The sequence below is a fragment of the Arthrobacter ginsengisoli genome (assembly GCF_031456935.1).
Taxonomy (GTDB): domain Bacteria; phylum Actinomycetota; class Actinomycetes; order Actinomycetales; family Micrococcaceae; genus Arthrobacter; species Arthrobacter ginsengisoli.
In genome coordinates this window covers 170,182-221,380 of the sequence record NZ_JAVDVQ010000007.1, presented here as the reverse complement: position 1 = coordinate 221,380, position 51,199 = coordinate 170,182, and the positions used below count along the sequence as shown (strand labels likewise).

General features: G+C 67.7%; 43 protein-coding genes (1 of these 43 cut by a window edge). 14 read left to right on the top strand and 29 right to left on the bottom strand.

The genetic code is table 11. From position 1 onward, the window contains the following. Positions 1-175: 175 nt before the first annotated feature. Both J2X01_RS10850 and J2X01_RS10845 read right to left on the bottom strand, forming a co-directional pair. The gene (locus tag J2X01_RS10850; RefSeq protein ID WP_310056703.1) at positions 176-1,390 is read right to left on the bottom strand and encodes a thiolase family protein; all 1,215 of its coding nucleotides are present in this window, start codon (positions 1,388-1,390) and stop codon (positions 176-178) included. Next, positions 1,383-2,786 (bottom strand): class I adenylate-forming enzyme family protein, encoded by a 1,404-nt coding sequence (locus tag J2X01_RS10845; RefSeq protein WP_310056699.1) that lies wholly within the window; start codon positions 2,784-2,786, stop codon positions 1,383-1,385. Before J2X01_RS10845 ends, J2X01_RS10850 begins: the two co-directional genes overlap by 8 nt. Positions 2,787-2,844: 58 nt before the next feature. On the opposite strand from J2X01_RS10845, the gene ypfJ reads away from it, so the two are divergent. Beyond that, positions 2,845-3,732, top strand: a complete 888-nt coding sequence (ypfJ, locus tag J2X01_RS10840; protein ID WP_310056697.1) for a KPN_02809 family neutral zinc metallopeptidase — start codon at positions 2,845-2,847, stop codon at positions 3,730-3,732. A gap of 130 nt (positions 3,733-3,862) precedes the next feature. On the opposite strand, the gene J2X01_RS10835 is transcribed toward ypfJ, so the two are convergent. The 6 genes from J2X01_RS10835 to J2X01_RS10810 all read right to left on the bottom strand — a co-directional run bounded on the left by J2X01_RS10835 (position 3,863) and on the right by J2X01_RS10810 (position 9,102). Next, positions 3,863-4,195 carry a metal-sulfur cluster assembly factor gene (locus J2X01_RS10835; RefSeq protein WP_091561601.1) on the bottom strand — a complete coding sequence of 111 codons (333 nt, stop codon included), beginning with the start codon at positions 4,193-4,195 and terminating at the stop codon, positions 3,863-3,865. 13 nt (positions 4,196-4,208) lie between these two features. Further along, positions 4,209-5,006: a Fe-S cluster assembly ATPase SufC gene (sufC, locus tag J2X01_RS10830; RefSeq protein WP_310056693.1), complete on the bottom strand. Its 798-nt coding sequence runs from the start codon at positions 5,004-5,006 to the stop codon at positions 4,209-4,211. A gap of 92 nt (positions 5,007-5,098) precedes the next feature. After that, positions 5,099-5,458, bottom strand: coding sequence for a non-heme iron oxygenase ferredoxin subunit (locus J2X01_RS10825; protein ID WP_223917407.1), 360 nt, complete (start codon positions 5,456-5,458; stop codon positions 5,099-5,101). Positions 5,459-5,489: 31 nt separating this feature from the next. Continuing rightward, a complete protein-coding gene (gene sufD / locus J2X01_RS10820; RefSeq protein WP_310056689.1) occupies positions 5,490-6,776 on the bottom strand; it encodes a Fe-S cluster assembly protein SufD in 1,287 nt (428 codons plus the stop codon). Then, positions 6,776-8,239 carry a Fe-S cluster assembly protein SufB gene (gene sufB, locus J2X01_RS10815; protein ID WP_310056687.1) on the bottom strand — a complete coding sequence of 488 codons (1,464 nt, stop codon included), beginning with the start codon at positions 8,237-8,239 and terminating at the stop codon, positions 6,776-6,778. The genes sufD and sufB overlap by 1 nt, the downstream gene beginning before the upstream one ends. Then, positions 8,239-9,102, bottom strand: coding sequence for a helix-turn-helix transcriptional regulator (locus J2X01_RS10810; RefSeq protein WP_374724956.1), 864 nt, complete (start codon positions 9,100-9,102; stop codon positions 8,239-8,241). Before J2X01_RS10810 ends, sufB begins: the two co-directional genes overlap by 1 nt. Before the next feature lie 105 nt (positions 9,103-9,207). On the opposite strand from J2X01_RS10810, the gene J2X01_RS10805 reads away from it, so the two are divergent. The 3 genes from J2X01_RS10805 to J2X01_RS10795 are packed head-to-tail and all read left to right on the top strand — an operon-like array spanning position 9,208 to position 11,934. Beyond that, positions 9,208-10,176 (top strand): ABC transporter ATP-binding protein, encoded by a 969-nt coding sequence (locus J2X01_RS10805; RefSeq protein ID WP_310056682.1) that lies wholly within the window; start codon positions 9,208-9,210, stop codon positions 10,174-10,176. Next, entirely contained in the window at positions 10,173-10,982 is an 810-nt protein-coding gene (locus J2X01_RS10800) for an ABC transporter permease (RefSeq protein ID WP_310056678.1), read from the top strand. The genes J2X01_RS10805 and J2X01_RS10800 overlap by 4 nt, the downstream gene beginning before the upstream one ends. 7 nt (positions 10,983-10,989) lie before the next feature. Beyond that, complete coding sequence (locus J2X01_RS10795; protein WP_310056677.1) at positions 10,990-11,934, top strand: COX15/CtaA family protein; 945 nt, start codon at positions 10,990-10,992, stop codon at positions 11,932-11,934. A gap of 118 nt (positions 11,935-12,052) precedes the next feature. Here the strand turns inward: J2X01_RS10795 and J2X01_RS10790 are convergent, their stop codons facing one another. After that, the gene (locus tag J2X01_RS10790) at positions 12,053-13,015 is read right to left on the bottom strand and encodes a heme o synthase (RefSeq protein WP_310056674.1); all 963 of its coding nucleotides are present in this window, start codon (positions 13,013-13,015) and stop codon (positions 12,053-12,055) included. Between the two features lie 519 nt (positions 13,016-13,534). Between J2X01_RS10790 and tkt the strand changes: the two genes are divergently transcribed. The 6 genes from tkt to pgl all read left to right on the top strand — a co-directional run bounded on the left by tkt (position 13,535) and on the right by pgl (position 21,787). Further along, positions 13,535-15,652, top strand: coding sequence for a transketolase (gene tkt, locus J2X01_RS10785; RefSeq protein ID WP_310056672.1), 2,118 nt, complete (start codon positions 13,535-13,537; stop codon positions 15,650-15,652). Between the two features lie 64 nt (positions 15,653-15,716). Beyond that, complete coding sequence (gene tal / locus J2X01_RS10780; protein WP_310056669.1) at positions 15,717-16,835, top strand: transaldolase; 1,119 nt, start codon at positions 15,717-15,719, stop codon at positions 16,833-16,835. 5 nt (positions 16,836-16,840) lie between these two features. Next, entirely contained in the window at positions 16,841-18,475 is a 1,635-nt protein-coding gene (locus tag J2X01_RS10775) for a phosphoglucose isomerase-related protein (protein WP_310056665.1), read from the top strand. A 15-nt stretch (positions 18,476-18,490) separates the two neighbouring features. Beyond that, entirely contained in the window at positions 18,491-20,053 is a 1,563-nt protein-coding gene (gene zwf / locus J2X01_RS10770; RefSeq protein WP_310056663.1) for a glucose-6-phosphate dehydrogenase, read from the top strand. Next, entirely contained in the window at positions 20,050-20,991 is a 942-nt protein-coding gene (locus J2X01_RS10765; RefSeq protein WP_310056660.1) for a glucose-6-phosphate dehydrogenase assembly protein OpcA, read from the top strand. Before zwf ends, J2X01_RS10765 begins: the two co-directional genes overlap by 4 nt. Then, on the top strand, positions 20,981-21,787 hold the full coding sequence (gene pgl, locus J2X01_RS10760; RefSeq protein ID WP_310056657.1) for a 6-phosphogluconolactonase: 807 nt from the start codon (positions 20,981-20,983) through the stop codon (positions 21,785-21,787). The genes J2X01_RS10765 and pgl overlap by 11 nt, the downstream gene beginning before the upstream one ends. Positions 21,788-21,844: 57 nt before the next feature. Here pgl and J2X01_RS10755 read toward each other — a convergent pair whose 3' ends face one another. The 17 genes from J2X01_RS10755 to J2X01_RS10675 all read right to left on the bottom strand — a co-directional run bounded on the left by J2X01_RS10755 (position 21,845) and on the right by J2X01_RS10675 (position 41,694). Beyond that, positions 21,845-22,225, bottom strand: a complete 381-nt coding sequence (locus tag J2X01_RS10755) for an RNA polymerase-binding protein RbpA (RefSeq protein WP_310056652.1) — start codon at positions 22,223-22,225, stop codon at positions 21,845-21,847. 121 nt (positions 22,226-22,346) lie between these two features. Further along, complete coding sequence (secG, locus tag J2X01_RS10750) at positions 22,347-22,604, bottom strand: preprotein translocase subunit SecG (RefSeq protein WP_310056648.1); 258 nt, start codon at positions 22,602-22,604, stop codon at positions 22,347-22,349. Between the two features lie 49 nt (positions 22,605-22,653). Then, on the bottom strand, positions 22,654-23,469 hold the full coding sequence (tpiA, locus tag J2X01_RS10745) for a triose-phosphate isomerase (protein ID WP_310056645.1): 816 nt from the start codon (positions 23,467-23,469) through the stop codon (positions 22,654-22,656). 82 nt (positions 23,470-23,551) lie between these two features. Beyond that, positions 23,552-24,778, bottom strand: coding sequence for a phosphoglycerate kinase (locus J2X01_RS10740; RefSeq protein ID WP_310056642.1), 1,227 nt, complete (start codon positions 24,776-24,778; stop codon positions 23,552-23,554). A 10-nt stretch (positions 24,779-24,788) separates the two neighbouring features. After that, entirely contained in the window at positions 24,789-25,799 is a 1,011-nt protein-coding gene (gene gap, locus J2X01_RS10735) for a type I glyceraldehyde-3-phosphate dehydrogenase (protein ID WP_310056640.1), read from the bottom strand. Between the two features lie 282 nt (positions 25,800-26,081). Next, positions 26,082-26,705, bottom strand: coding sequence for a superoxide dismutase (locus J2X01_RS10730; protein WP_310056637.1), 624 nt, complete (start codon positions 26,703-26,705; stop codon positions 26,082-26,084). A 172-nt stretch (positions 26,706-26,877) separates the two neighbouring features. Beyond that, positions 26,878-27,858 carry a DNA-binding protein WhiA gene (gene whiA / locus J2X01_RS10725; RefSeq protein WP_310056634.1) on the bottom strand — a complete coding sequence of 327 codons (981 nt, stop codon included), beginning with the start codon at positions 27,856-27,858 and terminating at the stop codon, positions 26,878-26,880. 10 nt (positions 27,859-27,868) lie between these two features. After that, positions 27,869-28,888, bottom strand: coding sequence for a gluconeogenesis factor YvcK family protein (locus tag J2X01_RS10720; RefSeq protein ID WP_310056631.1), 1,020 nt, complete (start codon positions 28,886-28,888; stop codon positions 27,869-27,871). Continuing rightward, positions 28,888-29,811 carry an RNase adapter RapZ gene (gene rapZ, locus J2X01_RS10715; RefSeq protein ID WP_310056627.1) on the bottom strand — a complete coding sequence of 308 codons (924 nt, stop codon included), beginning with the start codon at positions 29,809-29,811 and terminating at the stop codon, positions 28,888-28,890. Before rapZ ends, J2X01_RS10720 begins: the two co-directional genes overlap by 1 nt. A 124-nt stretch (positions 29,812-29,935) precedes the next feature. Next, complete coding sequence (gene uvrC, locus J2X01_RS10710; protein ID WP_310056624.1) at positions 29,936-31,963, bottom strand: excinuclease ABC subunit UvrC; 2,028 nt, start codon at positions 31,961-31,963, stop codon at positions 29,936-29,938. A 90-nt stretch (positions 31,964-32,053) separates the two neighbouring features. Beyond that, positions 32,054-32,722 (bottom strand): lysophospholipid acyltransferase family protein, encoded by a 669-nt coding sequence (locus tag J2X01_RS10705; protein WP_310056622.1) that lies wholly within the window; start codon positions 32,720-32,722, stop codon positions 32,054-32,056. Further along, positions 32,709-33,497, bottom strand: coding sequence for an HAD hydrolase-like protein (locus J2X01_RS10700; protein ID WP_310056621.1), 789 nt, complete (start codon positions 33,495-33,497; stop codon positions 32,709-32,711). The genes J2X01_RS10705 and J2X01_RS10700 overlap by 14 nt, the downstream gene beginning before the upstream one ends. A gap of 122 nt (positions 33,498-33,619) precedes the next feature. Further along, positions 33,620-36,520 (bottom strand): excinuclease ABC subunit UvrA, encoded by a 2,901-nt coding sequence (gene uvrA, locus J2X01_RS10695; protein ID WP_310056723.1) that lies wholly within the window; start codon positions 36,518-36,520, stop codon positions 33,620-33,622. Between the two features lie 158 nt (positions 36,521-36,678). Next, the gene (locus tag J2X01_RS10690) at positions 36,679-37,071 is read right to left on the bottom strand and encodes a GntR family transcriptional regulator (protein ID WP_310056620.1); all 393 of its coding nucleotides are present in this window, start codon (positions 37,069-37,071) and stop codon (positions 36,679-36,681) included. Then, complete coding sequence (locus tag J2X01_RS10685; RefSeq protein WP_310056720.1) at positions 37,068-38,837, bottom strand: ABC transporter ATP-binding protein; 1,770 nt, start codon at positions 38,835-38,837, stop codon at positions 37,068-37,070. The genes J2X01_RS10690 and J2X01_RS10685 overlap by 4 nt, the downstream gene beginning before the upstream one ends. A 200-nt stretch (positions 38,838-39,037) precedes the next feature. Beyond that, entirely contained in the window at positions 39,038-40,750 is a 1,713-nt protein-coding gene (locus J2X01_RS10680) for an ABC transporter ATP-binding protein (RefSeq protein ID WP_310056718.1), read from the bottom strand. A gap of 164 nt (positions 40,751-40,914) precedes the next feature. After that, positions 40,915-41,694: a trans-aconitate 2-methyltransferase gene (locus J2X01_RS10675; protein WP_310056619.1), complete on the bottom strand. Its 780-nt coding sequence runs from the start codon at positions 41,692-41,694 to the stop codon at positions 40,915-40,917. A 126-nt stretch (positions 41,695-41,820) separates the two neighbouring features. On the opposite strand from J2X01_RS10675, the gene J2X01_RS10670 reads away from it, so the two are divergent. The 3 genes from J2X01_RS10670 to J2X01_RS10660 all read left to right on the top strand — a co-directional run bounded on the left by J2X01_RS10670 (position 41,821) and on the right by J2X01_RS10660 (position 46,317). After that, the gene (locus tag J2X01_RS10670; RefSeq protein WP_310056618.1) at positions 41,821-44,367 is read left to right on the top strand and encodes a DEAD/DEAH box helicase; all 2,547 of its coding nucleotides are present in this window, start codon (positions 41,821-41,823) and stop codon (positions 44,365-44,367) included. A gap of 65 nt (positions 44,368-44,432) precedes the next feature. After that, complete coding sequence (locus tag J2X01_RS10665) at positions 44,433-44,933, top strand: GNAT family N-acetyltransferase (protein WP_310056616.1); 501 nt, start codon at positions 44,433-44,435, stop codon at positions 44,931-44,933. A 22-nt stretch (positions 44,934-44,955) separates the two neighbouring features. After that, the gene (locus tag J2X01_RS10660) at positions 44,956-46,317 is read left to right on the top strand and encodes an alpha/beta fold hydrolase (protein ID WP_310056715.1); all 1,362 of its coding nucleotides are present in this window, start codon (positions 44,956-44,958) and stop codon (positions 46,315-46,317) included. A 47-nt stretch (positions 46,318-46,364) separates the two neighbouring features. On the opposite strand, the gene J2X01_RS10655 is transcribed toward J2X01_RS10660, so the two are convergent. The 3 genes from J2X01_RS10655 to coaE all read right to left on the bottom strand — a co-directional run bounded on the left by J2X01_RS10655 (position 46,365) and on the right by coaE (position 50,978). Continuing rightward, positions 46,365-47,393 (bottom strand): TerC family protein, encoded by a 1,029-nt coding sequence (locus J2X01_RS10655; protein WP_310056614.1) that lies wholly within the window; start codon positions 47,391-47,393, stop codon positions 46,365-46,367. A 165-nt stretch (positions 47,394-47,558) separates the two neighbouring features. Continuing rightward, a complete protein-coding gene (uvrB, locus tag J2X01_RS10650; RefSeq protein ID WP_310056613.1) occupies positions 47,559-49,640 on the bottom strand; it encodes an excinuclease ABC subunit UvrB in 2,082 nt (693 codons plus the stop codon). A gap of 42 nt (positions 49,641-49,682) precedes the next feature. After that, a complete protein-coding gene (gene coaE, locus J2X01_RS10645; protein WP_310056612.1) occupies positions 49,683-50,978 on the bottom strand; it encodes a dephospho-CoA kinase in 1,296 nt (431 codons plus the stop codon). A 22-nt stretch (positions 50,979-51,000) separates the two neighbouring features. On the opposite strand from coaE, the gene J2X01_RS10640 reads away from it, so the two are divergent. Further along, positions 51,001-51,199, top strand: partial view of an IMPACT family protein gene (locus J2X01_RS10640; protein ID WP_310056611.1) — the beginning only. 503 nt of this gene lie beyond the right edge of the window; the window shows 199 of its 702 coding nt (coding positions 1-199); it begins with the start codon at positions 51,001-51,003; its stop codon lies off the right edge, out of view.

Below are 51,199 nucleotides of genomic sequence, written 5' to 3'. Positions count from 1 at the left end.
ATGTTCACTGGGTGCGCCCGGGACTGGGCATGTCCCCCGGGTGGCACGGCGCGGGCTTGCGCTTCCTGTCCCAGGGTCACGGGGCATGCCCTCCCCTGGCTGCGGCCACGGGACATAAGTCCACTATGTCCGCTGGGTGTCCCCGGGACTGGGCATGTCCCCCGGGACCAGGCGGCTAGGACAGGCTCCGGTACTCCAGCAGCGCGGCGGTGCCCATGCCCCCGGCGATGCTGATCAGTGCCAGCGCCAGTTGCCCCTCGACCGGGCTGCGGCGGGCCTGCGCCAGCAGGCGGGTGACGAGCACGGCACCGGACGCCCCGTAGGCGTGCCCCAGGGCGAGGGCGCCGCCGTCGAGGTTGGCGCGATCCGCCGGGATCCCGAGCCGGTCCAGGCACGCGAGGGTCTGCGACGCGAACGCCTCGTTGAACTCGACCAGCCCGAGCGCGGCGGCGGTGATGCCACACCGCTCCAGCAGCCGTTCTGCCGACACCGCCGCCCCGATGCCCAGCAGCTGCGGGTCCACTCCGGCGGTGTCCGTGCCCCGCACCAGAAGGCCATCGCGGGCGCCGAGTTCGCGGGCGCGTTGAACCGAGGTGATCACGACGGCGGCGGCCGCGTCCGCGTCGAAACAGGAATTCCCCGCGGTGACGGTGCCGCCCGCGGCAAACGCCGGCGGGAAGCGTGCGAGCACGGCCCCCGTGAGGCCCCGGCGTGGCCCGTCGTCGGCACTGACCGTGCGGGCACCGCCCGGCCCCGAGACTCCGGAAACACCGGCAAGCGGAACGATCTCGCCGTCGAAGACCCCCGCGGCGGCAGACGCCAGCGCGCGCCGGTGGCTGCGCAGGGCCAGTTCGTCCTGCCGCTCCCGGCTGATCCCGAAGCGGGCGGCCACATTTTCAGCGGCGGACCCCATGTCCGGATCCCCCAGGCCCTGGGGCGCGAACTGCGCCCGGGAGAAGAACTCCGGAGCACCGTCGCTGTTCCGGCGGGCGCGCAGCGGCGCTGTGCTGATGCTCTCCACCCCGCCGGCCAGGTACAGGCCGCTGCCGCCGGCTGCCACGAGGCTGGACGCCAGCACAATCGCGTCCAGACCGGAGCCACACTGGCGGTCCACGGTGAGGCCGGGGACGCTGACAGGCAGCCCGGCTTCGAGGGCGGCGAGCCGGGCCACGTTCCCGCCGCCGCCGACGGCGTTGCCGATCACCACATCAGCCACCGACGCCGGGGCCACGCCGGTGCCGCCGAGCAGGGCGCGGAGCACGGGGGACAGCAGTTCATGGGCGTGCAGGGATTTCAGCGCCCCGTGCGCGCGGCAGATCGGGGTCCGGCGGGCGGCGATGATGACCGGCTGCCGGTCCTCGGGCAGGGTCCGCGGCTGCGGCTCAGCCAAGGCGCCGGATCCGGGGGTCGTTGCGGGTGATCCAGTCGAGCAGCAGTTCCCGGCTGAGCTTGCCGCGGTCCGTCAGTGGAAGCCCGGCCAGCGCGAAGTACTCCAGCGGACGTTTGTTGCGGGCCAGCACGTCCTCGACGCCGGCCTTCAGCTGGGTGGCCGTCACCCCGCCGTGGGAGGGGACGATCCCCGCCACGACTTTCTGCCCGCGGAGATCGTCCGCGAGTCCGGCGGCCACAGCCGCGGCCACACCGGGCACGGAGGCCAGTGCCAGCTCGACCTCATGCGGGTAGACGTTGGTGCCCGCGGTGATGATCATGTCCGAGCGGCGGCCGAGCATGTGCAGGGTCCCGCCGTCGAGGTAGCCCTGGTCCCCCACCGTGTGCCAGCCGTCGAAGCTTTGCAGGGCGTGGCCGTCGTCGCCCCAGAGGTAGCCGTCGCTGACCATGCCGCTGCGGACGCAGATGTTGCCGTCCGAGCCGTCCGGCAGCTGGACCCCGGCGTCGTCGAGGATGCGGATCTCGACGCCGGGAAACGGGCCGCCGATCCCGGTACCGCGCTGTTCCTGCGGCCGGCCAGGCGGAAGTCCGGCGCCTGAGACGAAGCTGAGCTCCGAGGCGCCGTAGTACTCGAAGATGGTCGCGTTGGGTGCCCAGCGGCGGGCGGCTTCCAGGGTCCGGGCGTCCAGTTTGGAGCCGGCGCAGATGATGCTCCGGATGCCCGAGGCGTCGACGCCGCCGCTCAGTCCCCGTTCGCTGAGGAGCCGGAGTGTCGTGGGGACCAGGACCAGCCGGGTGATTCCGTCATGGCTGACCGCGGAATGGGCGTCGCCGACGTCGAACCGGGCGAGGGTATGGAACTCCGAACCGGCGTACAGGCATTCGGCCAGTGCGTAGAGGTTCAGGCTGGCCGCGAGGGGTCCCGGCGCCAGGGTCCTGTCCTCCGCGGTAAGGCCAAAGAACGCGACCGAGGCATCGAAGGAAGACTGCCAGGACCGGCGCGAGCGGGTGAAGGCCTTGGGGACAGCGGTAGTGCCGGAGGTAAGGCCGATCAGGAACGGAGAACCGGGCGGCCCGTCGACCAGTTCCACGGACCCGTCGCCGGCCGCGGCGGGCACGGTGTCCCGGATCCGGCCCCTGATCCCGTCCAGCAACTCCGGCGGCCACGTCGGATCCAGCACCGCACACTGCCGCTCCCCTGCGACGGCGGCCGCGAACGCGACGGCGAAGTGCAGCGAGTTCGGCTCAGCCAGCATGGTCACGGCGGGTGAGCCGGACACCAGTCCGGCGGCCGCGCCGCGCAGTTCCTCCCAGCTCAGGCGTTGCCCGGCCACGACGACGGCGGTCCCGTCGGGTCGGTCATCGGCCCAGCGCTGGAGTCTGTCGAGAAAAGGCATCAGATCAACTTTACCGGCCGGCAGCCGCGCCGAAGGCGGTAAGCGATATTGTGACAGCATGAGTTTCAACGACAACGTCCAGCTGGACCCTTCCCAAGTTCAGGACCGGCGCGGCATGGGCCGCGGCGTGAAAGTCGGGGGCGGGATCGGCGGCGGCATTATCCTGCTGATCGCGGCCCTGCTCGGCATCAATCCGAGCCTGCTGGAAGGCCTGGGCGGCACCTCCCAGGACCCCGGCGCGCAAAGCCAGGGCACCGCCCCGGCCTGCGCCAGCGGCGCCGACGCGGACGCCCGGCTGGACTGCCGGATCGTCGGCACGGTGAACAGCCTCAACGCTTTCTGGCCGGCCTACCTCGCCCAGTACAACAGGCAATACCCGCAGCCGGAAACGGTGATCTTCACGGGCGGCACCAACACCGGCTGCGGCGCCGCGACGTCTGAAGTCGGGCCCTTCTACTGCCCCGCCGACACCACGGCGTACTTCGACCCGGGGTTCTTCCAGGAACTCGTGGACCGCTTCGGCTCCTCCGGCGGACCGCTGGCACAGGAGTACGTGGTGGCCCACGAGTTCGGCCACCACATCCAGAACGTGCTCGGAAACCTCGACCAGGCCCAGCAGGATCCGCAGGGACCGGAATCCGGGGCCGTCCGGGTGGAACTCCAGGCCGACTGCTACGCGGGACTCTGGGTCCGCTACGCCACGACCCAGGAGGATCCCAAGACCGGCCTGCCGTTCCTGGAGCCGCTCAAGGAACAGGACCTGCGCGATGCCCTCTCCGCCGCCTCGGCCGTCGGCGACGACCGCATCCAGAAGGCAGCGACCGGCCGGGTCTCGCCCGAGTCCTGGACCCACGGTTCCAGCGAGCAGCGGCAGAAGTGGTTCTACCAGGGCTATGCGACCGGAGACATCAACCAGTGCGACACCTTCGGCGTCGCCACCCCCTAGCCCCATCCGCTGCTCCCTAACGGCCGTTATGGGCCGGCTAAAGGGCGGTTGCGGAGCAGTCGATGAACGACGACGGCGGCCGGCCACCTTCCGTAAAAGGTGACCGGCCGCCGTCGTCGTAACGGTGGGGCTAGATGTTGAAGCCCAGGGCGCGCATCTGGTCGCGGCCGTCCTCGGTGATCCGCTCCGGACCCCACGGCGGCATCCACACCCAGTTCAGGCGCCATTCGTCGACGATCCCGTCGAGGGCCTTGCCGACCTGCTCCTCGATCACATCGGTGAGCGGGCAGGCGGCCGTGGTCAGCGTCATGTCGATCAGCAGGGCGCCGTCGTCGTCGGAGTATTTCAGCCCGTACAGCAGGCCCAAATCAACGATGTTCACGCCCAGTTCCGGGTCGATCACATCCTTGAGTGCCTCTTCGACATCCTCGAGGCCCGTACGGGCCACATTGAGTTCGGTCATGGAGACGTCCTAACTAGGCCTGGGCAGCGGCGGACGCTGCCGCGATGGTGGCTGCCCCGGCGCCGGTGGCGTAGCGGTCGTAGCCTTCTTCTTCGAGGCGGTCGGCGAGCTCCGGGCCGCCCTCTTCGACAACCTGGCCATCAACGAACACGTGCACGAATTCCGGCTTGATGTAGCGCAGGATCCGGGTGTAGTGCGTGATGAGCAGGGTGCCCATGTTGCCCTCGGCGTGGGCACGGTTGACGCCCTCGGAGACGACCTTGAGGGCGTCGACGTCCAGGCCCGAATCGGTCTCGTCCAGGATGGCGAACTTCGGCTTGAAGAGCTCCAGCTGGAGGATCTCGACGCGCTTCTTCTCGCCGCCGGAGAAGCCCTCGTTGACGTTGCGCTGGGTGAAGTCGGCGTCGATGCGCAGCTGGGCCATGGCAGCCTTGACGTCCTTGGTCCAGGTCCGCAGCTTGGGTGCCTCGCCGTCGATGGCCGTCTTGGCGGTCCGCAGGAAGTTCGTCATGCTGACGCCGGGAACCTCCACCGGGTACTGCATGGCGAGGAACAGGCCGGCGCGGGCGCGCTCGTCGACGGTCATCGCGAGGACGTTCTCGCCGTCCAGGGTGATGGTGCCGGCGGTGACGTTGTAGCGGGGGTGCCCGGCGATCGTGGACGCCAGCGTGGACTTGCCGGAACCGTTCGGCCCCATGATGGCGTGCGTCTCGCCGGTCTTGATGGTCAGGCTGACGCCCTTCAGGATTTCCTTGGTGCCCTGCTCGGTGTCAATGCTGACGTGCAGGTCCTTGATCTCAAGAGTAGACATGTGTCTTGTTCTCCTCTGCACCGTGCCCTCCGGCACTGTGCTGTTTCTGGTCGATAAGTTTTCTGGGACTGGCTGCCGCGGTGCCGGGGCAGTCAGCTGAAGTTCGGAGCCTCGGCGCCGTTCAGGACATTGGTGAAGTCCACATAGACTTCGTCATCCAGGACGGTCACCGCAAAGACGGGAACAGGATCATAGGCCGGCAGCTGCAGCGGTTCGCCGCTGCGCAGGTCGAACTGGGAACCGTGCCCCCAGCACTCGATCTTGCAGCCTTCGACCTCCCCTTCGGAGAGGGAGATGTCCGCGTGGGAGCAGGTGTCGCCGATGGCGTGGATTTCGCCCATCGAGTCCTTCACGATCGCTACCGGGTAGTCGTCGATCAGGATCCGCAGCGCCTGCTTGAGTTGGATCTCGCTGGCGTTGCAGACCAGCTCGCCTTTTGGCTGTTCAGTCATTGATGGTTTCCGTGTTCTTTAGTGCTGCGCACTAGTGGTTCGTTGCCGCGAGTTCGCGTTCGACGGCGGCTGTGAGGCGCTCCTCGATGGCCGGAACCTTGATCTGCTGGATGATCTCGTTCAGGAATCCGCGGACCACCAGACGGCGGGCCACCTCTTCCGGAATGCCGCGGGCCATCAGGTAGAACAGGTGCTGGTCGTCGAAGCGGCCGGTGGCGCTGGCATGGCCGGCGCCGGCGATCAGGCCGGTTTCGATTTCCAGGTTCGGGACGGAGTCCGCGCGGGCACCGTCGGTGAGGACCAGGTTGCGGTTGGCCTCGTAGGTGTCGGTGCCTTCTGCTTCCTTGCGGATCAGGACGTCACCCACCCAGACGGTGTGCGCGTTGCGGCCCTGCAGGGCGCCCTTGTACAGGACGTTGGACTTGCAGTTGGCGACGGCGTGGTCCACGAACAGGCGCTGCTCGAGGTGCTGGCCGGCGTCGGCGAAGTACAGGCCGAACAGTTCCACTTCGGCGCCCGGGGCGGTGAAGCGTGCCGACGGGGTGACACGCACCAGGTCGCCGCCGAGGCTGACGACGATGTGCTTGAACTTGGCGTCGCGGCCGAGTTTGACCTGCTGAGAGGAGGCGTGCACGGCGTCGTCGTTCCATTCCTGGAGCGAGATGACGGTCAGCTGCGCGCCGTCCTCAACGAGGATTTCAACGTTTTCCGAGACGACGGCGCTGCCCTGGTGGTCCAGGACGACGACGGATTTGGAGAACTTCTCCGCGACGATCACGACGTGCTGGGCGGAGGCCACGGTGCCCTGGCCGGTCAGCAGGACGCTGACCTCGCCGTCGACCTGGACCTCGGCCGGGACGGTGATGACGGTGGCCTCGGTGAAGTTCTCCCAGGCGTTTGCGGAGACGCGGTCCTCGGGGATCGCGGCCGTTCCGATCCGGCGGTCGTCACGGCCGACGGTCTCCACGGTGACGCTGTCCGGTGCGGTGACGCTGACGGACGGTGCGGTCCCGTTGAGGACGTCGGTGTGCAGGCCGCGGAGGCGCTTGAGCGGGGTGAAACGCCAGTCCTCCTCCATGCCGGTCAGCGGCTTGAAGTCCGCCAGTTTGTAGGAGGTCAGGCGTCCGGCGCGGGAGCTGTCCGGAATGCCGACGCCGCCGCCGTGCGAGTGCCGCTTGACGGCTTCGCCGGCCAGCGGGGACTTGGACTCCGCGGCGTTCAGCGGTGAGAGGCTTTCGCCTTCCTCGGTGAAGCCGTTGATGAACGGCTGGGCTGAGGGCGCGCCGATGCGGGCCTTTTCAGTAGTGATGTCAGTCATTAACCGACCGATCCTTCCATCTGCAGTTCAATCAGTCGGTTCAGCTCGAGGGCGTATTCCATCGGCAGCTCACGGGCAATGGGCTCGATGAAGCCGCGGACGATCATCGCCATGGCCTCGTCTTCGCGCATGCCGCGGGACATCAGGTAGAACAGCTGTTCTTCGCTGACCCGCGAGACCGTGGCCTCGTGACCCATCGTGACGTCGTCCTCGCGGATGTCGATGTACGGGTACGTGTCCGAACGGCTGATGGTGTCAACCAGCAGGGCGTCACAGCGGACCGTGTTGGCGGAGTGCTTGGCGCCTTCGCGGACCTGGACCAGGCCGCGGTAGGCGGCCCGGCCGCCGCCGCGGGCGACGGACTTGGACACGATCGAGCTTTTGGTGTTCGGCGCGATGTGGACCATCTTGGAGCCGGTGTCCTGGTGCTGGCCTTCGCCCGCGAAAGCGATGGAAAGGGTCTCGCCCTTGGCGCCCTCGCCCACGAGGTAAACGGCCGGGTACTTCATGGTGACCTTGGAGCCGATGTTGCCATCGATCCACTCCATCGTGGCGCCCTCCTCGCAGATGGCGCGCTTGGTGACCAGGTTGTACACGTTCGTGGACCAGTTCTGGATGGTGGTGTAGCGGACGCGGGCGCCCTTCTTCACGATGATTTCCACGACGGCGGAGTGCAGCGAGTCCGAAGTATAGATCGGCGCGGTGCAGCCTTCGATGTAGTGGACGTAGGAGTCCTCGTCCGCGATGATCAGCGTGCGCTCGAACTGGCCCATGTTTTCCGTGTTGATGCGGAAGTAGGCCTGCAGCGGGATGTCGACGTGGACGCCCTTGGGCACGTACACGAAGGACCCGCCGGACCAGACAGCCGTGTTCAGCGACGCGAACTTGTTGTCGCCCACCGGGATGATGGTGCCGAAATACTCCTGGAAGATCTCCGGGTGCTCACGCAGCGCGGTGTCCGTGTCCAGGAAGATGACGCCCTGCTGTTCCAGGTCCTCGCGGATCTGGTGGTAGACGACCTCGGACTCGTACTGGGCGGCGACGCCGGAGACGAGGCGGCTGCGCTCGGCCTCCGGGATGCCCAGTTTCTCGTAGGTGTTCCGGATGTCCTCGGGGAGGTCCTCCCACGTGTTGGCCTGCTTCTCCGTAGACCGCACGAAGTACTTGATGTTGTCGAAGTCAATGCCGGAGAGGTCTGCACCCCAGGTCGGCATGGGCTTGCGGTCGAAGTACTTCAGGCCCTTCAGGCGCAGGTCCAGCATCCACTCCGGCTCACTCTTCTTGGCCGAAATGTCACGGACGACGTCCTCGTTGATGCCGCGGCGGGCGTTGGCCCCGACGTCGTTCTTGTCGGACCAGCCGTACTCATAGGTTCCGATTCCGTGGAGCTCGGGATTCTTTTCCAGAATCTCCGAAATCACAGTGGATTCAGCAACCTTCTTCTCTGATAGTTGGTCCGTCATCACGGCCTTTCTTGCAGATGGTTGGATACTTCGTCCAGGCTGCCCGGGCTGGTTGCAGGGCTGTGAGGCCCCCTGGCCGCCGGACGGCCTGTAGGTATGTGGGTGGTGCAGACGTGCCCGCCGCGTGCCAGCGTGGAGAGCCGGCGGACGTCGACGCCGACGAGCCGGGAGAACACGTCCGTCTCGACGTCGCAGAACACCGGGAACTGCGCGGCCAGTTGCTGGATGGGGCAGTGCCCCTGGCACAGCTGGACGCTGGAGAGCGCCGCCGGCAGCGGCGCCTTGGCTTCGATCGAGGTCGTGGAGGCCACGAACCCGTCGCGGCTCAGCGCCTCGGACAGCGCCTGCGCCCGGGCGGTGATGTCCGGGCCGGCCGCCTCGATCTCGGGCGCGTACCGTCGTTCCATCTCGCCGAAGCGTTCGACGGCGAACTGCCGGACGGCGTCGGGCCCGGCCAGTTCGCCGAGGCGCTGCAGTGCCAGCGTGGCAATGTCGAGATAGTCGTTGCCCAGCGTCGACTGGCCCTGGGAGCTGAGGACATAACGGCGGGCGGGACGCCCGGCCCCGGCGCCGGCGCGGGCGGCCCGCTTGACCTCAATCACGCCGTCGCGGGAGAGGTGGTCCAGATGCCGCCGGACAGCGGCGGGTGTGAACCCGAGCAGGTCGCCGAGTTCGGCGGCGCTGATGGGGCCGTGTTCCAGGACTGCGTTCAGCACGCGGTCCCGGGTGCGCTCCTCGGCGTCGGCCGCCGGGAAAGCGGTGGCCGCCTGGGCTGCCACGGCTCCCGACGCAGCCGGTGACGCCGCACGCGGGCGGCCGGGACCCGGGGGCGCGACAGAAGTCAGGGGGCTCATGGAATACACAACACAATCATGTCCTAATTTAGTCCCCCGTTCCAGTAAGGCATGGCTATCCTCGGGCAGCCGGCGGGCCGGAACGGGACGTACTACATCCCGTAGAATGCTGTGGTGCGATCCACCGAATCCCCCGTCCTGTCCATCAGCGGGCTAGTAAAGGATGTTGGTCCACTGCCCACCCTCGACGGCAAGATGCTGCGGGTGGTCAGCGGGCTTTCCCTCGTCGCCGCACCCGGGCAGGTCACGGCCCTGCTGGGAGCCAACGGCGCGGGCAAGACCACCACCATCGAATGCGCCCAGGGGCTGCAGAAACGCACCCACGGCAACATCAGCCTCCTGGGCGAGGACCCGGACAACGCAGGGGCCGCCCTGCGTGCCCGCGTCGGGGTGATGCTGCAGGACGGCGGACTGCCGCCGTCGGCCCGTCCCATCCCCCTGCTCAAGCATATCGCCGGCATGTACGGGGACCCGTGGCCGGTCGGCGAACTCATCGAGCGCCTCGGTATCGACAGCTTCAGCCGGACCTCCGTGCGCCGGCTCTCCGGCGGGCAGAAGCAGCGGCTCGCACTCGCGGCCGCGCTGGTGGGCAACCCCGAGGTGCTCTTCCTGGACGAACCCAGCGCCGGCCTGGACCCGCAGTCGCGCCAGCTCGTATTCGAGCTCATCTCCGAACTCCGGAACCGCGGAATGGGGATCATCCTGACCACGCACCTGATGGATGACGCCCAGCGCCTCGCCGATTACGTCTACATCATCGACGCCGGCCGCAATGTCGCCGAGGGGACGGTCGCGCAGCTCCTGCAGCACCCCCTGCCGCCCGACGCCGGTGCGCAGCACATCCGCACCCTGCTGTTCGAAACCGACCCCGGACTGGATTTCACCGGCGTGCTCCCCGACGGCGTCAGCGTCACCGAGGCACGCGCCGGCAGTTACGCCGCCACCGGCGCGCTGACGGCTGCGGACCTGGCGGCGATCACGGCCTGGTGGGCCGTCCGGGGCATCATGCCCCGCTCGCTGAGCCTTAAGGCCCGCAGCCTGGAGGACGTCTTCCTCGACATCTCCGGAAGGGAGATCCGATGACCCGCGACAGTGCCGCACTGGGCAGCGCCCGGCCCGGCAGCGCCCCGCCGCCGCGCCCCCTCGGCAGCGCGCCGGCCCCGCTGCTGCGGCGCATTGTGCTGCAGGGCAAGTACGAGACCATCACCATGCTCCGGAACGGCGAACAGCTGATCCTGGCGGTCGTGCTGCCACTGCTGGCCATGGTGGGCCTGACGGTCCTGCCCCTGCTGGACGGGTTCGGTGCGAGCCGGATCAATGTTGCCGTGCCGGGCATCCTGGCGCTGTGTGCCATGTCCACCGCGTTTACCGGGCAGGGCATCTCCACCGGGTTTGACCGCCGCTACGGCGTCCTGCGCTTCCTCTCGACCACCCCCCTGGGCCGCACCGGGCTGATTGCCGGGAAAGTCCTGGCGGTCCTCGCGGTGCTGGCCCTGCAGGTGCTGGTGGTTACGGCCGTGGCCCTGTTGCTGGGCTGGCAGCCGGATCCGCTGGGCTGGGCGCCCGGGCTGGCGCTGCTGGTGCTCGGCGCCGCGTCCTTCACCGCGCTGGGCCTGCTCGTCGCCGGAACTGTCCGGCCGGAGGCGACCCTCGCCATCACCAACCTGCTGTGGATCCTGCTGGGTGCCCTCGGCGGGATCGTGATCCCGGCCGAACGGCTGCCCGCCCTGCTGCAGACGATCGTGCACTTCCTCCCCTCCGGCGCCCTGGGACAGGGGATGCGGGAAGCATTCCTGTCCGGCGGCGTCAGCCCTGTCCCTGTCCTTGTCCTGCTGTTCTGGACGGCGATCGCCGGCGGCGCAGCAACCCGTTGGTTCAAATGGAATTGAGAATACTGTGAGCACGGTCTCCCGCCCTCCCCGGACCGCTTCCCGGAACATCCCCTGGCTGCCCGTCACCGTCAACAAAACGGTGCAGCGGCTGGCGGTGCTGTCCCTGATCGGCCAGACCCTCCTGATTGTGACCGGCGGGGCTGTCCGCCTCACCGCCTCGGGCCTGGGTTGTCCGACCTGGCCGCGCTGCACGGACGCCTCGCTCGTGAACACCCCGGAAATGGGGATCCACGGCATCATTGAATTCGGCAACCGCCTGCTGACCTTCGCCCTGGCCGCCGTCGCCGTCGCGATGCTGGTGTACCTGTGGAATCTCCGCAAGGAACGCCGCGACCTCTTCCTGCTCGCGCTCGGCCTGCTCGCGAGCATCCCGGCGCAGGCGGTGATCGGCGGCATCACGGTGCTGACCCAGCTGAACCCCTGGGTGGTTGGCCTGCACTTCCTGGTCTCGATGGCCCTCGTGGTCCTGGCCACCCTGCTGGTCAACCGCGCCTACGGTCGGACGGGGCACTTCCGGGTCGTTGACCTGGCCGCCCTGCCGGGAGTCGCGCGCCCGCTGATGGCCGCCGTCGCGCTGTTTTCCGCCGTCGCCGTATGCCTGGGCGTTGTGGTCACCGGAGCCGGCCCGCACGCCGGCGACGCCGATGCCCCGCGCAACAACCTGGACTGGGACCTGTTCTCGCATATTCACGCCGTGCCGGCCTACCTGGTGACCGCCGGGACGCTGTTTGCGCTGTACCTCGTCATCCGCGGCCGGATTTCCGGGCCGTTCCGCACCGCCGTGTATCTGCTCCTGGGCGTCACGGTACTGCAGGCCGCCATCGGGTTCACGCAGTACTACAACGGCATCCCGGCGCTCCTGGTTGCCGCGCACATGCTCGGATCAGCCCTGCTAATGAGCGCGGCCACCAACGCCGCTGACCTGGCCCGCAGCAGCCCGGTCCAGTAAGCCCGGTCAAGCCGCCGCACACAAAACAACGCGGGGTCACTCTCGGCCCATCCGGGCGTCCGGATGGGCCGAGAGTGACCCCGCGTTGTGGTTTGCGGAGGTGCCTGCGGGAAAGTGGCTAGCCGCCGATGATGGCCGAACCGATGAACGGGTCGACGGCCAGGGCGATGAAGAGCAGGGTCAGGTAGCTGATCGAGCCGTGGAAGACCTTCATGGCGCCCTTGTTGGACACGTCGCCGGCCTGCGCGCGGTTGAACAGTGCGTGCGATTCGTAGAGGAACCACGCACCGGCAATCACGGCGGTGGCGGTGTACACCCAGCCGGCACCGCCGGCCGGAACCAGCAGCAGCGAGCAGGCCACCATGGCCCAGGCGTACAGGACCACCTGGACCGAGACAACCTTGGCCCCGGCGATCGCGCCGAGCATGGGCACGTTGGCGTTGCGGTAATCCTCGCCGTACCGCATGGACAGCGGCCAGTAGTGCGGCGGGGTCCACAGGAAGATGACCATAAAGAGCACGATGGCGGGCCATTCCACCGTGTTGGTAACGGCCGCCCAGGCGATCAGCACCGGGAAGCAACCGGCCGCGCCGCCCCAGACGATGTTCTGCGCCGTGCGCCGCTTGAGGATCAGGGTGTAGATGACCACGTAGAAGACGATGGCACCGACGCCCAGCCAGGCCGCCAGCGGGTTGGCCCCGAACCAGAGAATCACGATCGCCGCCGCGCCGAGGAGCCAGGAGAAGACGAGCGCCTCGCGCGGTGTCACCTCGCCCGTGACGAGGGGCCGGTTCTCGGTGCGGTGCATCAGCTTGTCGATGTCGCGGTCAAAGTAGCAGTTGAAGGCACCCGCGCTGCCGGCGGCAAAGGCGCCGCCGACCAGGGTGGCCACAATCAGGCCGATCGACGGGAATCCGCGTTCCGCGAAAATCATGGTCGGCAGCGTGCTGACCAGCAGGAGTTCAATGACGCGGGGTTTCGTGAGCGCCAGATAGGCCTTGGCTTTGCGGGTGAAGCCGACGCTTCCGGCGACGGGGGAAGCGTTCAGCGGCGTTTCTGTTGTGGTCACGGTGGCAGTCACTCTGTTCTGTCTGGCTGTTCAGTCCGGCTGGTTCCGCAACGCGGGTTGCATATCGGAGGGGTCCGCGCGCGGCGCAGAGGCGCGTCCCGCTCCGTGGGTAGCCACGAACCATCATACCGTGCAGGCACCGCCGGACCGGTCCGGCGGATGCCGCCGAAGGGTACGCATGGTTCGAGCAGGTTAACGCGGGCTCACGGCCGCCGCGGGCGCCGGTGATTCATATAAGCGACCAATCCCGTCCATTTTGTGAGATGTACAGCACCCGGCAGCTGGAATGGGGCTAAGCTGTCTGCAGATCAGCGCGTGCGGGCGGTGGCCGAAACGGCTGCCAGATTGCCTGGGGTTCACTGCCTGCAGCAACGGCAGGCGTGCCTTCGCACACGCGACTGAATGTTAGATCAAACGTTTCGATGGTGAACGGCTGGTACATAACGCAGCGGGCACCGAACTGTGCCCCGGTCGGGATTGATCCTTCCACCCGCCGTCAGCACAGAGAGGGGCCCGGTTTTCGTGCCACATTTGGAAGAGCAAGAACTGTCATGGAGCAGCTTGGACCAGCGCGCCGTGGACACCGTCCGTGTCCTGGCCGCCGACGCCGTCGAGAAGGTCGGTAACGGCCACCCGGGTACCGCGATGAGCCTGGCTCCCGCCGCCTACCTTCTCTTCCAGAAGCTGATGCGGCACGACCCGAAGAACCCCGACTGGCTGGGACGGGACCGCTTCGTCCTCTCCCCCGGGCACACCTCCCTGACGCTGTACATCCAGCTCTTCCTCTCCGGCTACGGCCTGGAACTGAAGGATCTGGAAGCGCTGCGCACCTGGGGTTCACTGACCCCGGGGCACCCGGAATACAAGCACACCGCCGGCGTCGAGATCACCACCGGTCCGCTGGGCCAGGGTCTGGCCTCCGCGGTCGGCTTCGCGTACTCTCAGCGCCGCATGCGCGGACTGTTCGACGCCGACGCCGCGGCCGGCACCTCACCGTTTGATCACACCATCTGGGTCATTGCCTCCGACGGCGACCTCCAGGAGGGCGTCACCTCCGAGGCGTCCTCGCTCGCCGGGCACCAGGAGCTCGGGAACCTTGTGGTGATCTACGACGAGAACCACATCTCGATCGAGGACGACACCGACGTCGCCTTCACCGAGGATGTGCTGAAGCGCTACGAGGCCTACGGCTGGCACACCCAGCGCGTGGACTGGACCCGGACCGGCGAGTACAAGGAGGACGTGCAGGAACTGCACGCCGCCCTGCTGGCAGCCAAGGCCGAGACGGACAAGCCCTCCATCATCTCGCTGCGCACCATCATCGGCTACCCGGCCCCCAAGAAGCAGAACACCGGCAAGATCCACGGCTCCGCACTCGGCGCCGAGGAAGTCGCGGCGCTGAAAAAGGTCCTCGGGTTCGACCCGGAGCGTTCCTTCCAGGTCGAGGACGACGTCCTGGCCCACGCCCGGGCAGCCGTGGACCGCGGCGCCGCCGCCCGTGCCGCATGGCAGCAGGACTTCGAGGCCTGGCAGTCCGGCAACCCCGAGGGCGCAGCCCTGCTGGAGCGCGTCGAAGCCCGGAAGCTTCCGGCCGAACTCGACGCTGCCCTTCCGGTCTTCGAAGCCGGCAAGGACGTCTCCACCCGCGCCGCCTCCGGCAAGGTCCTGAACGCCATCGGTCCGGTTATGCCGGAGCTGTGGGGCGGTTCGGCCGACCTTGCCGAGTCCAACAACACCACGATCGAGGGCGCTCCGTCGTTCATTCCGGCGTCCCGGTCCACGGGCGCCTGGAAGGGCAACCCCTACGGTCGGGTGCTGCACTTCGGCATCCGCGAACACGCCGCCGCGTCGATCGTCAACGGCATCAGCCTGCACGGCCGCACCCGCGCCTTCTCCGGCACCTTCCTGATCTTCAGCGACTACCAGCGCCCGGCGATCCGGCTCGGCGCCCTGATGGGCGTCCCGTCGCTGTACGTCTGGACGCACGACTCGATCGGTCTCGGCGAAGACGGCCCCACGCACCAGCCGGTGGAGCAGCTCGCCTCACTCCGCGCCATCCCGGGCCTGGACGTGGTCCGCCCGGGCGACGCGAACGAGGTTGCGGCCGCCTGGAAGGTCATGCTCGAAAACCACGCGAACCCGGCCGGCATTGTCCTGACCCGCCAGAACATTCCCACCTACGCCCGCGGAACGTCCGACGCCGACGCCGACACTTTCGGTTCCACCGCCGGCGTCGCCAAGGGCGGCTACGTCCTGGCCGAAGCCTCCGCCAACGGCCGGACCGCCGAAGCCCGGGTGATCCTGATCGGCACCGGCTCGGAGGTCCAGCTGGCCGTGAACGCCCGTGCGGCGCTCCAGGCCGAGGGCATCCCCACCCGCGTCGTGTCCATGCCGTGCGTGGAATGGTTCAACAAGCAGGACGCCGCCTACCGCGAAGCGGTGCTCCCGGCCGCTGTCAAGGCACGGGTATCCGTCGAAGCCGGGCTTGCCCTGGGCTGGAAGGAATTCGTCGGCGACGCCGGCCGTTCCGTCAGCCTCGAGCACTTCGGCGCCTCCGCGGACTACAAGCGCCTGTTCCAGGAATTCGGCATCACCGCGGAGGCCGTTGCCGCCGCGGCCAAGGAATCCCTCGCCGGTCTCCCGGCCTGACCCCCAACTTCACGTTTTACGGGCCGCCCAGACAGGCGGCGGCCCCAGACTTCAGGAGCTACCCATGACCACCACCCCCACGCAGCTGCTCTCCGACGCCGGCGTCTCGATCTGGCTCGATGACCTCTCCCGCGGCCGCCTCGCCACCGGCACCCTGCGCAAGCTGATCGAAGAGAAGAACGTCGTCGGTGTCACCACCAACCCGTCGATCTTCCACGCGGCCATCACCACCGGCCACGACTACGACAACATCATCGCCGCGAAGGCCGCCGCCGGCGCCAGCGTCGAGGAGACCGTCTTCGCGATTACCACGACCGACGTCGCCGATGCCTGCGACCTCTTCGCACCGGTCGCCGCGGCCACGAAGGGCGTCGACGGCCGCGTCTCGATCGAGGTCGACCCCCGCCTCGCCTGGGACACCGCCGGCACCATCACCGAGGCCAAGGAGCTCCACGCGCAGGTCAACAAGGAAAACGTCCTGATCAAGATCCCGGCGACCCTCGAGGGCCTGGAAGCCATCACGGCCACGCTCGGCGCCGGCATCAGCGTCAACGTCACGCTGATCTTCTCGCTGGAGCGCTACCGCGCCGTCATCAACGCGTTCCAGTCCGGCCTGGAGCAGGCCAAGGACAACGGCCACGACCTCTCCAAAATCCATTCGGTCGCGTCCTTCTTCGTCTCCCGCGTCGACGCCGAAATCGACAAGCGCCTCGACGCCATCGGCACCGACGAGGCCCGCGCACTCAAGGGCAAGGCCGGCCTGGCCAACGCCCGCCTGGCCTACCAGGTCTACGAGGAACTCTTCTCCACCGAACGCTGGGCCCTCCTGGCCGACGCCGGCGCCCTCCCCCAGCGTCCGCTGTGGGCCTCCACCGGCGTCAAGGACCCGGCGTACCCGGACACCCTCTACGTCACCGAACTCGTCGCCCCCGGCGTCGTGAACACCATGCCGGAAAAGACCCTCGACGCCACCTACGATCACGGCACCGTCACGGGCAACACGGTCAGCCGCGGCTATGACGACGCCAACGCCACCCTGAACGCCCTCGATGCCCTCGGCATCTCCTACAACGAGGTCGTCGCCGTGCTTGAGTCTGAAGGCCTCGACAAGTTCGTGGCAAGCTGGAAGGAACTGCTGAACGACGTCGAGGCAGCCCTCGCCGCTGCACGGAAGGACGCATAGTCCCCATGACCACTCTCAGCTACGACGCCACGGGCGCCGCCCGCCTGGCCCACGAACAGCACCTGCCCGCCCTGCTGGAAGACAAGGTCGCCACCCGGATCTTCGCCAAGGACGCCACCCTGTGGGGTCCCGACGCCGAGGCCGAGGCGTCCGTCCGGCTGGGCTGGGTCGAGGCGGCCACCGTCTCCCAGCCGCTCGTCGCGGAGATCCTGGCCCTCCGCGACGCCCTGCGCGCCGAGGGCGTCAGCCGGATCGTCCTCTGCGGCATGGGTGGCTCCTCGCTGGCCCCCGAGGTCATCGCCGGCACCGCCGGCGTCGAACTGACCGTGCTGGACAGCACCGATCCGGAACAGGTCGCCGCCACCCTTGCGGACCGTCTGGCCGAAACCGCGATCGTCGTCTCCTCCAAGTCCGGCTCCACCCTGGAGACCGATTCGCAGCGCCGGATCTTCGAGCACGCCTTCACCGAGGCCGGACTCGACGCGAAGAGCCGGATCATCATCGTCACCGATCCGGGCTCCCCGCTGGACAAGGCCTCCCGCGAGGCCGGCTACCGTGCCGTCTTCAACGCGGACCCCACCGTCGGCGGACGCTACTCGGCGCTCACCGCGTTCGGGATGGTGCCGTGCGGCCTGGCCGGCGTGGACATCCAGGCGTTCCTGGATGAAGCCGAGGAGGCCGCCGAAGTCCTTAACGAGGACGGCGAGGAAAACATCGGCCTCGCCCTCGGCGCCGCACTGGGCGGCACGAACCCGCTGCGCGACAAGATCGTCATCGCCGAGGACGGCTCGGGAATCACCGGCTTCGCGGACTGGGCCGAACAGCTCATCGCCGAATCCACCGGCAAGCTCGGCACCGGTGTGCTGCCGGTCGTCGCCGGGCCTTCCTCCCCGGAGGGCAGCCTCGGCGCCCCCGACGTCCTGGTGATCCGCCTCGTCGGGGCGGATGCCGACGTCGAACTCGGCGAGAACGAAGTCGCGATCGCCGGCGGCCTGCCCACCCAGATGATGACGTGGGAGTTCGCCACCGCGGTCGCCGGGCGCCTGCTCGGCATCAACCCCTACGACCAGCCCGACGTCGAAGCCGCCAAGGTGGCAGCCCGCGGACTGCTCGACGCGCAGCCGGAGCCGACGCCGGCCAACTTCACCGACGGCGCCATCGAGGTCCGCGGCGGGGATTGGCTCGGCGGCGCCGAAACCGCGGCCGAGGCCGTCAGCGCCCTCCTCGGCGAGTTGGGACCGGACAGCTACTTGAGTGTCCAGGCCTACTTCGACCGGCTCGCCTACGCATCCCTCGAGAGTGTCCGGGACGAGCTGGCAGCCGTCAGCGGCCGTCCCGTGACCTTCGGCTGGGGGCCGCGCTTCCTGCATTCAACCGGGCAGTTCCACAAGGGCGGACCCGCGATCGGGGTCTTCCTGCAGGTGACGGCCGCGTCCGCCACCGATCTGGCCATCCCGGACCGTCCGTTCACCTTCGGGGAATTGATTTCGGCCCAGGCCGCCGGTGACGCGCAGGTGCTCTCCGACCACGGCCGCCCTGTCCTCCGGCTGCACCTCACGGACCGCGCCGCCGGCGTCCGCCAGCTGCAGGACGTCGTCTCGACGCTGGCCGGCCAGACAGTCTCGTCCACCGAAAGCTAAGGCACCCGAACCACCATGCCAGAAAAACATAACGGCGGACGCAGGGCCGCGGGCCAGGGGCGCAATCCGCTCCGGGACCCGCGGGACCGCCGCCTGAACCGCATCGCGGGACCGTCGTCCCTGGTCCTGTTCGGGGTCACGGGGGACCTCGCGCGCAAGAAACTCATGCCGGCCGTCTATGACCTGGCCAACCGCGGACTGCTGCCGCCCAGCTTCGCCCTCGTGGGCTTTGCGCGGCGGAACTGGGAGAACGAGGACTTCGCCGCAGAGGTCAAGGCTGCGGTCAAGGCCTACGCCCGCACGCCGTTTGATGAAACGGTGTGGACGCAGCTCGCGGAGGGCATCCGCTTCGTGCAGGGTGAGTTCGACGACGATGATGCCTTCAAGCGGCTCAGCGAAACCATCGACGAACTCGATGAGCAGCGGGGAACGCGCGGCAACCACGCGTTCTACCTCTCCATCCCGCCGAACGCCTTCGAACTGGTCTGCCGGCAGCTGTCCAAGCACGGACTGGCGCAGGCCGAGGGCGACAAATGGCGGCGGGTGGTGATCGAGAAGCCGTTCGGCCACGACCTTGAATCGGCCCGGCAACTCAACGACATCGTGGAGTCGGTGTTCCCGCAGGACGCGGTGTTCCGGATCGACCACTACCTGGGCAAGGAGACGGTGCAGAACATCCTGGCGCTGCGCTTCGCCAACCAGCTCTTCGAGCCGCTGTGGAACGCGAACTACGTGGACCACGTCCAGATCACCATGGCCGAGGACATCGGCACCGGCGGCCGGGCGGGCTACTACGACGGCGTCGGGGCGGCCCGCGACGTCATCCAGAACCACCTCCTGCAGCTCCTGGCGCTGACGGCGATGGAGGAACCGATTTCCTTCAACGCCGATGACCTCCGCGCCGAGAAGGAAAAGGTCCTGGCCGCCGTCCGGCTCCCGGAGGATCTGTCCACGCACTCGGCCCGCGGGCAGTTCACCGGCGGCTGGCAGGGCGGCGAGCAGGTCCAGGGCTACCTGGACGAAGACGGGATCCCGGCGGACTCGAAGACCGAAACCTACGCCGCGGTCCGGGTGGACATCCACACGCGCCGCTGGTCCGGGGTGCCGTTCTACCTGCGCGCCGGCAAACGCCTGGGCCGCCGCGTCACCGAGATCGCCGTCGTGTTCAAACGGGCACCGAACCTGCTGTTCACCGACCACGGCGAGGACGACTTCGGCCAGAACGCCGTGGTGATCCGGGTCCAGCCGGACGAGGGCGCGACGATCCGGTTCGGGTCCAAGGTCCCGGGCACGCAGATGGAGGTCCGGGACGTGACGATGGACTTCGGTTACGGGCACTCGTTCACGGAGTCCAGCCCGGAAGCGTATGAACGGCTCATCCTCGATGTGCTGCTGGGCGAGCCGCCGCTGTTCCCCCGCCATGCGGAAGTGGAGCTCTCCTGGAAAATCCTCGACCCGTTCGAGAAGTACTGGGTCAGCCTGGATGAGCAGCCCGAACCCTACGCCCCCGGCAGCTGGGGACCGGCCTCCGCCGACGAGCTCATGGCCCGTGACGGACGAACCTGGAGAAGGCCATGATCGTAGATCTTCCCGACACCACCACCTCGAAAATTTCCAAGAAGATCATGGCGCTGCGCGAGCAGGGCGGTGTGATCGCCCTGGGCCGGGTGCTGACCCTCGTGGTCGTCACCAAGTCCGGGCTGGAAGAGGAGGCCATCGAGGCCGCGAACGAGGCCAGCCGGGAGCACCCGTGCCGGATCATCGTCCTCGCCGACGCCGGGGCCGAGGCCCCCAACCGGCTCGACGCGCAGATCCGGGTGGGCGGGGACGCCGGAGCGTCCGAGGTCATCGTGCTCCGCGGCTACGGTGAACTCGCGGAGGAAAGCGAATCGCTCGTCGCGGCGTTGCTGCTCCCGGATGCGCCGATCGTGGCCTGGTGGCCGCACGGCGCCCCGAAGAACGCCTGCGAGACGTCCATCGGCCGGATCGCGCACCGCCGGATCACGGACTCGGCCAACGAGTCAGATCCACAGCGCGCACTGGACAACATCCGCCGCACCTACAAGGCCGGCGACACGGACCTGGCCTGGACCCGCCTGACAAACTGGCGGATCCAGCTCGCCGCCGCCCTGGACCAGGTCGATGGCTCACCGGTGACGGCCGTCGCCGTCGAAGGCGCCTCAGACTCCCCCAGCACGATCCTGCTCGCGGCCTGGCTCACCCTGGCCCTGGACGCACCGGTCACCATCGTCGCGGACCCCGCGGGCACCGGGATCCGCCGCGTCCGGCTGTCCCGGACCGGCGGAGACGTGCAGCTGTTCCGGCCGGGCCTCACGGTCGCGGAACTGAGCCAGCCCGGACAGCCGATGCAGCGCATCTCCCTGCCGCGCCGGAGCCTGAAGGACTGCCTGGCCGAAGAGCTCCGCCGGCTTGACCCGGACGAAGTGTTCGGTGAAGTGATTACTATTGGACTGCCACGTACCAATCTAAGGAGTGTCCGTCCCAGTGAGCGCTGACCCCAGAGTAAGTATCCATCCCGACTCGACCGTCCTGATGGCTGCCATCGCGGCCCGCCTGATCACCAAACTGGTGGACATCCAGGACAAGTACGGTGAGGCGACGGTGGTGCTGACCGGGGGGTCGATAGGCATCGGCTCGCTCAAGGCCGTGGCGGACTCGCCGGCGTCTCCCGCCGTCGACTGGTCCAAGGTGAACTTCTGGTGGGGCGATGAGCGCTTCGTCGCGGCCGACGACCCGGAACGCAACGCCCGCCAGGCCCATGAGGCACTGCTCGCGCACATCAGCGCCGACCCCGCCCGGATCCAGGTCCCCGGTTCCACCGGGGACTTTGGCTCTCCGGAGGAGGCGGCCGCGGACTACGCCCGGCGGCTTGGCGAGGCAGCTGCCGCGGAACACGCCGCGGACATGTCCGATGACCGGCCCGAACACCCGGCCGCACTCCCCCGCTTCGATATCGTCCTCCTCGGGGTGGGGCCCGACGCGCACGTCGCGTCGCTCTTCCCGGAACAGGCCGGGATCCGGGAGAAGGAACTCTCCGTGGTGGGGGTCCGCAACTCCCCCAAGCCGCCGCCGGAGCGGGTTTCCCTGACGCTGCCGGCCATCAACACGGCGTCGGAGATCTGGATGGTCGTAGCCGGCGAGGACAAGGCCGGTGCCGTGGGGCTGGCCCTCGCGGGCGCCAACCCGGTGCAGGTCCCGGCGGCAGGTCCGCGGGGCCGGAATGAGACGCTGTGGCTGATCGATGAGAACGCGGCGTCCCGGGTCCCTGAACAACTGGTCCGAAAGGGCTAGCGCAGTTCCCTCAGCCGGGCAGCCCGCGGCGCTATCCCGCTGTGTTATGCCTCTGTGTTATCCCTCCGGGAGGGCCCGGCTTGCACGCAGTCTCTCGAGCGCTCCGGCCAGCACGTCTTCGGCGTCCTGGCTGGAGCGCCGTTCTTTAACGTATTCCAAATGGCTCTTGTAGCCCTCCAACGGGACTTCCTCGAGCGCGAACTGCGCCTCGTCCCGGGTCGCCGTTGCACCACAGCGGCGGCAGTCCCAGACGCCGGGGATCTGGTCCTCGGGCAGCTGAGCGAAGACCAGCGGGGTCTCATGGCCTTTCGCGCAGTGGTAGCTGACGCGGATGCGTGGTGTGCGGGCGGCGGCGCCGTCGAGCGGTTCGTGGCGCGGCGTAGCCCCTTCGGTGGCTCCTACACGGATACCCCGGAATCCGGAGGCGGAATGCAGCATCGGGAACTCCTGGCTACTGAAGTGGACGGAAAGCGCAAGCGATCAGCCACAGTGTAGTTCGGGAGTTCCCGATGCGGGCAGGGCCACAAGGACCCCTTTTATGAAGTTTTTGCCGCCGGTCCTAGGAGTCGCCGCCGCTGCTGAAGCGCATGATCAGGCCAAGGCCGATGATGACAACACCCCAGGTGACGCCAAGGATGATCGTAAAGCGGTTCAGGTTCCGCTCGGCCACGCCCGAGGAGCTAAGGCCGGAGCTCATGCCGCCGCCGAACATGTCCGAGAGACCGCCACCGCGACCCTTGTGGAGCAGGATGAGCAAGGTCAGCAGGAGGCTGGTGATGCCCAGGAGGACCTGCAGAATGACATGAAGAACGTCCACGACGGCCTTTCAGAAGATTTGGATTGCGGGGGCCACGACTGTGTCCGGACTAATCCGTCAGCAGGTGACTCTCGAACCTGACAATATTAGCAAACTCGGCGGCGTCCAGGCTGGCACCACCGACCAGCAATCCGTCCACGTCGCGTTCCTTGAGGATCGAGGCGGCATTGTTGGCCTTGACCGAGCCGCCGTAGAGGAGCCGGGTCTTGCCGGCGACGTCCGCGCCGAAGAGCGTGGCGAGTTCGGCGCGGAGGGCGGCGCACATTTCCTGGGCGTCTTCCGGCCCGGCAACTTCGCCGGTCCCGATGGCCCAGACCGGCTCGTAGGCGACGACCAGCGCGGCGGCCTGTTCCGGGGTGAGGCCCTCGACGCCGGCGCGGAGCTGCGCGAGGGTGTGCTCGACGTGCGTCCCGGCCTGCCGGACTTCCAGGCCTTCACCGACGCAGAGTACCGGGGTAACGCCGTGCCGGAAGGCGGCCTTGGCCTTGGCGTTGAGCACCTCGTCGGACTCGTGGTGGATGGTGCGGCGTTCGCTGTGGCCGACCAGGACGTAGGAGCAGCCGAGCTTGGCGAGGAACTGTCCGGAAATGTCGCCGGTGTAGGCGCCGGAGTCAAACGGGGACAGATCCTGCCCGCCGTAGACGACCTTGAGTTCATCGCCCTGGACCAGGGTCTGGACGCCGCGGAGATCGGTGAACGGCGGGAATACGGAGACCTCCACCCGGCTGTAGTCGTGCTTGGCGTCGGACAGGGTCCAGGCCAGCTTCTGCAGGAGGGTGATGCCCTGGACATGGTCCATGTTCATCTTCCAGTTGCCCGCGATGAAGGGCGTGCGGTCGAATTTGCCGTTGGTTGATGTAGTCACGTGGTCTCCAATTAGTACATAGCAGTGGGACAGCCGGCAGGGCGCCCCGTCCTGGGACAGGGCGCCCTGCCGGCTGGCGGGTCTAGCGGTCCAGGACGCTTAGGCCGGGGAGTTCCTTGCCTTCAAGGTACTCGAGGCTGGCGCCGCCGCCGGTGGAAATGTGCCCGAACTGGTCGTCGGCGAAGCCGAGCGTGCGGACCGCGGCGGCGGAGTCGCCGCCACCGACCACCGTGAACGCGTCCGTTTCGGTCAGTGCCTGGGCGATGGCCCGGGTGCCGGCGGCGAACGCCGGGAACTCGAACACGCCCATGGGCCCGTTCCAGAACACCGTCCGGGCTCCCTTGATCCGTTCCGCGAAGGCGGCGGCGGATTCCGGTCCGATGTCCAGGCCAATGCCCTGGGCGCCGAAGCTGCTGTCTTCAATCGCCTCCGCCGGCACCGTTTCATGCTCGGCGTCGGCGGCGAACCTGCTGGCCACCACGACGTCGGTCGGTACTACGAATTCCGTGCCGGCGTCCGCTGCCCGCTTGAGGTACTCCTGCACGATCGGGATCTGGTCCTGTTCCAGCAGGCTGCCGGCCACCTTGTGGCCCGCGGCGGCGAGGAAGGTGAACAACATGCCGCCGCCGACCAGGATCGTGTCCGCCTTGCCGATGAGGTTGTCGATCACGGCGAGCTTGTCCGAGACCTTGGACCCGCCCAGGACAACGACGTAGGGGCGCTGGGTGTCGGCGGTGAGCTTGCGCAGCACCTCGACCTCGGTGCGCACCAGGTCGCCCTGATAGGACGGCAGGCGGGTGGCGACGTCGTACACGCTGGCGTGCTTGCGGTGCACGGCGCCGAAGGCGTCGTCCACGAAGGCGCCGCTGGCACCCGTGAGGGCCACCAGCTCATCCGCGAACGTGCCGCGTTCGGCGTCGTCCTTGGAGGTCTCCCGGGCGTCGAAACGCACGTTCTCCAGGACCAGGGCTTCGCCGTCCTGCAGCCCGGCGGCGGACGCCTTCGCGGCGTCCCCGACGGTGTCCGCCGAGAGCGAGACCTTGAACGGGGCCAGTTCGGCCAGCCGCGCCGCGGCGGGCTTGAGCGAGTACTTCTCGTCCGGGGCGCCCTTGGGGCGGCCAAGGTGTGCTGTGACCAGCACGCGGGCACCGGCATCCGTGAGCTTCGCCAGCACTGGCAGGGAGGCCTTGATGCGGCCGTCGTCAGTTACTGAAGAGCCGTCGAGCGGTACGTTCAGGTCACTTCTGACCAGAACGTACCGCCCACGGACACCATCAGCGATCAGTTCGTCGAGGGTGTGGAATGTCATGGGTCTTACCCTAGCCCAGCTTGGCTGCGACGAGCTCCGTAAGGTCCACGAGGCGGTTGGAGTAGCCCCATTCGTTGTCATACCAGGAAACAACCTTGACCTGGTTGCCAATCACCTTGGTCAGGCCGGAGTCGAAGATGGAGGAAGCCGGGTCGCCGACAATGTCCGAGGAGACGATCGGCTCGTCGGTGTAGGTCAGCAGGCCCCTGAGCTCGTCCGACTCGGAGGCAGCCTTGAGGGCGGCATTCACTTCCGCGACGGTGGTCTCGCGGGAAACGGTGACGGTCAGGTCAGTCGCGGAGCCGGTGGGCACCGGTACGCGGATGGCGTAGCCGTCAAGCTTGCCCTTGAGTTCCGGCAGCACCAGGCCGATTGCCTTCGCAGCCCCCGTGGAGGTGGGGACCATGTTGATGGCGGCGGCGCGGGCGCGGCGGAGGTCCTTGTGCGGGCCGTCCTGCAGGTTCTGGTCGGCGGTGTAGGCGTGGATCGTGGTCATCAGGCCGCGCTCGATGCCGAAGGCGTCGTTGACCACCTTGGCCAGCGGGCCAAGGCAGTTGGTGGTGCAGGAGGCGTTGGAGATGATGTGGTGCGTGGCGGGGTCGTAGAGTCCGTCGTTGACGCCCATCACGATCGTGATGTCCTCATCAGAGGCGGGGGCGGAGATCAGGACCTTCTTGGCGCCGGCATCGATGTGCTTCCGCGCGTCGGCGGCCTTCGTGAAGAACCCGGTGGATTCGATCACGATGTCGACGCCGAGCTCGCCCCAGGGCAGCTTGGCCGGATCGCGCTCGGCGAGGACCTTGATGATGCTGCCGTTGACGACGATGTTGCCGTCCTTGACTTCGATGCTCTCCTTCAGGCGTCCGCCCACGGAGTCGTATTTGAAGAGGTGGGCCAGCGCTTCCGGGCTGGTGAGGTCGTTGACGGCAACGATCTCGAGGTCCGCCCCCTGGGCAAGTGCGGCGCGGAAGTAGTTGCGGCCAATACGGCCGAAGCCGTTAATACCAATACGGGTGGTCACGTTTTCAGTCTCCTTGGTGCTTCTTCAAGCACGATTAGTTGAGAAGGCGCTCAAGCCAACTAACAGATCCCGCACGCCATTGGGCAGAGATGATTAACAGATCGGAGGGCGACCAGCCACATTGCTGAAGGCTAACCGCCTTCCGTGACCTATCTTACGTTTAACTTGGTCTGCCCCCGCAAGTGCAGGGGCAGACCGTCCACGATTTGAGCCGAACGGCCCAAAGTGTGAGCTTTGTTACAGGCGTGTGAACCGGGGCAAACCCAGGCCGCCGCGGCGCTGCTAGAGCGTGATCAGGCCGGTGGCGTTCTTGCGGGCGGCGTCAAAGCGCTTGGCGACGTCGGCCCAGTTCACGATGTTCCAGAAGGCCTTGACGTAGTCGGCCTTGACGTTGACATAGTCCAGGTAGAACGCGTGCTCCCACATGTCCAGCATCAGCAGCGGAGTCGTGCCCAGCGCGACGTTGCCCTGCTGATCGTAGAGCTGCTCGATCACCAGGTTGCCGCCGATCGGCTCGTAGGCGAGGAAGCCCCAGCCGGAGCCCTGCAGGCCGAGGGCCGCGGCGGTGAACTGGGCGCGGAAGGCGTCAAAGGAGCCGAACGCGTCATCGATCGCGGCCGCGAGCTCACCTTCGGGCTTGTCGCCGCCGTCCGGGGAGAGGTTCTTCCAGAACACGGAGTGGTTGATGTGGCCGCCGGTGTGGAACGCGAGGTCCTTGGAAAGGCGGTTGATGTTGGCGAAGTCGCCCTTCTCGCGTGCTTCGGCGAGCTGGGCCAGGGCGTTGTTGGCGCCAGCCACGTACGTGGCGTGGTGCTTGCTGTGGTGCAGCTCCATGATCCGCGCGGAGATGTGGGGCTCCAACGCGGCGTAGTCGTAGTCCAGTTCGGGCAGTACGTACTCGGTCACAAAATCCTCCAATGTCGTGGACTGATTGTCCGTTTGGTAACTCTCGGATTGTGCATCCGGATGTTTAGGCACCCGGAAGTCTCTGGATCGGAATCCAGTGGGCATAGCCTCCGGTCCCCCTGAGGTATTCCCGCCGGCCCGATCCGATTCTGCAGCTGTTTCCCGGCGGTGGCTATTCGTCCAGCATTTCCGGCGTCACATTGGCCTCTGTGCCCGGGATGCCGAGGTCCTGGGCACGTTTGTCCGCCATCGCCAGCAGGCGGCGGATCCGCCCCGCGATGGCGTCTTTGGTCATCACGGGATCCGCGAGGCGGCCGAGCTCGTCCAGGCTTGCCTGTTTGTGGGCGACCCGCAGTTCGCCGGCGTATTTGAGGTGGTCCGGGACGTCGTCGCCGAGGATTTCCAGGGCGCGGTCCACGCGGGCGCCGGCGGCGACGGCGGCCTGCGCCGAACGCCGCAGGTTGGCGTCGTCGAAGTTGGCCAGCCGGTTGGCGGTGGCACGGACTTCCTTGCGCATCCGCCGCTCCTCCCAGACCATCAGCGCGTCATGGGCGCCCATCCGGGTCAACAGCACGGCAATCGTGTCCCCGTCGCGGATGACCACCCGGTCCACTCCCCGGACCTCGCGGGCCTTGGCCTGGATGCCGAGCCTGCGGGCTGCCCCGACGAGCGCGAGGGCGGACTCGGGGCCGGGGCAGGTGACCTCCATGGCGGAGGACCGGCCGGGCTCGGTGAGGGAACCGTGGGCCAGGAAGGCGCCGCGCCAGACGGCTTCGGCGTCGGCGGCGGACCCGTTCACCACGACTGAGGGCAGGCCGCGGACCGGGCGTCCCCGGGCGTCCAGCAGGCCGGTCTGGCGGGCGAGGGCTTCGCCGTCGCGCACCACCCGGACGACGTAGCGGCTGCCGCGGCGCAGGCCGCCACCGGACACGACGATGATTTCGCTTTGGTGCCCGTAAACCTCGGCGATGGCGGCACGGAGCCGCCGCGCGGTGGAGGCGAGGTCCACTTCGGCCTCGATCACGATCCGGCCTGAGATGATGTGGAGTCCCCCGGCGAAGCGGAGCATGGAGGACACCTCGGCCTTGCGGACCGAGGACTTCTTGATATCCAGCCGGGAAAGTTCTTCCTTGACCGATGCTGTCAGTGCCATGGCACCTTTCCTACCTGTTCCCGAAAATGTCGTGGTACGCCGTTGCCAGACGCAGCGGGTCGTGGATCGGCCGGCGGCTCGACGCCCCCACTTTACCCAACACCACCTCGGCGCCGAGCATCCTGGCCGCCCGTTCGAAGTCGGCATGGTCGGTCACGGAGGCCGGATCGGCCAGGACGACGTCGACGGTGAAGTCCGGCGCGTACTCCCGGAGCACCCGGAGGTGGTCCGCGGCGGACATTCCGAGGGTTTCCTTGGTGTCCGTGGCGAGGTTCATAGTGAGGCAGCGGCGGGCCGCCGTGTTGCAGAGCGCATCGCGCATTTCCGGCAGCAACAGGTGCGGCAGCACGGAGGTGTACCAGGATCCGGGGCCGAGAATGACCCAGTCGGCCAGTTCGATCGCGGTGAGCGCCTCAGTGCAGGCGTGGGCGTCCTCGGGCAGCAGCCGCACTCGTTCCAGCGAGCCGGCGACAGCGCACTTTGCCTGACCGCTCAGGGTCTGCAGCGCCGTGGTGCCGTCCGGCGCGGTGACCCGCACCTGGCCCTCGATGGTCAGCGGGACGCTTGACATCGGCAGGACCTCGCCGCGGGCACCCAGCAACGCGCCGGCCCATTTGAGGCCCGCCACCGTGTCGCCCAGGAGTTCCCAGAGGGTGACAATGAGGAGGTTGCCCATGGCATGCTCGTCGAGCGAGCCGCCGCGGCCCTCGCCGGGCGCGAAGCGGTGCTGCATCACATCGCGCCAGGTGCGGCCCCAATCGGTGTCGTCACACAGCGCCGAGAGCGCCATCCTGAGGTCGCCGGGCGGCAGGACACCGTACTCCTCGCGCAGCCGCCCCGAAGAGCCGCCGTCGTCCGCGACGGTGACGATGGCAGTCAGTTCGGAGGTGAGCAGGCGCAGTGCCGACAGCGAGGCGGCGAGCCCGTGGCCGCCGCCCAGCGCGACAACGGACGGACCCTTGTCCTGCTGGCTGGCGAAAGCCGCGCTTTCCGGCGGGATGAGCGGCAGCGATCCGGTGAACAGCGCCATTACTCGCGGCCCAGATCCCGGTGCGTGGTCGTCACCGTGACGCGCGGATACTGCGCGAGCCGGCGGGACAGTTCGACGGCGACGGCAACGGAACGGTGCTTGCCGCCGGTGCAGCCGACGGCGATGGTGGCGTAGTGCTTGTTCTCCTGCCGGTAGCCGTCCAGGACCGGCTCGAGGGCCAGCACGTAGCGTTCCACAAAGTTACTGACGCCCTCCGCCTCCAGCACATAGTCACTGACGTCCTTGTCCAGCCCGGTGTGCGGGCGGAGCGCCGGGACCCAGTGCGGGTTGGGAATGAAGCGGGCGTCGGCGACGAAGTTGGCATCGACCGGGAGCCCGTACTTGAAGCCGAAGCTCATCACGTTCAGGCGGAGCGCCACGGGGCCGGTCTCGCTGAACAGTTCGGTGATCGCGGTCGCCAGGCCGTGGACGTTCAGCGTCGAGGTGTCCAGCACGATGTCCGCGGAGGTGCGGAGTTCCTGCAGCAGTTCGCGTTCGGCGGCGATGCCGTCGAGGATCCTGCCGCCGCCCTGCAGCGGGTGGGGGCGCCTGCCCTGTTCGAAACGCCGGACCAGGACGTCGTCGTTGGCGTCGAGGAACAGCACCCGGAACCCGACGCCGCTGGCTTCCAGGTTGCGCAGGGAGGCCCGGATGTCCGCGAACAGCTCCTTGCCGCGGACGTCCATCACGACGGCGAGCTTGGAAATGGAACCCGGAGCGTGGGACACGATTTCCGCGAGGGTGCCGAGCATCTGCGGGGGGAGGTTCTCCACGACGTACCAGCCGTGGTCCTCCAGGGCGTCCGCGGCGGTGCTCCGGCCGGCTCCGGACATGCCCGTCACTACGAGCAGTTCGGCCTCGACGGGTTTGACCGGCGTCATGCCGTCCGACTCCGCCCCGGATCCTGCCGTCGACTCTGCCATCAGTGAAGCCCCGTTCTGCTGTGCTGTTGTTGTCTACCTCTGACGGGTAGAGTCCGTGCTGCGGCGCAGTCGCCGCGCGTCCCGTTTCCCAAGTCCTTACCCTAGCTAAGATTGCCGGTGCTAGCTAAGTCTCCAGGATTTCGCCCGTGGTCATGTTGATGGCGGGGACGGCGGCGGCGTCAGTGCCGTCGTCGGTGAAGTGCCGGACGATCGCCGCTGCCAGGGACGGTCCGATCCCCTTGGCGCCGGTGAGTTCCTCGATGCTGGCCGTCCTGATGGTCCTGACCGAGCCGAACTGGGCGAGCAGGGCCTTGCGCTTGGATTCGCCGAGGCCGGGCACGCCGTCGAGCGCCGAGACCGTCATGGCCTTGCCGCGCTTCTGCCGGTGGAAGGAGATCGCGAAGCGGTGCGCCTCGTCGCGGATGCGCTGCAGCAGGTACAGCCCCGCCGAGGCCCGGGGCAGGATCACGGGGAAGTCGCTGTCCGGGAGCCAGACCTCCTCGAGCCGTTTGGCGAGCCCGACGACGTAGACGTCGTCGATGCCCAGTTCGGCCAGGGCACGGGCGGCCGCGTTGACCTGGGGCTTGCCGCCGTCGACGACAACGAGGTTGGGCGGGTAGGCGAACTTGGTCCGCGGCGCCGGGGTCGTGGTATCGGCGACGGCATGCGGGGCGGGCGCGACGGCGGCGTCGGCCACGGCGTTGAGCATCGCCTGATGGCCCGGCTTCCGGGTGGCCTCGGCCTGGACGGTCTTCTCCTGCAGGTAGTTACGGAACCGCCGCGTCAGCACGTCGTGCATGGCAGCGGTGTCGTCCGTGGCGGCGGCGCCGGTGACGGAGAACTTCCGGTATTCGGACTTCTTCGGCAGGCCGTCCTCGACCACGACCATGGAGCCGACAACGTTGGTGCCCTGGACGTGCGAGATATCGAAGCATTCGATCCGCATCAGCGCGATGGGCAGCTCCAGGGCCTCCTGCAGTTCCTGCAGTGCCTGGGACCGCAGGGTCAGATCGCCGGCGCGCCGGGATTTGTGGAGCTTGAGGGCGTGCTCGGCGTTGTCCCGCACGGTGGACAGCAGCGCGGCCTTGTCGCCGCGTTGCGGCACCCGGACGTCGACCCTGGCTCCGCGGAGCCCGCTGAGCCATTGCGCCAGCTCCGCGGCGTTGCTGGGTTCCACGGGGATGAGGACTTCGCGGGGCAGCCTGCCCTGCAGGCCGGCTTCCTCGCCGTAGACCTGTTGGAGCAGGTGCTCGACGAGGTCAGGGGTGGTGGAGTCCTCGACTTTTTCGACGACCCAGCCGCGCTGGCCGCGGATCCGGCCGCCGCGGACGTGGAAGACCTGCACGGCGGCTTCGAGTTCATCCTCGTGCAGGGCGAAGACGTCGGCATCGGTGCCCTCGGCAAGGACGACGGCGTTGCGTTCAAAGACCTTCTTGAGCGCGACGATGTCGTCACGGATCCGCGCCGCCCGCTCGTAGTCCAGTTCCGCGACGGCGGCGGCCATGTCCTTTTCCAGCCGGGTGACGAACGGCTTGGCCTCGCCGCCCATGAAGGTGCAAAAGTCTTCGGCCAGGGCGCGGTGGTCCTCGGCGGAGATGCGGCCGACGCAGGGTGCCGCGCACTTGTCGATGTAGCCAAGCAGGCAGGGCCGGCCACTGGCTTCGGCCCGCTTCAGGACGCCGGCGCTGCAGCTCCGGACCGGGAAGACGCGCAGCAGGGTGTCCATGGTGTCCCGGATGGCACCGGCGGTGTAAGGGCCGAAATAGCGGGTGCCCTTGCGTCGCTCGCCGCGCAGGACCTGGACGCGGGGGTATTTCTCCCCCATCGAAACAGCCAGGTACGGGTAGCTCTTGTCATCCCGGAACATCACGTTGAACCGGGGCTTGAATTCCTTGATCCAGGTGTATTCGAGCTGCAGCGACTCGAGCTCGCTGCTGACGACGGTCCACTCCACGCTGCTGGCCGCGTGGACCATCGCATACGTTTTGGGGAGCAGCCCCGCCGGGTTGGCGAAGTACGAGTTCAGCCGCGAACGGAGGTTCTTGGCCTTGCCGACATAGATGACCCGGCCGTGCGGGTCGCGGAAGCGGTACACGCCCGGATTGGTCGGAATCTCACCCGTCTGGGGTCGGTAACTCGCTGGATCTGCCACAGTTCAAGTCTACTGAGCTTGCAGCCCTCCCGCGGCCCGGTCGTCCTGGGCGCCGGCACGAGCTGGCTCAAGGCATTTGGGGTGGCTGCGCTACTCGACGGACTTGCTCTGGTTGTAGCTTGTGGAGCGTTCCTGGCCGCTGAGGGCCGCGATCGCGTCCATAATGCGGTCGGTGGCCTGGCGGCGGGCAGGCAGCGAGTGGTCCGGTCCGGTTTTGTCGAAGTACAACGGTTCGCCGACCTTCATGGTGAAATGCTGCGGTTTGACCGACTTGCTGTCCGCGGGCTGCAGGTTTTCCGTGCCGATCAGTCCGACCGGGAGGACGGGGGCGCCGGTGGTGAGGGCCAGCCAACCCACGCCGGTGCGCCCGCGGTAGAGGATGCCGTCGCGGGAGCGGGTCCCCTCCGGGTAGATGCCGATGCCCTTGCCGGAGTCGAGGATCCCCAGCAGCGTCTTAAGCGCCTGGACGCTGGCGGCCTGCTCGCCGCGTTCCACCGGGATGGAGCCGACAGCCTCGAAGAAGGACTTCATGGCTTTGCCCTTGATGCCGCCGGTGGTGAAGTATTCCGCTTTGGCGAAAAAAGCCACCGGTCGGGGCATGAGTGCCTGGACGATCACGCTGTCCAGAAATGACAGGTGGTTGGGAGCCACAATAAACGGGCCCTCCTTGGGCACGTTCTCGAGTCCGATGACGGTGGGCCGGCACGTCGAAGTCACCAGACCCCGTGTGGTCCAGCGGATTGCATCAAACATTGCCATCGGTGTGCACCTCGTCTTGGGCTTCAGTCTTAAGGTCAGGGTTCGCTGCGGTTGTTGCCGCCGGAGGCCCCTGAGGCGCGGCCAGCACCGTGTCCCGCCGGACAATGGTCTCGTGCAGGGCCGCGCTGCTGTGCACGATCTCCGCGGCGCCCGCCGCGTCCAGTTCACCGTCCGGAGCGAAACCCCAGCCTACGCCGATGCACTGAAGACCGTTGGCAGCCGCTCCGGCCACGTCCTGTGCGCGGTCCCCCACCATGACGGCGTGCCGGGTGTCCAGCCCGTGTTGCGTGGCGAGGTCGGCCAGGGCTGCTGCGACGATCGCTGCCTTCCCCGATGGGACGGAGGCTGCTGCCGCTTCGTCCGCCGCGGAGCCGCGGATCGTGTGGAACAGGGCGTCAATGCCGTGGTGCTCAAGGACGGTCCGCGCGAGGCCCTCGGGCTTCTGGGTGGCGACGGCGAGGGGCCGGCCGGATTCGACAAAGGATTCCAGCAGGTCCCGGATTCCCGGGTAGAGCCGGCTTTGGCCGATGCCCGTGGCGAGATAGTGCGCGCGGTAGATCCGGATGGCGTCGTCGAGTTGGTCGGCGGGGACCCCTGCGATGTTCGTGAGGGAATGGCTGAGTTTGGGGCCGATCATGGCATCCATCCGGTCCTTGCCGGGGACGCCGAGTCCGAGCTCCGTGAGGGCCGCTGCGATTCCGTCCGATATGCCGTCGGCCGGATCGACAAGAGTGCCGTCGAGGTCGAAGATCACGGGCACTGTTGTTTGGGTCACCGGCTTAGTTTCTCACGAGTGAACGGATGCCAGAAACTCGCATGCCCCGCAGGGAATATAGGCGCGGGCGCCGCGCCGTGGCATCCGCCGCTGCTGCGGCGGATGCCACGGCGCCAGGAGCGTCAGGCGAAGATCTCGGCCAGGAAGGCTGCCGTGTGGCTCTCCGTGGACTTCGCCACCTGCTCCGGAGTTCCCGACGCGACGATGCGGCCGCCGCCGGATCCGCCGTCCGGGCCCAGGTCCACGATCCAGTCCGCGCTCTTGATGACGTCGAGGTTGTGCTCGATCGTGATGACCGTGTTGCCCTTGTCCACGAGGCCCTGCAGCACCAGAAGCAGCTTCCGGATGTCCTCGAAGTGCAGGCCCGTGGTGGGCTCGTCCAGCACATAGACGTTCCGCCCGTTGGAGCGCTTCTGCAGTTCCGCCGCCAGCTTCACGCGCTGCGCCTCGCCGCCGGAAAGCGTGGTGGCGGGCTGGCCGAGCCGGACGTAGCCGAGTCCGACGTCGACGAGGGTCCTGAGGTGCCGCGCGATCGGCGAGAAGGCGGCGAAGAACTCGGCGCCCTCCTCGATCGGCATGTTCAGCACATCGGCAATCGTTTTGCCCTTGTAGTGGACTTCGAGGGTTTCCCGGTTGTACCGGGCGCCGTGGCACACCTCGCAGGGCACGTAGACGTCCGGCAGGAAGTTCATTTCGATCTTCAGCGTGCCGTCACCGGAGCAGGCCTCGCAGCGGCCGCCCTTGACGTTGAAGGAGAAACGGCCCGGCAGGTAGCCGCGGACCTTGGCCTCGGTGGTGTCGGCGAAGAGCTTGCGGATGTTGTCAAAGACACCGGTATAGGTGGCAGGGTTGGACCGCGGGGTGCGGCCGATGGGGCTCTGGTCGACGTGGACCACCTTGTCGAGGTGCTCGAGTCCCTGGATGGACTTATGCCGGCCTGCCACCTGCTTGGCGCCGTTGAGCTTGTTGGCCAGCACCTTGTAGAGGATCTCATTGACCAGGGTGGACTTGCCGGAGCCACTGACGCCGGTCACCGCGGTGAACAGGCCCAGCGGGAAGACGGCATCCACGTTCAGGAGGTTGTTCTCCTTGGCACCGACGACCTTGAGTTCACGCTTCTTGTCGTACTTGCGGCGCTTCGCGGGGATCTCAATCTGTTTCCGGCCGGAGAGGTAGTCGCCGGTGAGCGATTCGGTGTTTTCGAGCAGTTCCTTGTAGGAACCGGAGTGCACCACCATGCCGCCGTGTTCGCCCGCGCCGGGTCCGATGTCCACCACCCAGTCGGCTTCCTGGATGGTGTCCTCGTCGTGTTCCACCACGATCAGGGTGTTGCCGAGGTCCCGCAGCCGGGTGAGGGTTTCGATCAGGCGCCGGTTGTCCCGCTGATGCAGGCCGATGGAGGGCTCGTCGAGGACGTAGAGCACGCCCACGAGGCCGGACCCGATCTGGGTGGCCAGCCGGATGCGCTGGGCTTCGCCGCCGGACAGGGTGCCGGAGGGACGTTCCAGGTTCAGGTACTCCAGGCCGACGTCGAGCAGGAAGGTCAGCCGGGCCTGGATCTCAATGAGGACCTGGTGGGCGATCTGGGCTTCGCGGCCGCTGAGCACGAGGTTGTCCAGGAAGTGGGCGCATTCGCGCATCGGCATGGCGGCGACTTCGGCGATCGATTTGCCGTTGATCAGGACCGAAAGCGACGCCGGGTTCAAGCGTGCGCCGTTGCAGGCCGGGCACGGAATCTGCCGCATGTACTCCTCGTAGCGGTCGCGGGCCGAGTCCGAGTCCGTTTCCAGGTGTTTGCGGTGGACGTACTGGATGACACCCTCGAAGCCGGTGCTGTACTTGCGTTCCCGGCCGAAGCGGTTGCGGTACTGCACCACGACCTTGTGGTCCTTGCCGTGCAGCACGGTCTGGCGGGTGTCCTTGGAGAGTTTGTCCCACGGGGTCGTCATCGAGAACCCGAGTTCCTTGGCGAGCCCGTCGAGCAGCCGGTTCCAGTACTCCGTCGTCGCGGTGCCGAGGGACCAGGGCGCGATGGCTCCCTCCGAGAGGGACAGTTCCCCGTTCGGAATGATGAGTTCCTCGTCGACTTCAAGCTTCGTGCCGATCCCGCTGCACGCAGAGCAGGCGCCGAACGGGTTGTTGAAGGAGAAGGACCGCGGTTCGATCTCGTCGATCGCGAGCGGGTGCTCGTTGGGGCAGGCGAGGTGCTCGGAGAACGCCCTGACCCGTTCCGGGTCGTCGGCGTCGAGGTCGACGAATTCGGCGAGAATCCGTCCCTCGGCGAGGCCGAGCGCGGTTTCCACCGAGTCGGTGAGGCGCTGGCTGATGCCTTCCTTGACCACGAGGCGGTCCACGACCACTTCGATGGTGTGCTTGAACTGCTTGCCCAGCTTGGGCGGATCGTTGAGCTGGATCAGCTTGTCATCGACCCGCGCCCGCGAGTAGCCCTTGGCGGTGAGTTCCTTGAACAGCTCAACGAATTCGCCTTTGCGGCCGCGGACCACCGGGGCGAGGACCTGGAAACGGGTGCCCTCCGGGAGCTCGAGCAGCTGGTCGACGATCTGTTGCGGCGTCTGCTTCGCGACGGGCTCCCCGCAGATGGGGCAGTGCGGGCGGCCGACACGGGCCCAGAGGAGCCGCATGTAGTCGTAGATCTCGGTGATGGTGCCCACGGTTGAGCGCGGGTTCTTGCTGGTGGACTTCTGGTCGATGGACACCGCGGGCGAGAGCCCCTCGATGAAGTCGACGTCGGGCTTGTCCACCTGGCCCAGGAATTGCCGGGCGTAGGCGGAGAGGGATTCGACGTAGCGGCGCTGGCCCTCGGCGAAGATCGTGTCGAATGCCAGCGAGGACTTGCCCGAGCCGGAGAGCCCGGTGAAGACGATCATGGAGTCGCGTGGCAGGTCCAGGTCCACGTTGCGCAGGTTGTGCTCGCGGGCGCCCTTGACGACGAGCCGGGACATGTCCGGGCGTTTCGGTGCGGGGCGGGAGTCTTCCCTGCGGCCCGGTTTTGCGGAGCCCATCGGAATGATGTCGGACTGGGAATCGAGGGCTGGATCTTCAGCTACGGCTTTAGGCACGCTACCAATGCTAATCGAAAACTTCTTCGAATTTCTATTCCCGGCTGTGTCCCGGGCCGGGGGAACCCGCACGGTGTGCTATCACGCGTGCTGGCAGGGGGCTACTCCTGGTCGTAGGCGGCGGCGAGCAGCTGCACCGCCTCGGCGAAACTGGCGCCCCGCGCCTTCGCCGCCGCGGCGAACTCGGCGGCCGCAGCGGACAGGGAGCTCCAGGCCTCGTCGCGGGCGCACACCACCGTGCCGTTCCGGCCCCGGGTCACGACGACGCCGGCCGCCTCCAGTTCCTTGTAGGCGCGGGCCACCGTATGCGGCGCGACGCCCAGCTCACCGGCGAGGCTCCGTACGGCCGGTAGCTTGGTCCCGGGCGCCAGGGTGCCATTGTCAGCCCGCGCAATGATGTTGAGGCGGAGCTGTTCAAACAGGGGGACGGAGCTGCCCGGATTGGGCCGCCAGGCGCCGGGGAACGGCGTGGTTGTTGTTTCCGTCGGGGTCACTGTCCGGGCTCCTGGGCGCGCCTGGTCTGTTCGCGGCGGGCGAACTGCGCCTCGTAGAGTTTCCGGTACAGCCCACCCGCCGCCATCAACTGTTGATGGCTGCCCTGTTCAACGATCCGTCCTTGGTCCATGACCAGAATTAGATCAGCGTCCCGGACCGTGGACAAGCGGTGGGCAATGACGAAGCTGGTGTGTCCCTGCCGCAGCCGCTGCATGGCCAGCCGGATCTGCGCTTCGGTGCGGCTGTCCACGGAGCTCGTGGCCTCGTCGAGGACCAGGATGTTGCGCCCGGCCAGTTGTGCCCTGGCGATCGAGATGAGCTGGCGCTGGCCGCGGCTCAGCGAATCGCCGTCGTTGCCGAGCATCGTGCCGTAGCCGCCGGGCAGGGCCCGGACGAACTGGTCCACATGGCTGGCCCGCGCAGCGGCCGCGATCTCGGCGTCGCTGGCTCCGGGGCGGCCGTACTCGATGTTGTCCCGGATACTGCCGGTGAACAGCCAGGCATCCTGCAGCACCGCGCCGAAATTGGCCCGGAGTTCATCCCGGGTCAGCGCCGCGATGTCCTTGCCGTCGACGGTGATCCGGCCGGAATCCAGTTCATAGAAGCGCATCAGGAGGTTCACCATGGTGGTCTTGCCGGCTCCGGTCTGTCCCACGATCGCCACGGTCTGCCCCGGTTCAACGACAAAGGAAAGATCCTGGACCACGGGCGAGCCCGGGTGGTAGCCGAAGGTGACGTGCTCGAAAGTGACCCGGCCGGCGGCGTCGGAAATGGTTTTGCCGGCGCCGGAATCTCCCGCGGTGGCCGGCGCGGGATCCCGCACTGGATCCCGGGCCGGTTCCGTCGGGATCTCTGCCGCGTCCAGCAGCTCAAACACCCGCCGCGCCGATGCGAGGCAGGACTGCACGAGGGTCAGCATGCCGCCAATCTGCCCCATCGGCTGGCTGAAGAGCCGGCTGAACTGGATGAAGGCCTGGAGTCCGCCGATGGTCATGGCGCCGGCGAGTACCTGCAGCGCACCGACCACGGCAACGGCGATGTAGTTGAGGTTGGACACAAAGACCATGAGGGGCTGCACGACGCCGGCCACGTACTGCGCCCGGGCACTGGCCCGGCACAGCTGGTCGTTGCCGTCCTTGAAGCTGGCGGCGGCATCCTCCTGCCGGCCGAAGGCCTTGAGCACCTCGTGGCCGGTGAAGAACTCCTCCAGCTGCGCGTGCAGGCCGCCCGTGCTCGCCCACTGCTCGGTGAAGTGGGCATGGGATTTCCGGGCCACCAGGACGGTGATAAGCGTGGAAACCGGGACGGAGACCAGCGCGATCAGGGCAAGGATCGGCGAGAGCCACAGCATCATCGCGAGGGCTCCGGAGAGCATCAGCAGCGACAGGATCAGCTGGTTGAGCAGCTGGTTGAGGGCCTGGGCGATGTTGTCCACGTCGTTGGTGGCGCGGCTCAGCACATCGCCGCGGTGCTGGGCGTCGAAATGGCTGGACGGCAGGACGTGCAGCTTCTCCTCCACCGAGGTCCGGAGCCCGTAGCTCAGGCGCTGCACGGCGACGGCCGTCAAGGCACCCTGGACCCAGCTGAAGACGGAAGCCCCGAGATACAGGACGGAAACGCCCGCCAGCAGCACGGCCAGTTTTCCCTGGTCGAAGGATCCCCCCGCCACGCCCTCAACCACGACGTCGGTGGCGTCACCGAGGACTTTCGGCGCCGCCACGTTGAGCACCACGAAGGCGCAGGTGGCGGTGATGACGCCGGTCATCCGCCACCTTGACGGCCGCAGCAGTCCGAGCAGCCGCCCGGCGGTCCGCCAGCACAACCTGCCGCCCGTGGCGGTCTCCTCGCGAGCCACCCTCGGAAGGGATTCGCTGCGGCCGCCGGAGGGTGTGTCAACCAGCGACTGGTCTCTGGCATCACGGGCGGGCGGGGCGTCGGTTCCGGCCTCGAGAGACGGTTCCGGGGTCACAGGGTTTCCTCCAGCACCAGCTGGGATGCGGCGATCTCCCGGTAGCTCGGTGACGACTCCATCAGTTGGTGGTGTGTGCCCTGTGCCACGAGCCGGCCGTCCTCAAGGACCAGGATCAGCCCGGCGTCCACGATCGTGGCGACCCGTTCGGCGGCGATCAGGACGGTGGCCGCGCCCAGCAGCGGTCCGATCGCGTCCCGGAGCCGGCAGTCAGTGCCGTAATCCAGCGCCGAGAAGCTGTCGTCGAAGAGGTACACGGGCGCCTCGCGGAGCAGGGCGCGGGCGATGCACAGGCGCTGCCGCTGTCCGCCGGAAAAATTCGTGCCGCCCTGGCTCACCGGCGATTCCAGCCCGCGGGGCAGTTGCCGGACAAACACCTCAGCCTGCGCGGCAGCCAGCACGCGCCAGAGGTCGTCCTCCGTCGCCGCCGGGGCAGCCATCCGCAGGTTTTCGGCGAGCGTCCCGGAGAACAAATAGGAATGCTGGGGCACGACGGCGATCAGGCTCCGCAGGCTGTCCAGCGGCAGGCGGCGGACATCGCAGCCGCCGATGCTGATGTCACCGCCGGTGGCCGCCAGGAACCGTGGCAACAGGTTCAGCAGTGTGGTTTTGCCGCTGCCGGTGGCGCCGATGACGGCCGTCACCGTTCCGGGAACGGCCGTGAAGCTGATGCCGTCGAGGACCGGGGCCTCAGCGCCCGGGTACGCGAAGGAGACGTTCCGGAACTCAACGGCGTTGCCCTTCGGCTCGGCGCCGCCCGGACCGTCCGTGATCGCGGGCGCCGTGTCGAGGACCATCTGGACCCGTTCCGCGCACGCGGCCGCGCGCGGCGCCGTCATGAAGACGTACATCGCCATCATGATCGCGATCAGGATCTGCAGGATGTAGGCGATGAACGCCGTCAACGCACCCAGCCGCATTTCGCCGGACTGGATCCGGTGCCCGCCAAACCAGACCACGGCGACAGACGACAGATTAACGACCAGCATGATCAGCGGCATCATTCCAGCCACCAGCAGCGCGGAATGCAGGTTGTTCTGCGTCAGGTCCGTGTTGGCCCGGTCGAAGCGGCGGATTTCGTGCCCCTGCCGGACAAAGCCGCGGATGACGTTGGCGCCGATTATCTGCTCCCGCAGCACCCGGCTGATCCGGTCGATGAGTTCCTGGCCCTCCCGGTAGAGCGGAACGAGGCGGCGAACGATCAGCAACATGATGACCGCGAGCACCGGAATGACAGCGACCACGATTCCGGACAAGGCGACGTCCTGGTGCAGGGCCAGTACGATGCCGCCGATGAAGATGGCCGGCGCGGCGACGAGCATCGTGAACACGAGCACCGCCAGGTTCTGGATCTGCGCGACGTCGTTGGTGGCCCGGGTCACCAGGCTGGCAGCGCCGAACGCGCCGACGTCCTGGGAGGACATGGACTGCACCTTGGCAAACAGCTCTTCGCGCAGTTGCCGGCCAAGCTCCATGGCCACGACGGCGCCCAGGTATCCGGCCGCGGCCGCGGCTGCGACCTGGATAAAGGCGATCGCGACCATCCAGGAGCCCAGACGGAGGATCTCCGGGACATTTCCGTTGACGATCCCGTCATCGATGATGGCCGCGTTCAGGGTGGGCAGGAGGAGGTTGGCCGTGGTCTGCACGAGCTGCAGGAGGACGATGGCCAGTACGGTCCCTTTGTGGGCGGCCAGCAGCCGGCCCATCAGGCCAATAAGCACCAAACCTCCATCGCTGGACCCGGGCCCAGGTCCAGATTCGTCAAAGACAGCCGCCCCCACGCTGCCTCGTCATTGTAAGCACGATCACAGTGTGCTTTGCGCTCAAGCGGCATCCGGCCTGTCGCCGGTCCTGAAGCTGTGGCTGCGGGTCATTCCCGCTTGCGGGCCACGGCGAAGATCCGGCGGAACGGGAACACCGTGCCGTGCGGCCCTGCCGGGTAGGCCTTGGCGAGCCGCGCTGCGTATTCGGCTTCGAAATCGCGGGCGTCGGCGGCGGACAGTGCAGCGAGCACCGGCCGGAGTCCCGCGCCGCGGACCCACTCCAGCACAGGGTTCCCGCCGGGCAGAAGCTGGAAATAGGTGGTCTCCCACGCGTCCGCATCGCAGCCGGCGTCGAGCATGATGTTGAGGTAGTCATCCGGTTCGCCCACGACGTCGTCGTGGCGCAGCACACCCGCGAGCCGGCCGCCCCACGCGCCGGATTCCGCCAGCCCGCGCATCAGCGTGTGCGAGGGCGAATTGAAATTGCCGGGCACCTGCAGCGCGAACCAGGCCCCGGGCCTGAGCGCGGCGAGCCAGCGGGCCAGCAGATCCCGGTGGCCCGGAACCCACTGCAGGGCTGCGTTGGTGACCACTACGTCGGTCTTTTCCGTGGGCATCCAGTCGGTGATGTCCGCCCGGCCGAAGGAGAGATTGGGGAACTGGCCGGTGTGCACCGCTGACTGGGCCAGCATCTCCGCGGAGGAGTCCAGCCCCATGACTAACGCCCCGGGCCAGCGCTCCGCCAGGGTGGCCGTCAGGTTGCCGGGGCCGCAGCCGAGGTCAACGACGTGCCGGGGGCTGTCCGCATGGACCCGGGCCGTCAGGTCAAAGTACGGCCGGTCCCGGTAGTCGCCGAACTGCACGTACTTGGCGGGATCCCATTTCACTGCTGTCCTCCAGTCGCCGGCAAACGATGCGAGGTACGAAGCCTATCCCCGGACGGAGCGCGGGCACAGGAGGCGCGCGCCCCCGCCGCGCCGTCGGCCCGCCGTCGGCCACTAAGCTGGTGAGCAATGAAACTTGTTGATCAGCTCCCCGCCCCGGCCGCCCGATTCCCAGGCCGTGCCGGTCTCGACCCGGACGAGCTCTACACCCGCTTCGTCGAGTGGACGGAAACCCGCGGGCTGGCGTTGTACACCGCCCAGGACGAGGCGATCATGGAGCTTGCCTCCGGCGCGAACGTGATCCTTGCGACCCCCACCGGTTCCGGGAAATCCCTCGTTGCGATCGGCCTGCACTTCCAGGCCATGGCCCGTGGACAGCGGAGTTACTACACCGCACCGATCAAGGCCCTCGTCTCGGAGAAGTTCTTCGCCCTCTGCGAGATCTTCGGCGCCGAGAACGTCGGCATGATCACCGGCGACTCCGGCGTCAACCAGGACGCCCCGATCATCTGCTGCACCGCGGAAATCCTGGCCAACACTGCCCTCCGTGAAGGCGCCGCCGCCGAACTCGGCGCCGTCATTATGGACGAGTTCCACTTCTACTCCGACCCGCAACGAGGCTGGGCCTGGCAGGTACCGCTGCTGGAACTCCCCCAGGCGCAGTTCCTGCTGATGTCCGCGACGCTCGGTGACGTCAGCCGCTTCGAAGCCGGAATCACGGAACTGACCGGCCGGCCGACGACGACGGTCAGTTCTGCCGAGCGGCCGATCCCGCTGCACTACTACTACGAGCAGACGCCCGTGCACGAAACGCTTGAGGAGCTTCTCGCCACGAAGCAGGTCCCCGTCTACGTGGTGCACTTCAGCCAGGTGGAGGCGATCGACCGGGCCCAGAACCTGATGAGCGTCAATGTCTGCACCCGCGAGGAGAAGGACAGGATCGCGGAGCTGATTGCGGGGTTCCGTTTTGCCGCCGGTTTCGGCAAGACCCTCAACCGGCTGGTCCGGCACGGCATCGGCGTCCACCACGCCGGCATGCTGCCCAAGTACCGCCGGCTGGTGGAGCAGCTCGCCCAGGCCGGGCTGCTCAAGGTCATCTGCGGCACCGACACGCTGGGCGTGGGCATCAACGTCCCCATCCGCACCGTGCTGCTCACCGCGCTGAGCAAGTACGACGGCGTCCGCACCCGGCTGCTGAACTCCCGCGAATTCCACCAGATCGCCGGACGCGCGGGACGCGCCGGATACGACACCGCCGGGACCGTCGTCGTGCAGGCCCCGGAACACGTGACGGAGAACGTCAAGGCGATGGCCAAGGCCACGGCAAAGTTCGGCGACGACCAGAAGAAGCTCCGACAGGTGGTCAAGAAAAAGCCGCCCGAAGGCTTTGTGTCGTGGGGCGAGCCGACCTACAAGCGCCTGGTGGAGTCCGTCCCGGACCCGCTGACGTCCAGCTTCAGCGTCACCCACGCGATGCTGATGAACCTGATGGAACGGCCCGGTGATCCGTTCAAGGCCGCCCGCCGCCTGCTGACCGAAAACCATGAGCCGCGCTCCTCCCAGCTGCAGCTCATGAAAAAAGCCCTGGGCATCTACCGGGAGCTCCTGGCCGCCGGCGTTGTGGAGCGGATCCCGCTTCAGGAGCAGGGCGGGGACGGCCGGACGGTGCGGCTGACGGTCCACCTGCAGGCCAACTTCGCCCTGAACCAGCCGCTCTCCCCCTTCGCCCTCGCCGCGCTGGAGCTGCTGGACCCGGAGTCGCCGTCGTATGCCCTGGACGTGGTGTCCGTGATCGAGTCAACACTGGAGAAGCCGCGGCAGATCCTCTCCGCGCAGCTGAAGAAGGCCCGCGGTGAGGCCATTGCCGCCATGAAGGCCGACGGCATCGACTACGACCAGCGCATGGCCATGCTGGAGGAGGTCAGCTACCCGCAGCCGCTCGCGGAGCTCCTCGGCGAGGCCTTCGACGTCTACCGTAGGGCCGCCCCGTGGATCGGTGATTTTGAGCTCGCGCCCAAGTCCGTGGTCCGGGACATGTACGAACGCGCGATGAACTTCGGCGAGTTTGTCCAGTTCTACGGCCTGGCCCGTTCCGAGGGCATCGTGCTGCGCTACCTTGCCGACGGCTTCAAGGCGCTGCGGCAGACCGTGCCGCAGGACGCCCTCCGCGAGGACCTCGAGGACCTCATCGCGTGGCTCGGCGAGCTGGTCCGCCAGGTCGACTCCAGCCTGCTCGATGAGTGGGAGGAGCTCACGTCCGGGAAAGCCCCGACGCCGCACGACGCTCCCCCGCCCCCGCCGCCCTCGCTGACCTCCAACGTCCGCGCCTTCCGGGTGATGGTCCGCAACGAGATGTTCCGCCGGGTGGAGCTCTTCGCGGACGAGGACGCCACAGCCCTCGGCGAGCTCGATGCCGGATCCGGCTGGGACGCCGAGCGCTGGGAAGACGTGCTGGATGACTACTTCGACGAACACGACGACATCGGCACCGGCCCGGACGCCCGCGGCCCGGGCCTGCTGATCATCACGGAGGAGCCGGGGGCATGGAAGGTCCGGCAGATCTTCGAGGACCCGGCCGGGAACCACGACTGGGGCATCTCCGCGGAGGTGGACCTCGCGGCATCGGATGAGACCGGCACCGCCGTCGTCCGGGTGACGGACGTGAACCGGCTCTAGGCCGTCCGGGCGTCGTGACCGCGGAGGATCCGGCGGCGGCTGGCCGGCCCGGGTAAACTCGAATAATGAGTGTAATCCGGCCCGCGACGGCGAACGATGTCCCCGCAATCCTGCAGATGATCCATGACCTGGCCATCTACGAGAAGGAGCCGGACGCCGTCCGGAACACCCCCGAGATGCTCTCCGAGGTCCTGTTTGGCGGGAACCCGCGGGTATTCGCCGCGATGGCCGAGAACGAGGCCGGCGAGGTCCGGGGTTTCGCGCTCTGGTTCCTGAACTACTCCACCTGGGAAGGTGTCCACGGCATCTACCTCGAGGACCTGTATGTGCGCCCCGAGGCCCGCGGCGAGGGCCACGGCAAGGCGCTGCTGCAGCATCTCGCCGCGACCGCCGTCGACCGTGGCTATGCCCGCGTCGAATGGAGCGTACTGGACTGGAATGAGCCGTCCATCAATTTCTACAAGAAGCTCGGCGCCGCCCCGATGGAGGAATGGTCCACCTTCCGGCTGACCGGCGAGGCGCTGGAAGCCTTTGGCGCCGCCCGCACGGCCCAGGCCCGTGGCTGACCGGCCCGTGGCCGACCTGCCGATGACCCGGTCCAGTGCCGCGGATCTCCTGGAGGCCGCCGAACCGACGGTCCCCCACATCATCAAGGCGCGGCACGAGTTCCGCGGGATGCGCACCGCGGAACATTATTTCGAGGTGCCGCTGGACCACTTCGGCGCTGACGGGCCCACGGGCGAGACCATCACCGTCTTTGCCCGCGAATACGTCGCCGCGGACCACAGCGAGGAGGAAGCCGCCCAGCTGCCGTGGCTGCTCTACCTCCAGGGCGGCCCGGGCGGGCGGGGCAACCGTCTTGCCGGGCTCGGCGGCTGGAGCAAGGCCGCCGCAAAGGACTTCCGCATCCTCATGCTCGACCAGCGCGGCACCGGCCTGTCGTCCGCGATCGACCGCAGGACACTGCCGCTCCGCGGGAATGACGCCCAGCAGGCGGGCTACCTGACGCACTTCCGCGCGGATTCGATTGTCGCCGACGCCGAGGCCATCCGGCGGGCCCTGGGGTCCGGGCCGTGGACGATCTACGGCCAGAGCTATGGCGGCTTCTGCGCCCTCAGCTATCTCTCGCTCGCCCCCGAAGGCCTGCGGGAAGCCCTGATCACCGGAGGCCTCGGTCCGCTCATGGGGCCTGCGGACCGGGTCTACCAGGCCACGTTCCGGCGCGTGGCGGCCCGCAACGCCGAGTACTTCGAATGGTATCCGGAGGACCGGTTGACGGTCACCCGGATCGCCCGGCACCTGCGGGACACGGAGGAATTCCTGCCCGACGGCGAACGGCTCACCGTGGAACGCTTCCAGATGGTGGGTTCCTTCCTGGGCGGCAACACCAGGGTCGACGCCCTGCACCATCTGCTGGAAGACGCCTTCGTGGGCACGCCCGGCGGCGACCGCCTTTCGGACGCCTTCCTGGAACAGGTCCGCGGGCTCGTGTCCCGGTCCGCGAACCCGTTGTACGCGCTGATGCACGAATCCATCTACGGCCAGGGCGAGTCCACAGGCTGGGCCGCCTGGCGGGTGCTGCAGGATTTCCCGGAGTTCTCCCCGGACGCACCCGAGCCGCTGCTCACGGGCGAAATGGTCTACCCCTGGTACTTCGAGCAGGATCCTGCCCTCCGGCCGCTGCGGAGCGTGGCCCGGCTCCTCGCCGAGAAAGACGACTGGGCCGCGCTCTACGATCCGGAACGGCTCGCCGCCAACACCGTCCCGGTGGCCGCCGCCGTGTACAGCCAGGACATCTATGTCGACCGCGACCTCTCGCTCGAGACCGCCGCTGCCGTCCGCGGCCTGCAGGTCTGGGAGTCCGCGGACTTCCACCATGACGGCATCGCGGACGACGGCGAGGGCATTTTCGCCCGGCTGCTTGGCCTGACCCGCTCCGTCCGGGACTGAGCGTCAGCACCGTCCCGGACTGAGTGTCAGCGGTCCGGCCCGGAAGGCTATTCGGCGTCGCTGAGGCTCTTGCGGGAATCCTCTTCCAGCCGGGCGTCCAGCGTCACCTGCGTGGCCTTCGAGCTGATCAGGCTGGCGATCACGGCGATGATGATGGTGCCGATGATCACGCCGAGCGAGACGTACGTCGGGATCTCGGGGGCCCATTCGATGTGCTGGCCGCCGTTGATGAAGGGCACCTCGTTGACGTGCATGGCGTGCAGCACGAGTTTGACACCGATGAACGCGAGGATCACCGAGAGCGCGTGCTTCAGGTAGATCAGGCGGGTCATCAGGCCGCCCAGCAGGAAGTACAGCTGCCGCAGGCCCATCAGGGCGAAGATGTTGGCGGTGAAGACGATGAAGGCGCTCTGGGTGAGGCCGAAGATGGCCGGGATGGAATCCACCGCGAAGAGCAGGTCTGTCAGGCCGATGGTCACGAAGACGATCAGCATGGGGGTGAAGACCTTCTTGCCGTCGACGACCGTGCGGAGCTTGCCGCCGTCGAACTTCTCCGACATCGGCAGGACCTTGCGGATCCGGGCGATGAGCGGGTTTTCCTTGTCCTCCTCTTCTTCGCCGTCGTCCTGGGCCTGCTTCCAGGCGGTCCACAGCAGGAAGACGCCGAAGATGTAGAAGACCCAGCTGAACTGTTCGATCACGATGGCGCCGAGCAGGATGAAGATGCCACGCAGGATCAGCGCGATGATGATGCCGACCATGAGTACTTCCTGCTGGTACTTACGGGGTACCGAGAAGCGGGCCATGATGATGATGAAGACAAAGAGGTTGTCGATGCTGAGGCTGTATTCGGTCACCCAGCCGGCAATGAACTGCCCGCCGTACTCCGGGCCGGTGAAGGCGAACATGGCTCCCGCGAAGACGAGGGCGAGGGCGATGTAAAAGGACACCCACAGGCCGGCCTCCTTCATGGAGGGCTCATGCGGACGTTTGACGACCAGGAGCAGGTCTATGGCCAGGATGATGCCGAGGACGACAAAGGAGCCGACCTCGAACCAGACGGGAAGTTCAGGCACGGAGATACCTTTCGCAGGGTGTGACTGCGCGGTGTAAGTCTCTCCGACCGGCCGGCGTACTCTCGGTACTGCCTGGCTGCCCGCTACGCCCGGCAGGGCATCTGTGCCATGCGTGTTGACGATCGTAGCGCTTGGGATACTCCCCTACGTTCGACCAACCTTACCCTAGGCGTGCCCGGCGGACTGCATCTGGCGCAGTTCCTTCTTCAGCTCCCCCACCTCGTCGCGGAGCCGCGCGGCGAGCTCGAACTGCAGCTCGCCGGCGGCGTGGTGCATTTGTTCGGTGAGCTGCTCGATCAAACCCACGAGGTCCTCGGCCGGCGCGGCCGCCAGGCCGTCCGCCCGCACCTTCGACGCGCCCTTGCCCTTGCCACGCGCCTTGCCCGCGTTCGCGAGGAGCTCGCGGGTGTCGGCGTCCTCTTTGGCGATCTGGTCCGTGATGTCGGCGATCTTCTTCCGCAGCGGTTGCGGGTCGATGCCATTTTCGGTGTTGTACGCCACCTGGATGGCGCGGCGGCGGTTCGTCTCATCGATGGCGTGGGCCATCGAATCCGTGATCCGGTCCGCATACATATGCACCTGGCCGGAAACGTTGCGGGCCGCACGGCCGATGGTCTGGATCAGCGAGGTCGACGAGCGCAGGAAGCCTTCCTTGTCCGCATCCAGGATGCTTACCAGCGATACCTCGGGCAGGTCCAGCCCTTCACGGAGCAGGTTGATGCCGACCAGCACGTCGAAGACGCCCATCCGGAGCTCACGGAGCAGCTCCACCCGGCGAAGGGTGTCCACGTCCGAGTGCAGGTATTCGACCTTGACGCCGTGGCCCAGCAGATAGTCGGTGAGGTCCTCCGCCATGCGTTTCGTCAGGGTGGTGACGAGGACGCGTTCGTTCTTCGTGGTGCGGGTCCGGATCTCGCCCAGCAGGTCATCGATCTGGCCCTTCGTGGGCTTCACGATCACCTCCGGGTCAATCAGCCCGGTGGGGCGGATGATCTGCTGGACAAAACCGTCCGCCTTGGCCAGTTCGTACTTGCCGGGGGTTGCGGACAGGTACACCGTCTGGCCGACGCGCTGGAGAAACTCGTCCCATTTCAGCGGCCGGTTGTCCATCGCCGAGGGCAGCCGGAAGCCGTGGTCCACGAGGGTGCGCTTGCGGGACATGTCGCCCTCGTACATGGCTCCGATCTGCGGGACGGTGACGTGGGATTCGTCAATCACCAGCAGGAAGTCGTCCGGGAAGTAGTCGATCAGGCAGTGCGGTGCGGTCCCGCCCTCGCGGCCATCGATGTGCCGGGAGTAGTTTTCGATGCCGTTGCAGAAGCCCATCTGCTGCATCATCTCGAGGTCGTAGGTCGTGCGCATCCGCAGGCGCTGCGCCTCCACGAGCTTATTCTGGCTTTCGAGGACCTGCAGCCGCTCCGCCAGTTCGTCCTCGATCTTCGTGATGGCGCGGCCCATGCGCTCCGGCCCGGCGACGTAGTGGGAGGCCGGGAAGACGTACATCTCGGTTTCGTCGCGGATCACCTCGCCGGTGAGCGGGTGCAGGGTGTAGATGTTCTCGATCTCGTCGCCGAAGAATTCGATCCGGAGGGCCAGTTCCTCGTACATCGGGATGATTTCGACGGTGTCGCCGCGGACCCGGAAGGTCCCGCGGTGGAAGTCCATGTCGTTGCGGGTGTACTGCATGGAGACGAATTTTCGGAGCAGGTCGTCCCGGTTCATCTCGGCGCCCTTGCGGAGCGTCACCATGCCGGCGATGTATTCCTCCGGCGTGCCCAGGCCGTAGATGCAGGACACCGTGGCCACGACGATCACGTCGCGGCGGGTCAGCAGCGCGTTGGTGGCGGAGTGCCGGAGACGCTCAACCTCCTCGTTGACGGAGGAGTCCTTCTCGATGAAGGTGTCCGTCTGCGGCACGTACGCCTCGGGCTGGTAGTAGTCGTAGTAGGAGACGAAGTATTCCACCGCGTTGTTGGGCATCAGTTCGCGGAACTCGTTGGCCAGCTGGGCAGCGAGGGTCTTGTTCTGCACCATCACCAGCGTGGGCCGCTGCACCTGCTCAATGAGCCACGCCGTCGTCGCACTTTTGCCGGTACCGGTGGCGCCGAGCAGCACCACGTCCTTCTCGCCGTTCCTGATCCGCTCGGTCAGCTCCGCGATCGCGGCCGGCTGGTCACCGGCCGGCTTGAACTCGCTGATGACCTCGAAGGGCGCCACGACACGGTTGATCTGCTGCGCAAGACTCATGTACCTAATCTACCGCCGGGCTCCGACACTTACGGCCCTGATTCAGCTTTCGGCAGTACCGCTCCCGGAACCGGTCCGCCCGGGCCCCCGCGCCGCACCCGCTTCCGGTACCGGCGCGGTTGCCGGAGCCGTGTACGACGGCGGGTGCCAGCCGGTGTGCCGCGCCCAAGACTCCATCCGCGGCGCGGCGTAGTCGGCGAACCAGCCTTCCTTGTCGGCGGCGTAGCCCGCGGTGGACTTGTCCACGCCATGCAGTTTGGCAACGCGCCGTTTTTCCGCCAGGTAGTCGGCCCGGGCGGCCGCATCCTCCCGCAGCCAGTCCCGGAAGCACAGCGCAAAGCGCCACCCCGGGGACCCCACCGCGCGGACGTGGAGGTTGACCGCCCGCCCGGGGTCCGCATTGCCGTGCAGCCGCTTCGCCCAGTCCGCGGGGTCCGGGCGGGAAGGCTTGGGGTTGTCGGAAATGATGCCAGGCCACGCGGGGAAGCCGGCGTCGGCGAGCAGCGGCGCGATCCGCTCCGCTGCAGCCATGTCCTCGACGCCGAGCTGGAGGTCGAGGACATCCTTGGCGGCGAGTCCGGGGACGGCCGTGGAACCAACGTGGTCCAGGGTCAGGACGTCCGGCGCGGCGGCGGCCCGCAGGCGCGCGATAAGCCGGTCCGCCTGCGCGGGCCAGTCGGGATTGGCGGGCGTGAGCACCGGCCCGCCGCTGCGCGCTGCGAGGCGGTGCCGGGCCAGGTTCTCGGCGAACGGTGCCAGCCGGAACTTCCAGAGCCGGTCCACGGCGTCGCGCAGTTCCTCCTTGGCGCCGGAGTTGTCCAGGACGGCGTCGGCAGCTGCCAGCCGGAGCTCCCGGCCGGCCTGGGCAGCCATCCGGGCCCGGGCGTCCGCGGCGGTCATGTGCCGGTGTTGCACCATGCGCTGCACCCGGACGTCGTCGGGGGCGTCCACGACCACCACCAGATGGAAATTGGCGCCCTGCCCGGTCTCGACCAGCAGCGGGATGTCCTGGACCACAACGGCGCCTTTCGGGGCGCTGGCGGCCAGCGCGGCGGCGCGTTCCCGCACGAGCGGATGAATGATGCTGTTGAGCACGGCGAGGCGTTCCGGGTTGCCGAAGACGAGGGCGCCGAGCTTGGGCCGGTCCAGGCCGCCGTCGGGAGACAAGATGGCTTTGCTGAAAGCGCCAACGACCCTGGCGAGTCCCGGCGTCCCGGGTTCCACCACCTCGCGGGCCAGGGCATCGGCGTCGATCACCACCGCGCCGAGTTCACGCAGGCGCGCGGCCGCCACTGACTTCCCTGAGGCGATGCCGCCCGTCAACCCGATTTTCAGCACCCCACCAGACTAAACTGATCCGGTGGCTGATGATGCGGTTTTCCCGGAGAGCAGGTCCACCGTTTACACCACGCTGGCGGCAGGTCCGCAGTTCCGCCATGAGATCGAGGTGAAACGCTCCCGCTTCATCACCGTGCTGCACCGCACCGCGGATGAAGGGAGCGCCCGTTCGGTCGTTGCCGGGCTGCGCCGGGAATTCCACGATGCCCGGCACCACTGCT

Excerpts from the sequence above, each read along its gene's own strand:
- J2X01_RS10845 (WP_310056699.1), bottom strand. The coding sequence starts at position 2,786 with ATGCCTTTTCTCGACAGACTCCAGCGCTGGGCCGATGACCGACCCGAC.
- ypfJ (WP_310056697.1), top strand. The coding sequence starts at position 2,845 with ATGAGTTTCAACGACAACGTCCAGCTGGACCCTTCCCAAGTTCAGGAC.
- J2X01_RS10835 (WP_091561601.1), bottom strand. The coding sequence starts at position 4,195 with ATGACCGAACTCAATGTGGCCCGTACGGGCCTCGAGGATGTCGAAGAG.
- sufC (WP_310056693.1), bottom strand. The coding sequence starts at position 5,006 with ATGTCTACTCTTGAGATCAAGGACCTGCACGTCAGCATTGACACCGAG.
- J2X01_RS10825 (WP_223917407.1), bottom strand. The coding sequence starts at position 5,458 with ATGACTGAACAGCCAAAAGGCGAGCTGGTCTGCAACGCCAGCGAGATC.
- sufD (WP_310056689.1), bottom strand. The coding sequence starts at position 6,776 with ATGACTGACATCACTACTGAAAAGGCCCGCATCGGCGCGCCCTCAGCC.
- sufB (WP_310056687.1), bottom strand. The coding sequence starts at position 8,239 with ATGACGGACCAACTATCAGAGAAGAAGGTTGCTGAATCCACTGTGATT.
- J2X01_RS10800 (WP_310056678.1), top strand. The coding sequence starts at position 10,173 with ATGACCCGCGACAGTGCCGCACTGGGCAGCGCCCGGCCCGGCAGCGCC.
- tal (WP_310056669.1), top strand. The coding sequence starts at position 15,717 with ATGACCACCACCCCCACGCAGCTGCTCTCCGACGCCGGCGTCTCGATC.
- J2X01_RS10775 (WP_310056665.1), top strand. The coding sequence starts at position 16,841 with ATGACCACTCTCAGCTACGACGCCACGGGCGCCGCCCGCCTGGCCCAC.
- zwf (WP_310056663.1), top strand. The coding sequence starts at position 18,491 with ATGCCAGAAAAACATAACGGCGGACGCAGGGCCGCGGGCCAGGGGCGC.
- J2X01_RS10765 (WP_310056660.1), top strand. The coding sequence starts at position 20,050 with ATGATCGTAGATCTTCCCGACACCACCACCTCGAAAATTTCCAAGAAG.
- J2X01_RS10755 (WP_310056652.1), bottom strand. The coding sequence starts at position 22,225 with ATGCTGCATTCCGCCTCCGGATTCCGGGGTATCCGTGTAGGAGCCACC.
- J2X01_RS10740 (WP_310056642.1), bottom strand. The coding sequence starts at position 24,778 with ATGACATTCCACACCCTCGACGAACTGATCGCTGATGGTGTCCGTGGG.
- whiA (WP_310056634.1), bottom strand. The coding sequence starts at position 27,858 with ATGGCACTGACAGCATCGGTCAAGGAAGAACTTTCCCGGCTGGATATC.
- J2X01_RS10720 (WP_310056631.1), bottom strand. The coding sequence starts at position 28,888 with ATGGCGCTGTTCACCGGATCGCTGCCGCTCATCCCGCCGGAAAGCGCG.
- rapZ (WP_310056627.1), bottom strand. The coding sequence starts at position 29,811 with ATGGCAGAGTCGACGGCAGGATCCGGGGCGGAGTCGGACGGCATGACG.
- J2X01_RS10705 (WP_310056622.1), bottom strand. The coding sequence starts at position 32,722 with ATGGCAATGTTTGATGCAATCCGCTGGACCACACGGGGTCTGGTGACT.
- uvrA (WP_310056723.1), bottom strand. The coding sequence starts at position 36,520 with ATGGGCTCCGCAAAACCGGGCCGCAGGGAAGACTCCCGCCCCGCACCG.
- J2X01_RS10685 (WP_310056720.1), bottom strand. The coding sequence starts at position 38,837 with ATGACCGGCGTCATCACCGCCACCTGCGCCTTCGTGGTGCTCAACGTG.
- J2X01_RS10680 (WP_310056718.1), bottom strand. The coding sequence starts at position 40,750 with ATGGGCCGGCTGCTGGCCGCCCACAAAGGGACCGTACTGGCCATCGTC.
- J2X01_RS10670 (WP_310056618.1), top strand. The coding sequence starts at position 41,821 with ATGAAACTTGTTGATCAGCTCCCCGCCCCGGCCGCCCGATTCCCAGGC.
- J2X01_RS10665 (WP_310056616.1), top strand. The coding sequence starts at position 44,433 with ATGAGTGTAATCCGGCCCGCGACGGCGAACGATGTCCCCGCAATCCTG.
- J2X01_RS10660 (WP_310056715.1), top strand. The coding sequence starts at position 44,956 with ATGACCCGGTCCAGTGCCGCGGATCTCCTGGAGGCCGCCGAACCGACG.
- uvrB (WP_310056613.1), bottom strand. The coding sequence starts at position 49,640 with ATGAGTCTTGCGCAGCAGATCAACCGTGTCGTGGCGCCCTTCGAGGTC.